Genomic DNA, 56,621 nt, shown 5'->3' with positions numbered 1-56,621 from the left:
CTCGGTCGCCGCATCCATGCGGCTCACGCCCCCGCAACCGGACCCACCCCGCCTTCGACAGATTTCCGCGATCTGCCAGGAGGGCATGGGGTCGGATCCCGTTGCGTAGCAACGGGCTCTGACCCCATGTTGTTTATCGATATTTGACGGATTCATCCACGCATGGCGTGAATCTACTGCTGTCGTACGCCATTTACTCTGGGGCCAGCTGGTCCATGCGGATGCGGTTGGCGAACAGCGAGAACGCGAGCATGCCAGCCAGGCCGTTGGCGCGGCTGACCCAGTGCGGCAGCCAGCGCGGGGGCTTCAACACGCCGGCTTCGAACAGCGGGGCGAAAGCGATGGCGTCGGTCAGGCTCATCTTGCCGGCGAACAGCCAGCGGCAGACCTGCAAGCGATCCTGCGCCAGCATGTGGCGGAAGAAGGTGTGCACCGAAACCAGCCCGCGCAGGTACACGGTGTCCTTGGTGAACGCCAGGCCGCCGCTGGGGGGCACGCCGCGGAACACCCGCTGCGCGGAAGCGAAACTTTCTTCCGGGTTCTGCCCGGCCTCGCAGAAGTAGCGGTAGACCTCGATGAAATCCGCACCTTCGCGTGCCATCGCAATGGCTTCGGTGCGCAGGCTGATGCGCTTCAGGCGCTCGATGTCGATGCTGCCGGTGATCTGTTCGGCAAACGTCGCCAGCCCTTCCTGGGTGGCCGTAACCCGCGGCGAGGACAGGCCCAGGCTGGGCAGCACCGGCTGCTCGCGCCCGTTCAACGCGGTGAGCGAATGCACCAGTGCTTCGTGGTGGAACAGCTGCGCGCGATCGTAGGCGCTGAAACGCGCGGTGGTACGCAGGCGGATACGGGTCGGCCCTGCAGCGGCTTTCGAGACCAGGTCCGGGTCAAGCTGCACCTGGATGATGCGCGATTCGAAGAAGGCGTCCAGATCATTCTGCAGTTGCAGCTGCAGTGCGATGGCCGACACCGGCACCTGCTCTTCCGGGGCCAGCAGTTCATGATCCAGCTCTGCGGCAATCTGGATGAAGTGCCGCGCCGCGTCGCGCGTGCTGGGGCCGTTGCCGGGCAGGGGCTGCTCGGGCGCGCCGAACAACTGCACGGAACAGCGGTCGACGGTGGCGGTGCCCAGCCCTTCCAGCAGCTGCGCGGCCAGATCCCAGCTCTGCGCGGACTGGCGCACGTAATGCCCCAGCGGGTGGCTTTCATCGCACGCGCTGGCGATGGCCTCCAGTGCGCGGCGTTCTTCACTGAAATCCAGGCGGGGGTAATCCACCTGCGGCAGCACCGGTTGGCCACGCGCCACGCTGGCCAGGAACGGCGCCTGCGCGGTGGCCGGCCAACTGGTAAGCCCCAGCAGGCGGATGCCACCCACGGCCTCGACCAGGCGCGCATCGAGCGCGGCATGATGGGCCACATCACGGTCCAGCGTTACGGTGGGTTCCATGGGCGGACTATAGCGCCCTGCCATTGCTTTGGTAGGTGCCAACGCCCCCGGTAAGTGCCAACCGTGGTTGGCACGCGCCGATGGCGGGCTGCGGACAGAATCGTGCCAACCAAGGTTGGCACCTACCAAGAGCAGGCAGAAGCGGCCCCCCGGTAGGTGCCAACCTTGGTTGGCACGCGCCGATGGCGGGCTGCGGACAGGGTCATTGCAGGGGTCAGAGCCCATTGCGGCGCAATGGGATCCGACCCCGCGACCGCAATCAGCGCCGGCGCGGTTTGCTGGCCGGGCGGAACTGCTGGCCCTTGCCCTTCTTGCCGCCGCGTTCCTGCGCGGTCTCGGCCTGGCGTACCGCCAGCTTGGCTGCGGCCGCGGCGACTTCTTCCTTCAACTTGAAGTAGTTCAGCAGCCGGCTTTCTTCAATCTCGCCGGCATCGATGGCCGCGCTCACCGCGCAGCCGGGTTCCTGCTGATGCTTGCAGTCATTGAAACGGCACTGTTCGGCCAGCGCTTCGATATCGGCGAAACCACCCTCGGACAGCGTCTCTTCTCCGGTCGGCTTCAGCTCGCGCATGCCGGGCGTATCGATCAGGCAGGCGCCCATCGGCAGCGGCATCAGCGCGCGGTGGGTGGTGGTGTGGCGGCCGCGCGAATCGTTGGCGCGCACCGCATTGGTCTTCATGCGCTGCTCGCCCAGCAGGGTGTTGGTCAGCGTGGATTTGCCCGCGCCCGACGAACCCACCAGCACCACGGTGCGGCCCGGCCCCAGCCACGGCTGCAGCACGGCCACGCTGTCGGCATCCAGGCCATTGATCGCATGCAGGGCGATGCCCTGCATCTCCAGCTCTTCCAGCACGGCCAGCGCGTCTTCGCTGTATTCGGTCTGGTCGGCCTTGGTCAGCACCACCACCGGTTCGGCACCACCGCCACCGACCAGCAGCAGGTAGCGTTCGATGCGGCGCGGATTGAAGTCGGCATCCAGCCCGCAGACGATGAACACCGTATCGATGTTGGCGGCGATTACCTGCTGGTGGTAGTGCTCACCTGCGGCGCCGCGCTTGATGGCGGTACGCCGGGGCAGCAGGGCAACGATGCGGATGCCGTCCAGCAGCACCCAGTCGCCGACCGCCGGCCGTTCGTGGCTGGGGAAGCGCGGGCGCTGCCATTCCGGCAGCGATTCGGCCTTGATCGAGGCCTCCGGGCCATCGGCCACCACGTAGTGGGTGCGGTGCTGTTCGATCACCCGCGCCGGGCGGGCCTGCGGGTGCGCGGCCAGGGCGGCCTGCCAGTCGGCCTGCTGCGGCGGGCCCGGCCAGGGCCAACCGATGGTCTGCAGGGCGGTGAAATCGGGGGTCTGGGTCATCGCCGCCATTCTAACCGGCCAGCCCAGCAACGGCGGGGCCTGACGCCTTGCCATGCACTGCACCAATTCCGGTAGGATGGAAGACCCATGCCTTACGACGGCCCAGCCCCCATGTCCACCCCCTCGCCCAAGCCCCTGGCCATCCGCGAGCGCCTTTCCGAAGTGCGCTACGAAATCCGCGGAGAACTGGCCCGGCGAGCGCGGGAGCTGGAAGCGCAGGGCCGCAAGCTGATCAAGCTGAACATCGGCAACCCGGGCAACTTCGGTTTCCGTGCGCCCGAGCACCTGCAGCGCGCGATTGCCGATGACATGGGTCGCACCGATCCCTACACCCACCAGCAGGGCCTGCCGGTCGCGCGCGAAGCCATCGCCGCCGCCTACGCACGCCGCGGTGCACCCGATGCCCACCCGGACCGCGTGTTCGTGGGCAACGGCGTGAGCGAGTTGATCGACCTGTCGCTGCGGGCGCTGCTGAACCCGGGCGACGAAGTGCTGGTGCCCTCGCCGGACTACCCGCTGTGGTCGGCCGCGGCCATCCTCAACGATGGCCGCCCGGTGTACTACCGCTGTGCCCCGGAGAACGGGTTCCAGCCCGACCCGACCGAGATCGAGACGCTGGTGTCCTCGCGCACCCGCGCCATCGTGCTGATCAACCCGAACAACCCCAGCGGCGCCAGCTACCCGCGCGAACTGCTGGAACGCGTGGTCGAGATCGCGCGCCGCCACAACCTGCTGCTGCTGGTCGATGAGATCTACGACCAGATCCTGTACGACGATGCGGTGTTCCAGCCGGTCGCGCCGCTGGCCGGCGATCACCCCTGCCTGACCTTCAGCGGTCTGAGCAAGGTGCACCGTGCCTGTGGCTGGCGCGTGGGCTGGGCCCACCTGAGCGGCGACGATGCGCGCCTGGGCGATTTCCGCGCCGCGCTTGACCTGCTCAGCGCGCTGCGCCTGTGTGCCAACGTGCCGGGCCAGTACGCCATCGACGCAGCGGTGAACGGCCCCGATACCATTTCCGGGCTGTGCGCCCCCGGCGGACGCCTGTATGAAACCCGGCGCGCAGTGATCGAAGCCTGCGAGGCCAGCGAACACCTTTCGCTGGTTGCCCCGGCCGGCGCGCTGTACGCGTTCCCGGCGGTGGTGGGCGCCGCCGCGAAGGGGTTTGACGACCACAACTTCGCGCTGGACCTGATGAACAACGAAGGCGTGCTGGTGGTGCCCGGCTCCAGCTTCAACGTGCCCTACCGCCACCACTTCCGCGTGACTCTGCTGCCGGAGGCCTCGGTGATGCGCGATGTGTTCGCGCGCATCGACCGCGTGCTGGCCCGTCGCGCCGAGGACGCCACCAAGGTCGTGCCGCTGAAGCCACGCCGTTCGGTGGCCTGAGCCGTGGCGCTGCGTTACCTGGCGCTGGGCGATTCGTACACGATCGGCGAAGCGGTGGACGTTGCAGGCCGCTGGCCACACCAGTTGGCCGCCGCGCTGCGGGCCGAGGGCGTGGCAGTGGCTGAACCGCAGACCATTGCGACCACCGGCTGGACAACCGATGAACTGGATGCGGGCATCGATGCGGCCGCACCGCAGGGTCCGTTTGACTTCGTCAGCCTGCTGATCGGGGTGAACAACCAGTACCGGGGCCGTGCGCTGGACGAGTACCGCGCGCAGTTCCAGGCGCTTCTGCAGCGCGCGATCGGCTTTGCCGGCGGGCGCGCCGAGCGCGTGCTGGTGCTGTCCTTCCCCGATTGGGGCTTCACCCCGTTCGGCGCCGGCAGTGGCCGCGATCTGGCACAGGTTGCCGCGCAGACCGATGCCTTCAATGCGGCCGCCGCCGCGATCTGCGAAGCCCACGGCGTGGCGTTCGTGGATATCACCGACATCAGCCGTGCGCACGGCCACGACCCGGCGATGATTGCCGATGACGGGCTGCACCCTTCGGCGGCGATGTATGCGCTGTGGAGCGCGCGGGCACTGCCGGTGGCCACGCGCCTGCTGGCCGGAGCCGACTGAACCCATGGACGGCACGCCACGGAACGGCACACCGCTGCATTGTTCACCGCTCGATGCCGCGCAGGCACGGGCGATTGCCGAAGCCTTCCGGCCTGCGCAGGCCTGGGGCAACCGCCGCGATTACTACTACACCCGCGGCAAGCTGGGCAGCGATCCGCTGTACGACGGGGTGCTGCAGCACCTGCCTGACGATGGCCAGCCGCTGCTGGACCTGGGCTGCGGGCTGGGCCTGTTCGCCCATGTGCTGCGCCAGCGCGGCCGCCGTGGCGCCTATCTGGGCGTGGATGTGGACGCGGGCAAGATCGCCCGTGCGCAGCGCGCGGGCACCGGCCTGGCCGACGTGCAGTTCGATTGCCTGGATGTGCAGGCGCCCTTGCCGGCACAACACGGCCACGTGCTGCTGCTGGACGTGCTGCAGTATCTGGATGAGCAGCCGCAGCTGGCGTTGCTGAAGGCCGCCAGCGCGCGCGTGGCCCCCGGTGGACGCCTGTTGCTGCGCACGCCGCTGGCGACCGGCGACCAGCGCGACCGCACCACCCGGGTGGCCGACCGGCTGGCCTGGCTGGTGGGCTGGATGGGCACGCGCCCGCGCCACTACCCGGACCCGGCGCAGTTGCGCGCCACCCTGGCCGCCTGCGGCCTGCAGGTGGGCCAGGTGCGCCCGCTGCATGGGCGCACGCCGTTCAACAGCTGGCTGCTGGTGGCCCAGCGCTAGCCGGGCCCTGCCCGGCGGATTACCTGCGGACCGCTGCGCTCGCCGGGCATGGCCCGGCGCTACCGGGTGTTCGGCGTCATGCGCGGATTTCCGGCAGCGCGTTATCCGGCCGGCAGCCTGGCCTTCAGGCCGCGCTCGTCCAATGCCTGCAGGACCCGTTCGATGATGGCCAGGTTGTGCCCGTGCGCGGCGCCTTCGTGCAGCAGCACGATGGCACCGGGCTGCAGATCCGGCAGCAGGCGGGCCAGCACGCCGTCCGGGGTGCAGCCCACGCCGTCGAAGCCGCGCGCGCTCCAGCCCACCCGTACCAGCCCCAGCGCTTTCAACGCCGGCGCCACGAACGGGTTGGTCATGCCCACCACCGAGCGGTACCAGCGCACCGGCCGCCCAGCCACGGCCTGCAGGGCGTGGTGGCAGGACTCGATCTCGGCGCGCATGGCCGCCGGCCCCAGCCGCCAGAAACGGGTCTGCGGATGGGTGTGGCTATGGTTGCCCAGGTCATGGCCGCGGCGCAGGATTTCCTCCACCAGGGCCGGATGCGCCAATGCGCGCTCGCCGACCAGGAAGAACGTGGCCTTGGCCTGGTGCCGGTCCAGCAGGTCCAGCACGGCCGGGGTCTCGGCGCTGGGACCGTCGTCGATGGTCAGCCACACACTGTCGCCGGTGGCCGGCAGGCGGTCCAGCACCGGCGCGTAGAAGCGGCTGTTGGGCAGGAACACCGGCACCAGGAACAGCGCATGGCTGGCCACCATCAGTGAGAGTCCCCATGCCCAGCCCGCCCACAGCCAGACCAGGATCACGGCCAGCTGCGACGCCACCAGCCAGGGCAGCCAGCGCCAGGGCCGGGTCGGGATGCGATGCAATGTTCCTGCGTTGGTCATGCCCCATGATGCCACGGGGCGTAGAATGGGCGATTCGAATTTCCGGACCCTTGACCACCATGTCCCTCGATCCCGCCCTGCGTTCGCGCATCGAATCCATCCTCAACGCCAACCGCGTCGTGCTGTTCATGAAGGGCCAGCCGTCCATGCCGCAGTGCGGTTTCTCGGCCAAGGCCGTGGGCGCCCTGCAGGATCTGGGCGTGGACTTCGCCCACGTGAACGTGCTGGCCGACCAGGAAATCCGCGAAGGCATCAAGGCCTACGGCGACTGGCCGACCATCCCGCAGCTGTACATCGACGGCGAACTGGTCGGTGGCAGCGACATCGTGCTGCAGATGGCCGCCAGCGGTGAGCTGAGCAGCGTGCTGGGCCTGGCCGCGCCGGACCGCACCCCGCCGCGCATCACCGTGACCCCGGCCGCCGTGGAAATGCTCAAGGGCGCGCTGGCCGATGCGCCCGGTGCCTCGCTGCAGCTGACCATCGATGCGCGCTTCCAGCCGAACTTCCAGCTGGCCCCGCATGACGACAGCGCCATCGCTGCCGAATCCAACGGCCTGCGCGTGCAGTTCGACCTGTCCAGCGCGCGCCGCGCCGATGGCATCACCATCGACTGGGTGGACGATATCCGTGGCAAGGGCCTGGCCATCGACAACCCGAATGCGCCCAAGCCGGTGCAGGAAATCAGCGTGCGCGACGCCGACGATCTGGTGCGCGCCGGCAACGTGACCCTGGTGGACGTGCGCCCGGCCGACGAACGCGCGATCGCGGCGGTGGGCGTGCCGTTCAAGAGCTTCGATGGCAACGGCCGTGCCGAGCTGGAAGCCCTGCCCAAGGACACCGCGCTGGCCTTCCTGTGCCACCACGGTGGCCGCAGCGCGCAGGCCGCCGAACAGTTCCGCACCCTGGGCTTCACCAAGGTGTTCAACGTGACCGGCGGCATCGACGCCTGGTCGGATGAAGTAGACAACGGCGTGCCGAAGTACTGATCGGCTGCGCTACGGGTCAGAGCCCTTTCCTGCGGAAAGGGATCTGACCCCGGAAAAAAAAACGCCGGCATCCGCCGGCGTTTTTTTGCATCCGCGCAGGGCGCGGTGCTACCCGGCGAAACCGCCTTCGGCCAGGTAATCCAGTTCTTCCGGGCTGGGAATGCGCCCCAGCACCGCGTTGCGGTGCGGGAAGCGACCGAAGCGGCGGATGATGTCGCGGTGCAGTTCGGCGTACTGCAGGTATTCCTTGTCACCCAGCACGTCGAACATGGCCACCGAACGATCCTGGTCGAACGGATCTTCGGAGTGCTCGAACGGCAGGTAGATGAAGGCGCGCAGCTTGGGCACCAGCTGCAGGTCCAGCCCTTCTTCGATGGCGCGCATGGCGTAGTGCCGGGCCAGGCCGTCGGTGGCGTAGGAATGGGCGGTGCCGCGGAAGCAGTTGCGCGGGAACTGGTCCAGCAGCAGCATCAGCGCCAGCGCGCCTTCGGCACTGCCCAGCCAGTGTTCGCGCCCACGCGCCGCAGCGGCGTAATGCTCGTCCAGGAAGCGCTCGCGGAAACGCGCGTCGAACGCATCGTCGCGCGCGAACCACTTGGCCGGGCCGGCCTCGCTCCAGAATTCCACCACTTGCGCGGCAACGTCCATCACTACTCCCAGGGCCCCGCGCGCCGCGCCAGGCCGTCATCAATCATTCGTCAAAGCGCAGGTGGCGGACCGACTTGCCGTTGCGCCGGATAAGCTTAAGCGCCTCGATGCCGATCTGGATATGGTTTTCCACGAACTGGGAGCTGACCTTGGCATCGGAGGCCTCGGTTTTCACCCCGTCGGGGATCATCGGCTGGTCCGACACCAGCAGCAGGGCACCGCTGGGGATGTGGTTGGCGAAGCCAGCGGCGAACACGGTGGCCGTTTCCATGTCGATGGCCATGCAGCGCATCGCCCGCAGCCGTTCCTTGAAGGCCTCGTCGTGCTCCCAGACCCGGCGGTTGGTGGTGTAGACCGTGCCGGTCCAGTAATCGTGGCCCAGGTCGCGGATCATGGTGGAAACCGCACGTTGCAGGGCGAAGGCCGGCAATGCCGGCACTTCCGGCGGCAGGTAGTCGCCCGAGGTGCCCTCGCCGCGGATGGCGGCGATCGGCAGCACCAGGTCGCCCAGCGCGTTCTTGCGCTTCAGGCCGCCGCACTTGCCCAGGAACAGCACCGCCTTGGGCATCACCGCCGACAGCAGGTCCATGATGATGGCCGCGTTGGGGCTGCCCATGCCGAAGTTGATCAGGGTGATGCCATCGATGGTGGCACTGGCCATGGGCCGGTCCAGGCCGACGATGGGCGCGCCGGTCAGTTCGGAAAAGGTATGCAGGTAGCCGCCGAAATTGGTCAGCAGGATGTGCTCGCCAAACTGGTCCAGCGGCACGCCGGTATAGCGTGGCAGCCAGTTGTCGACGATTTCCTGTTTGCTTTTCATGCGCGGTCCGCTGCTGCAGGGGCGGCCATTGTAGGCAACGCCGCACCTGCCCTGCCACACAAACAGAAGGGGCGGCCCTGCGGCCGCCCCCTCTGCGTTCCCGCTGGGAACCGATGGCTTAGAAGCGCACCGACCAGCGCAGGTTGGCACCGTGGTCGCGGCTTTCGTCGCCGAACTGGCCGCTGTAGCCCAGTTCCAGCTGCTGCTTGGCGGTCAGCCAGGCCGACAGGCCCAGTTCGGCCACCACCGCGCTGTCGGCGATGGGCGCACCGTTGACCACGAAGCTGTCGCCGCCGCTGGCAAAGCCCAGGCGGGCGGCCGGGTTGCGGTCGCCGCTGGCGTGGCGGTAGGCCACCGCGCCGCGCACGTGCAGCCAGCTGTCCTGCTGGAACGACGCCTTCAGGCCCTTGTCGAAGCGCACACCGGCCGTGGCCAGGGTGGTGCGCACGTCATCCACCGAGCCCTGCAGGGCCGCGGCACCGCCACGCTCGTTCACGTGCTTGGTGTCCACTTCCACGCGGGCCACCTGCAGGTACGGCTCCAGGCCGGCCTCGCGGCCGCCGAAGCGGTAGGCCGCCTCGATGAAGGCCTGGCGGGTACGCGCGTCGTAACGGGCGCTCAGGGTGTCGCTGTAACCGGCGAACGCCAGTTCACGGGTGCTGTCCACCTCGTGTTCGCTCCAGGCCAGGCCGCCACGCAGGCCGAAACCGCCCCAGTTGTGGCTGGCGTAGGCGCCGAAGTGGGTGTTGTCCACCTTCGACTTGGCACGGCGGCCTTCGCCCTGCTTCACGTCGGTGCGGCCGGTACCGGCCAGCACGCCCAGCTGCCAGCCGCCGAATTCGCGGTCGGCACCGACCAGCAGGCCGTTGCTGTTGGCTTCGGTGCGGGCGGTGCTGCTGTTGCCGTCCAGGGTGGTGCTGCCGGCCAGGGCCTGCACCCACACGCCGGTGGCGTCGCCGCCTTCGGCACCCGGCGCAGCGGCACCGGCACGACGGGCCAGCGCGGCATCACGCAGGTAGCGGCTGCTTTCCAGCAGGGCCGCGCTGGTGGCGGCGTGCAGTTCGCCGCTCAGGCTGTCCAGTGCGCTGCCCACCTGTTCCGGGAACAGCGTGGTGAGCGGACGCGGCAGGCCCTGGTTGATCGCCAGGCTGTCGGCCACGGTGGCCACGGCCCGCTGGTTGGCGGTGGTGGCCGCGGTGGCCAGCGCATTGCCGCGGGTCACTTCAATGCGCGCGCCTGCAGCGGTGTAGGCCAGGCTGAACTGCATGAACGGCGAGAAGGCGCTGAAGTCGGTGGTGGCGAACTGACCGTTCACACCGCCGTCGGCCTGGATGAAGGTGAACTGCTCGCCCAGGTAGTAGGTTCCCGGTTCCGGCAGCGCCACCAGGCTGCCGCCCAGGGTGGCGGTACCGGTCACGTGCAGCTGGTCGCTGCGGCTGCCCGGGGCCACTTCGGCCTGGTACACGCCGGTGGCGGTCTGCACGTAGTCACCGTTGATGGTGAGCGTGCCGATGGAGTTGCCCGGGGCGATGATGCCGGCCACGGTGGTGTCGCCCAGCTGGCCGACGCCCTTCAGCGTGCCCTTTTCACCCACGAAGGTGCTGCCGCCGGTCTGCACGCCGTTGAACGAGACCACGCCGCCGGTGACGGTCAGGTCCGAGCCATCCAGCACGCCGGTGGTGGTGATGCGGCTGGTGCCGCCCAGGCTGTTCAGCGCGGTGTTCTGCAGGGTGCCGTTGAGCAGGAAGGCGCCGCCGGTCACGTCCACGGCGCTGGTCAGCGTGTTCACACCGTCCAGTTCCAGCACGCCTTCGCGCACCACGGCGCCGTTGAAGCTGTTGTCACCGCTCAGGCGCAGCCAGCCGATGCCACTCTTGGTCAGCTTGCCCGGGCCGCCGATGTCGTTGGTCCAGTCGTCCCACGCATCGCCTTCCCACACCTTCAGGCCGCCGGCCTTCTGGTTCATCACTACGTCGGTATCCACGCGCAGCGAGCCGTAGCCTTCGATGGCCTTGGCCAGGTTGATCAGGCCCCAGCCGTAGATGTCGTCGATGCCGGGCGCGCCCAGGTCGGTGGTGGTGGTCAGCAGCACATCGCGCACCTGCGCGCTGTCCAGGTACGGGAAGCGCTCGAACAGCAGGCCCAGCGCACCGGTGACGTGGGGCGCGGCCATCGACGTGCCGCTCAGCGTGGTATAGCCATAGGTCGGCACGCGCTCCAGGATGTCCAGGCTGACGTTGCCGTTGGCGTCGACGCCGATGCTGCCGGCCAGGGTGGAATCATCACCATAGGCGGTCGATACGATGTCCGAACCCGGGGCCGCAAGGCACCAGTTGGCGCTCAGGCCGCACTTGTTGGAGCGGTTGCTGAGGGTCAGGTCGGTACCGACGTTGACCACGCTCAACCAGTACGGTTCGATGTCGGCGAACGCGCGCGGCAGCGTAGCGTAGATGCCGGCGATGGGGCTCTGCTCGGGCGTCGGAATGATCGAATCGGTATTGCCCGCCGCCCATACCTGGATCATGCCGCGTGCGCGCGAACCATCGGCAAAGGTGTTGAGGTACTCGCGGTCGCCGGGATCGTTGTAGATCGAGTCCATGTCCTCCGCGGTCGACGGTTCGTTGGACAGGCCCCAGCTGTGGTTGATCGCCCGCACGCCCTGCGCGTTCATCTGCGCGTACAGATCTTCGAAGGCGCTCAGATCAGGGCCGATCGCGCCCAGCGTCACCACCGAATAGCCCGTTGCGGTGCGCTGCCATTCACTGATGCTGTCGGAGAACAACCGGCCAACGGTCAGGTCCGAGCCGAAGGACACGCCGTGCATGCCGCTGCCGTCGCGGTTCGCCGCGATGGTGCCTGCAACGTGCGTGCCATGGATCTCGAACTGGATGCCCGGCTGCACGTAGGGGCCGGCCTCGATGATCGCGCGGATGTTATCGGGGACATTGTCGTTGTAGCCGACGTAGCTGATCTGCACGTCATCGCCATCACTGGCGAAGCAGGCGTCCGGACCACCGACCGCCGAGGTGTTGGTGCAGCGCGTGCCATCGGGCAGCAGATCGGCGATGCGGATGCTGCGGTTGTCCTTGCCGGCGAATTCCGGATGGTCCAGGCCGGTGCCGCTGTCGAACACGCCCAGGCGCACGCCGGCGCCGGTCAGACCGCGCGCGTAGGCCGCGTCGGCGTTGATCGCCGCCAGGCCCCAGTCGTTGTTGAATTCGGTGGTGCGCCAGCTGGCAGCATCACCGGCCTTGCCCATGATCGGTTCCGGGTCGACCTCGACGTCTGCGGCGGCAATGGCCAGGTTCAGCGACGGCGCAGCGGTGGTGGCCGGTGCGGCGAACGCGGCCTGCAGGCTGCGCTGGAACTGGTAGCGCGACAGCTCGTCGGTCGTGCTGCCCTGGGCCAGTGCCGGCAGCGCAGCGGCCATCAACAGCGAGCCGACAATGGCCGAGGCCAGCGGCGAGGGCAGGATGGAGCGGCGGGTAGCGGTGGAACGGTACGACGGGGAGACATTCATCTGCAGTTACGTCCTTGATTCCATGGAATGTTTCAGGTGCGGCTCCGTCATGGAGCAGTGGGAAGACCACCCTCGCGGCGGATCAGCGGGCGCTGGCCCACCGAGTGATAGCGGCAGGCGTCACGGAAAATTAATGCTTCGTTCACAATTTCTGTATAGGGAAATTCCTACCCCGCCCCCTGCCCATCGTCACTTGGCAAGCGGCATCGGCGACAGATAGCGTCGCTGGGTTCCCACGATTGGCCAGGACATCTGCATGACATCGACGCTGCTGCGCGCCGCCCTGGGGCTGGCATTGGTTTCGTTGACCAGCGCACCGGCGGTGGGCGCATCGCGCTTCGTGGCCGACCCCTACCCCAGCACGTACCAGGCGCAGCCCGGCACCCCGGTACTGATCCACAACGCCACCGTGCTGACCGGTACCGGCCAGCGCCTGGACAATGCCGATGTGCTGTTGCGCGATGGCCGCATCGTGGCCGTCGGCCCCCGCCTGCAGACCGATGCCGGGGTCACCCGCATCGATGCACAGGGCAAGTGGGTTACCCCCGGCCTGATCGACGTGCATTCGCACCTGGGCGTGTACCCCAGCCCGGGTGTGGGCGCGCACAGCGATGGCAATGAAATGACCGCACCGGTCACCGCCAACGTCTGGGCCGAGCATTCGGTGTGGCCGCAGGACCCCGGCTTCCAGGCGGCGTTGGCCGGTGGCGTGACCAGCATGCAGGTGCTGCCCGGCTCGGCCAATCTGGTGGGCGGGCGCGGGGTGGTGCTGAAGAACGTGCCGGCCACCACCTACCAGGCCATGAAGTTCCCCGGCGCGCCGTGGGGCCTGAAGATGGCCTGCGGTGAAAACCCCAAGCGCGTCTATGGCGGCGGCAAGGGCGTGGCCCCCGGCACGCGCATGGGCAACGTGGCCGGCTACCGTGCCGCCTTCATCGATGCCGCCGACTACATCGCAAAGAACAGCCCGAAGCCAGCCAAGCGCAAGGGCTGGTTCGGCAGCGACAAGGGCGACAGCGCCGGTGATGCCGGCGGCAAGCGCGACCTGAAGCTGGACACGCTGGCCGGTGCGATCCAGGGCGATATCCGCGTGCACATCCACTGCTACCGCGCCGACGAAATGGCCACCATGCTCGACCTGGCCAAGGAATTCGGCTTCAAGGTGGCCGCCTTCCACCATGGCGTGGAAGCCTACAAACTGGCCGACCGGCTGGCCGCCGACGGCGTCTGCGGCGCACTGTGGGCCGACTGGTGGGGCTTCAAGATGGAAGCCTTCGACGGCATTGCCGAAAACATCGCGCTGGTGGACCGGCCGCAGAACAGCTGCGCCATCGTCCATTCCGATTCGCCCGAGGGCATCCAGCGCCTGAACCAGGAAGCGGCCAAGGTGATGGCGGCGGCGCGCCGCGCGCAGATGCCGGCGATCGCACCCGAACGGGCGATTACCTGGATGACTGCAAATGCAGCCAAGGCGTTGGGCATCGAGGGCCAGACCGGCACCCTGGAAGCCGGCAAGATGGCCGACGTGGTGGTGTGGAACGGCAACCCCTTCAGTTCCTATGCGCTGGCCGAGCAGGTGTTCATCGACGGCCGGCGCTTGTATGACCGCAGCGTGCCCGCGGCCACGCCACGCTCCGATTTCCAGCTTGGCCAGGAGGTGCGCTGATGGGCATGTTGAACACGCGCCGCCGGGCATGGCCCGGCGCTACCGCTGCGCTGTTGGTGCTGTTGGCCGGTACGGCGTCGGCGCAGGACCTGCTGGTGCGCAATGCCACGGTGCATACCGCCACTGCGCGCGGCAGCCTGGAAAACACCGACGTACTGGTGCAGGGCGGGCTGATCCGCGCGGTCGGGCCGGCGCTGGCCGCACCGGCCGGGGTAGCCGTGGTGGAGGCCAACGGCCGTCCGCTGACCCCGGCACTGTTCGGTGGCATCACCGAGATCGGCATCGAGGAAGTGTCCGGTGAATCGAGCACGGTGGACAGCACGCTAAAGATCGGCGAGCAGCCGCTGCGCCCTGAATTCGACGTCACCCTGGCCTACAACCCGGCCTCGGTACTGGTGCCGGTGGCCCGCCTGGATGGCATTGGCTTCACCGCGCTGGGTGCGCATACCGGCGGCGGCTTCGTGGCCGGCCAGGGCGGTGTGATGCGCCTGGACGGCAGCGCCGACCCGATCGGCCCGCGCGCACTGTACCTGCGCCTGGGTGCGGCGGCTGCGGAATTGACCGGACAGTCGCGTGCCGCGCAGTGGATGCTGCTGCAGCAGATGGTGGACGAGGCCCGCGGCCAGGTTCCGGCCGATTCACCGCATGCCCTGCTGACACCGGCCGGGCGACGGACCCTGGCCCGCTACCTGGGCGGCCAGGGCCGCATCGTGGTGGAGGTGGACCGCGCCGCCGACATCCGCCAGCTGCTGCGCTGGGCCGCGCGCGAGAAGGTGAAGATCGCCATTGCCGGCGGCGCCGAAGCCTGGCAGCTGGCGCCGGAACTGGCCGCCGCGCAGGTGCCGGTGTTCGTGGACGCACTGGGCAACCTGCCCAGCACCTTCGACCAGATTGGCGCCAGCCTGGAAAACGCGGCGCGGCTGCAGCGCGCCGGCGTGCCGGTGGCCTTCGCCCAGCGCGAAGATGCCTCGCACAACGCGCGCAAGATGCGCCAGCTGGCCGGCAACGCGGTGGCCAACGGCCTGCCATGGGCCGACGGCCTGGCCGGGCTGACCCGGGTGCCGGCGCAGGCGCTGGGCGTGGCCGACCAGATCGGCAGCATCGAGCCGGGGAAGCGCGCCGACCTGGTGCTGTGGGAAGGCGACCCGCTGGATGTGGCGCACTACGCCGAGCAGGTCTGGCTGGGCGGCCGCGCCATGCCCATGCGCTCGCGCCAGACCGAACTGCGTGACCGCTACCTGCACCGTACTGCCCAGCCCTGACCCACCGAGAGCACATCCATGGCGAACCTGCGCTGGTATTTCGACTTTGTCTCGCCGTACTCGTACCTGCACTGGCAGAAGCTGAAGCAGCTGCCGCAGTTCCCGCGCATCCAGCCGGTGCCGATCGCCTTCGGCGCGATCCTGCACCATCTGGGCAACCTGGGGCCGGCCGAAATTCCGGCCAAGCGCCGCTTCATCTACCGCCAGCTGCTGTGGACCGCACAGGCCGAAGGCACGCCCTTGCGCTTCCCGCCGGGGCACCCGTTCAACCCGCTGGCGGTGCTGCGCCTGTGCCTGGCCGCCGGTGGCAGCGCGCACGCGGTGGATGTGCTGTTCGACTGGATCTGGCGCGATGGCAACAGCGCCGACAGCGCGCAGGCCCTGCGCGAACCGGCGCTGCGGCTGGGCGTGGATGACGTGGAGGCGGCGCTGTCCGACCCGGCCATCAAGGAACAGCTGCGCCGCAACACCGACGCGGCGATCGAGGCGGGCGTATTCGGCGTGCCGACCCTGTCCATCGACGGCGAACTGTTCTGGGGCAACGACGCCCACCCGATGATGGCCGCCGTGCTGGCCGACCCCGACCTGCTGCAGCAACCGGACTGGCAGCATGTGATAACGCTTCCAGTGGCAGTGCAGCGGAGTCGCTGAACAGGCATGGCGTAATTCCCTCGCGCGCCCGGCTTGGTTTTGAGATAGTTTTCACACTTTCCGAACCTACAACCGCCCTGGAGGGGGAGCCGGATGCGCATCGGAATCGTCGTCGATTCGGCCTGCGACCTACCGCAGGACTTCATTGCCGCGCACAACATCGTGCTGCTGCCGATCACCGTGCGCATTGGCGAAGCGGTGCTGGCCGACCACCGTGATGAGCAGGCCACGCTCAGTTTCCTGCACGCCCACGTGGCCGAACACGGGGCCGAGGCGGAAACCATTCCCTTCAGCGTGAACCAGATCCGTGATCTGTTCCTGCAGCAGCTGGTGATCGACTACGACCACGTGTTCTGCATGACCATCACCAAGACCCGCAGCCCGATCCACGACAACGCGCTGCAGGCCAGCTTCGCCATCCTCAACGACTACAAGCCGGTGCGGCAGGCGGCGGGGTTCAACTCGCCGTTCGCGCTGCGCGTGCTGGACACCCAGAACCTGTTCGCCGCGCAAGCAGTCACCGCCATCGAAGCCGTGCGCCTGCGCGACAGCGGCGCCAGCGTGCAGCAGATCCGCGAGCGGCTGGAAGCCCTGGCCGGCAACGTGCACGGCTACATGGTCACCCGCGATCTGTACTACATGCGTGCGCGTGCCCGGCACAAGGGCGACCGCAGCGTGGGCCTGCTCAGTGCCGCGCTGGGCAGCGCGCTGGACATCAAACCGGTGCTGCACGGGTACCGCGGCGAAACCGGGCCCGTGGCCAAGATCAAGGGCTTCGACAACGCGGTGCAGAAGCTGTTCGCGGTGGTCGGCAAGCGCGTGCGCGCTGGCCTGATGACGCCCACGGTGTGCGTGAGCTACGGCGGCGAACTGGACGAGCTGCGCGCCCTGCCCGGCTACGCAGCGCTGCAGGAAACCTGTGCCGCCCACGGCGTGGCGGTGTACGAAGCGGTGATGAGCCTGACCGGCATGGTGAACGTGGGCAAGGGCGCGGTGACGGTGGGCTTTGCCGACGGTCCGCACGCGTTCGACTGACGGCGCGCACCTACACGCGCATTGCACCGCCGCTGTGCCAGCCTTGCCCCCTCTGAAGGAGAACCCTCATGCCTGCGCAGTACCACATCAGCCTGCCCGACCCGTCCAAGGCCCGCGGCAACGACCCCGACCTGTCCTTCCATTCGCAGAGCGCCGGCGGTTTCGCCGAAGAGCTGCAGGACGCGCTGCGCACGGGCACCCTGTTCGAACGCTGGAAGGCCAAGCAGCCGGATCCCGATGCGGTCGAGCCGCAGTGGGGCGTGACCGACCCGGATGCCACGGTGACCGGCGAACAGAAAGACCTGCGCATCGACCTGGTGGCCACCACCCGCATCGACAGCGATGTGTTCAAGCAGCGCCTGCGGCTGCTGGCCGGCCACCATTGGGAACTGCGCGACGTGCGGTAAGACGGCCCCCGCTCTGGTAGGTGCCAACCTTGGTTGGCACTGCCGGGAACGACCGGGATCATGCCCGGCTCTGGTAAACGCCAACCTTGGTTGGCGCTTGTAGGAAAAACGGCCAACCAAGGTTGGCCACTACCAGTTTCATGCCCCGCTCTGGTAGCTGCCAACTTTGGTTGGCACTGCCGGGAACGACCGGGTTCATGCCCGGCTCTGGTAGACGCCAACCTTGGTTGGCGCTTGTAGGAAAAACGGCCAACCAAGGTTGGCCACTACCAGTTTCATGCCCCGCTCTGGTAGCTGCCAACCTTGGTTGGCACTGCCGGGAACGACCGGGATCATACCCGGCACTGGTAGACGCCAACCTTGGTTGGCGCTTGTAGGAAAAACGGCCAACCAAGGTTGGCCACTACCAGTTTCATGCCCCGCTCTGGTAGGTGCCAACCTTGGTTGGCACTGCCGGGAACGACCGGGTTCATGCCCGGCTCTGGTTGGCGAAAAGGGGGCCACCCGCTACCAGCCACCCCCCAGCGCGCGGTACAGCTCCACCCGGGCGATGGCCGCCGTGGCCTGGCTGTTGGCCAGCGCCGCCTGGTTGTCCAGCGCGATGCGCTGGGTACTCAGCACATCCAGCATGTCGACCACGCCGGCCTGGTACTGGCGGCGCGCGGCGCCCAGCGCGGTTTCGCTCTGCGCCACGGCTACCTGCAGCTGCGTGGTGCGCTGCTGTTCGGCCGCATGGCCGTCGATGGCATCGTCCACTTCATGCCAGGCCTGCAGCACCGTGCGCTGGAACTGCAGCGCCGACTGCTGCTGTTGCAGGCGGCTGAGCGCCAGAGTGGCCTTCAGCCGCCCGCCCTGGAAGATCGGCAGGCTGATCGACGGGCCCACGCTGAAGCGGTGGGCGTCCCATCCGTCCAGGTCATCGAGCTGTTTCGCCTGGAACCCGGCATCGCCGTTCAAGGTGATGCGCGGCAGGAAGCTGGCCTTGGCCACGCCGATGTTCGCCGTGGCCGCATGCAAGGCCGCTTCGGCACGGCGGATGTCCGGGCGGCGTTCGGCCAGCTCGCTGGGCAGTCCCACCGCGACGGCGGGCAATGCCGGCCAGTCGGCTCGCGCGTCCTGAAGCTGCGCATCCAGTGCCTGCGGCGGCCTGGCCAGCAGGAATGCCAGTGCATTGCGCAGCTGCGACTGGCGGTGCCGCAGCGGGGCGATGCGCGCCTGCAGTGCGGCCACCTGTGCGGCCGCGCTCGACACCTGCAGGGTCGTGGCCACCCCCTGCCGCTGGCGTGCTTCGGTCAGTCGCTGGATGTCGGCGGCGATGCCCAGGTTGTGCTCGGTGATCGCCAACAACTGCGCGGTCGCGCGCAGCTGCAGGTAGCTGCGCGCGGTTTCAGCCAACAGCGCGATGCGTACCGCATGTGCATCTTCTTCGGCCATCTGCACGCGCGCGTCGGCCGCCTCCACCTGGCGGCGCACGCGGCCCCACAGATCCAGTTCCCAGCTCAGGCCGATGCCAGCCTGGAACAAGCCATAGTCCTCGCGGCCAGCATTCCCGGACGGATCGCTCAGGCCGACCTCGCTGTTGCGCGCGCGCGCGCCGCTGGCACTGGCCGCCACCGCCGGCAGGCGATCTGCCGCGCTGATGCCACGCGCCGCCCGGCTCTGCTGCACGCGGTTGGCCGCCAATTGCAGGTCCAGGTTGGACTGCAGCACCTGCCCGGCCAGCTGCCCCAGCAGCGGATCATTGAAACCGGCCCACCAGCCGGCGTCATCGTCGATAGCGGCGGCGGCCACGGTCTCGCCCTGCCACTGCGCCGGCAGCGCGGCCTGCGGCCGCACGAAATCCGGCCCCATCGTGCAGGCGGCCACTGCCATGCACAGCGATGCGCTGGCCAGCGCCTTCATCATGCTGCCCGGCCTCATGCGCCCTCCCCGCCCTGCAGGTCCACGCGGGCTTCGACCGACATGCCGGCGCGCAGCTGGTCCAGCAGCGGCTGGCCCGGTTCCAGCACGATCTTCACCGGAATGCGCTGCACCACCTTGGTGAAGTTGCCGGTGGCGTTCTCCGGCGCGACCGCGGCAAAGGTCACGCCGGTCGCGGGCGCGATGCTGTCGACGTGACCACGCAGCGACGCCCCCGGAAACACATCCACCGTCAGCTCCACCGGCTGCCCCGCGTGCATGCGGGTCATCTGCGTTTCCTGGAAATTGGCGACCACGAACGCACGCTGCAGCGGCACGACGGCCGCCACCGCCGTACCCGGCGTCAGGTAGGCGCCCACGCGTACCGCACGCCGACCGACCACGCCATCGATGGGCGCACGCAGTGCGGTGTGCGAAAGGTCCAGCTCGGCACGCGCCTGCGCGGCTTCGGCGCGCTGCACCGCCGCCTGCGCCGACTGCACGCCCGCGGCGAGGATGTCGGTGCGCTGGCGCGCGGTGCTGAGCGCGGCCTGGCCCTGCTGCAGATGGGCCTGCGCGACCGCCTGCTTCGATTGCGCCTGCTGCGCGTTCTGCACGGTGCCGGCGCCATCGCTGGCCAGCGCGCGGTACCGCTGCTGGTCGGCGCTGGCCAGGCTCAGCTCGGATCGGCTGACATCGACGCTGGCCCGCGCCTGTTCGATCAGCGAGCCCTGCTGGGCCAATGCAGCCTGTGCATTGGCCAGCTGTGCGCGCGCGTTGGCCAGGTCCGCGCGTGCGGCCTGCAACGCCACCTGATAGTCGCGGTCGTCGATGCGGGCCAGCACATCACCGGCCTTCACCGGCTGGTTGTCCTGCACCTCTACGCTGCTGACGAAGCCAGCCACCTTCGGTGCGACCACGGTGAAATCGGCGTTGACGTAGGCGTTGTCGGTGCGCTGGTAGCGGCCGTCGCGCAGCAGCAGCCAGCCGCCGATGGCGAGGGCAAGCACGCCCAGCGCCAGGCCGGTGTTGAGGGTTGTCTTGTTGAGGCTCATGGGGAGTCCTTGCAGAGGAGAGTCAGGCCACGGCACGTGGCGGATGGACGCGGGTGGCCCACGGCAGCAGCGGCAGGCAGCCCAGGGCGACCAGCGCCACCAGCCAGTACAGGTCCGCCGAGGTCAGCGCCTGCACCTGGGCGTGCAGGCGCGCGGGCAGATCGGCACTGGCCTGCAGCCACGGCTGGTTGCCCAGGTGGTCGACCAGCGCGGTGGAATGGAAGTGGCGCCGTGACTGGCCCACCGCATCGAGCACGCCACCGGCAAATACCGCCGAAAAGCCTTTGACCGTGTTGAACCAGGCCGAGGCATAGGGCCCGTCCTGCGGCGCCAGGCCGGTGGTGGCCAGCAGCAACAACGGCAGCACCGCCATCGGCTGCGCCACCACCTGCAGCAACTGCACCCACAGGAAGTTGTCACGGTTCCACTGCACGTCCAGTTGCGCGCCCAGCAGGCACGCGGTCGCCAGCAGCACCAGCCCGGTGCCCTGCACCCAGCGGCAATCCACCGCACGCTGGTTCATCAGCGTGGCCACCAGTGGCAATGCAATGGCCTGTGGCAGCGCCACCCACAGCAGCATCGGTGCGGTCTGCAGCGGGCGGTAGCCCTGCACGCTGGCCAGGAAGCCGGAGGGGATGGAGATCACCGCCAGCAGCACGAACAGCACGCCCACGCAGGTCACCAGCGCATAGCTCAAATTGCGATGGGCCAGCAGTTGCAGCTTGAAGAAGGGCAGCGGGTGGAACCATTCGTTGATGAAGAACAGCACCAGCAGGCCGCTGCCGCCACCCAGCAGCAGCGTGATCAGGGGCGAATCGAACCAGTTCAGGCGCGCGCCCTGGGTCAACCCCAGCACCAGCATCACCAGCGCCGGAAACCCCAGGGCCAGGCCCACGCCATTGAACTGGGCAAAGCGCTCCAGGCGCAGTGGGTCCTGCGGCAGGCCCCAGCCGACCATCGCCATGCCGGCCACGCAGAACGGCACGATCTGCCAGAACGCGAACTGCCACCCGGCGTGCTCGACCCACAACGCGGCCAGGGGCGTGCCCATGCTGGGGCCGAAGGTTGCGGTGAGCGCGTAGCCCGCCAGGCCGTACAGCTTGATGCCCGGCGGCAGGAAGCGCAGCGCTACGCTCATCAGCAGGGGCGGCAGCGCACCACCGGCCAGGCCCTGCAGCGCGCGCAGCAGCAGGAAGGTCGGCAGGTTCGGCGCCAGCGGGCACAACACGCCCAGCACCATGAACGCAGCGATCATCACCAGGCCGAAGCGACGCAGCGAGAAAGTCACCGCACACCAGGGCGCGAAGGCCATGGCACTGACCGACATGGCGCTGTAAATGCCGGTAATCCAGTTACCCTCATCGACGCTGAAGCCCATCGCGCCGCGGATGTCGGCCAGCGCGACCTTGGTGACGTTTTCGTTGAAGCCCGACAGCAGCACCACCAGCAGCACGCCGCACAGGCCGACCACGATGCGGCGGTCGAACACGGCGGGCACGGGAGCGGCGGGAGCCTTGGGCAGGGTGACCGCGCTCATCGGCGTGGCCCGATCCGTGCATCGCACGGCAGGTGAAGCGACATGGCGTGCGCTCCGTGAAGGTGGGGAGCGCAGTCTAGGCAGCGCCACTGCTGCGAAAAATGGCGTGGGTGCGATGCCACCCGTGCGTGCAACGCACGAATACAGGAGTGTTGGATGATGCGTTGATCGACCGGATCGATGGGCCGGCGCCTGATCGGGGCGTGCCGACCAACGGTCGGCACCCACAGCAGTCGAGCAAGCTCGACTCTACGGGGCGTCGGCGTCGCACATGCTCTTGATCGCGCGGCGCAGCCAGCGGTGTGCCGGGTCGTTGTCCATGCGCGGGTGCCAGGCCTGCACCAGCGCCACCGTGCGTACCGACACCGGCAGCGGGAACATGCGCAGTGGCAGCCCCATGTAGGTGATGCGGTCGAGCATCACGCTGGGCATCTGCGGCAGCACCAGGTCCGAGGCGGCCGCCGCAAAGATCGCGCCATGGAAAGTGGGAATGACCATCGCCACCCGTCGCCGCAGGCCCAGCTGCGCCAGTTCGTCATCGATCGGCCCATGGGCGATCCCGCGCCGCGAGACCGCGATGTGATCGCAGGCAGCAAACCGCTCGGCGGTGATATCCCCATCGAACAGCGGATGATCCTCGCGCGCCGCACCCAGCAATGCGGTGGTGAACAGGTTCTGCACCTTGGTTTCCTGCGTGTGCTTGCCGGCGGTGCTGATGTACAGGTCGATACGCCCCTGCACCATCGCGTCATCGTCGGTATCGCCTTCGGGCATGAAGCGCAGCGTGCAGCCGGGCGCCTGCTGGCGGAACACCTCGCGCAGGCGGCCGCCGTAGCTGCCGATGAACACGTCGTTGGCGCGGATGCTGAAGGTGTGCTCCAGGGTCAGCATGTCCACTTCGCGACCGTCGTTGAACACCCGGTGCGCCTGCTCGATCACATCACGCACCTGCTCGCGCAGCTCCAGCGCGCGCGGGGTGGGCGCCAGTCCGCGGCCGGCGCGCACCAGCACCGGGTCGCCCAGCGCGTCACGGATGCGCCCCAGGGTGCGGCTCATGGCCGGCGCGCTCAGGTTCATGCGCCGCGCGGCCCCGGCAACGCTGCCTTCGTCCAGCAGGACGTCCAGGGCCAGCAGCAGGTTCAGGTCGGGCAGGGGCATGGCAGTCTCCAACAGATGGAGTGACTTTACGACACTCTGACTCAACGTCGATTGCACCCAGCGCACGAATTGCCTGCAACACACGGCATGGGTGCGCGGCGCGGCATGGGCCACCATCACCGCCTGCCAAGGAGACCTCCCCATGTTCACAACCCTGCTGGTCGCCCTCGATGGCGGCCGCCAGCACGACCCGGTACTGGACCTGGTCGCCCATGTCGCCGGGCCGCGCAGCCGCGTGCACCTGCTGTGCGTGATCGATCCCGAGTTCGCCCTGCCCGCTGACGCCAGCGACGCCGACCGCCGCGAGTACCCTGCCGCCGCCCGCCAGCGCGCCAAGGCCGAAGGCCTGCTGCAGGACGCCACGGCGCAGCTGCGCGAACGCGGCGTGGATGCGCGCTCGCTGCTGCCGGCCGGCGATCCGGGCGAAATCATCAGCGCCCAGGCCCGCGAGCTGGGCGCCGACCTGATCGTCATCGGCCATCGCCACCTGTCGCGCCTGCAGCGCCTGCTCGACAGTTCGGTGGCGCAATGGACGCTGGACCACGCGCCATGCCCGGTGCTGGTGGAAACACGCGGCGGCTGACCGGCCCGCTCTGGTAGGTGCCAACCCTGGTTGGCACTCACGGGTTATGCCCGGCTCTGGTAGGTGCCAACCTTGGTTGGCACTCACGGGTTATGCCCGGCTCTGGTAGGTGCCAACCTTGGTTGGCACTCATCGGAAAGGCGGCCAACCAAGGTTGGCCACTACCTCAGAACTTCACGCGCAGGTCCACGCCATACACTTCGCCGCCCACGCGGCTGCCGTGCTGCACGCCGTACTGCATGCCCACCGTCACCCGCTCGTTGCCGTAGTACAGGCGCGAGCGCCAGTTCAGTGCCGGGCTGGCGATCGGAATCTGGATGTCCGCAGCGCTGGCATCGGTATTGGCGCCGATCAGCGACACCGGCAGGTTCACTGCGGTGCGCGTGGACACTTCGTAGGCCAACTGGGTGGATACACCGAAACGGCTCTTGGCCAAGGCCTGCTCGTAGCCCAGCTTCACGCTGGGCACCACCGAGAACAGACTCTGGTTGTGGGCGCCGGCGCGATAGCCGATATCCCCCATGCCCTGCTCGCGCAGGCCGTCGTGGTGCAGCAGGGTGTAGCGTGCATCCACCCGCGGCTGCAGCGACCAGCCGCCGCTGCCCAGGCGCGTGCCAATGCCAGCCCCCAGGCTGACGTAGCCGGTGCGGGGTGACGAGGTGGCCTGTGCGTTGTCGTCGAACACCGGCGACAACCGCGTGGTGTCATACCACGACCAGCCGGCGGCGATGCTCAAGCGGCTCTGCACGTTGTCCACATCATGCTCGAAGCCCACCCCCAGGTTCACGCCACGGCCGCGACTGCGGGTCTGGCCATCGTCCACGCTGATCTGCGAGAAGTGGTCGAACTCGAAGGCGGTGGAGATCGACCACGGCCCCTGCAGCGTGCCATCGATGCCGAAGCGTGCGTAGCTGCCCGACAACGCGATCGGCAGGTCGGCAACGGTACGCTCGCGATGGGCGTCGTAGCTGCTGATGCCCCCCCACACGCAGCGTCCATCGTCCAGCACCCGGCCACAGCCAAACAGACTGCTGGTGAAGCCGCGCTGCACCTGCACCTGGTTGTACAGCGTGGACGCCAGGCCATCGGCGTTGATCAGGTCGAACACCTGCCGGTACGCCGCTTCATCGCCGGCCTTGTAGTTGCCCAGCAGCGCCATCAGGCGACCGATGCCATCGCTGCTGCCGGTCAGCAGTGCGCTGTTCATGTGCGACGCCAGCGCATTCTGGTTGTCGCGCAGCCAGGCCTGCTGGAAGTGCGGATCGTAGGACAGGTGCACGCCGTCGGCGCGGTAGCTGGCCTTGAAGGTCAGTGCCAGCGTGTCCTGCATCTGGAAGCCATCATCGCGGCTGCCCTGTGCGGCCGACAGGATCGGCAGCCACTGTGCGTTCGACAGCGAGGCCAGCGTGAAGTAGCCAGTGCCAGCCAGCGCAACCGACCCGCTTGCGATCAGGCGATCAGATGCCGGCGAACCGAACGCCACATCCATGTACAGCGCACCGTCGCGTTCCTGCACGAAGTTGCCGGTCAGGGCGACCTGGCTGGTCACCCGCGCGCCCAGCAGCAGGTTGTCCGCCGCAGCGGCGGCATCGTCCACGTTGGCATGCACTGCACCGGCGGCCAGATCAATCGGGAACTGTGGCGCGGCCAGGCCGAAATGCAGATCGCCGCGGTTCACCAGCGTGCCCGACGTCGCGCGGGTCAGCGCGGCCACGCCGCTGCCCTGGCCGATGGCCAGCCGGTCGTAGGTGACCAGGCGTGCGCCGGCCTCGTTCAGCAACCGGTTGCTGCCGCTGCCCAGATCGACATTGCCATAGAGGCTGCCCTGGTTCTGCAGCAGGTCGTTGCCCTCTCCGGCCAACGCAGCCAGCGTGGATACCGACGACAGCGAACGCTCGACCACGATGTGATTGTCTTCGCCACCTTCGATCACCACGCCGGCACCGCCACCGCTGCCACCGCGCACGGCACCAGCCAAGGTGACGTCGATGTTGCCGCGGCCATCGCGGCCCAGGCTGGCCGCCTGCACACCCACCGCGTCGGTGCCGGTCTGCAGCACATCGCCGCTCACCGCCACGCTCACCGCGCCTGCACTGCCCTGCCCGCCCGCGGCCGCCGAGCCGACCCCGGCTACCCAGCCACCACCACCGGCAATGGACTGCGCCAGCACGCCCACGCTGCGCGCGCCCAGGCCCAGCACATCGCCCTGCACCTGCACGCTGACCGCACCGGCGTCGCCCTGGTTGCCAGCGGAAAGGCCGACGGCAGCCGTGTCGCCGGACTGCATCAACAGACCACCACCGCCGCCGATCGACTGCGCGACCACACCCAGGCTGTTGTCGCCGGTGGTGATCACGCTGCCCTGCACGCCGATGTCGACGGCAGCGCCATCGCCCTGCGCACCATTGCGTGCACCGAACTGCACATCGGCGCCGACGCCCTGCGACAACAGGGCCACGCCACCACCGGCGCCGATTGATTGCGCCAGCAGGGCGACCGAGTTGGCCGACAGGTCCAGCACGTTGCCGGCCACCTGCATGTCCACCGCGCCCGCATCCAGCCCCGCACCGCCGTCGGCGCCCAATCGCGCCTGCGCCTGTGCCGTGCCCGGCACGTCCAGGCTGACCCGGGCCACGCCACCGCCGCCGCCGATGCTCTGCAGCAGCAGGCCCTGCGTGTCCTGCCCGGCCACGGCCACGTCGCCCCGCTGGCTGTAGGCCAGTGCGCCACCGCGGCTGTCCTGCGCGCCGCTGGCGCCCATCTGCAGCTGCAGCTGCACGGCGTTGCCAGCGCCCTGCAGCTGCGCGCGGCTTTCGCCACCGCCACCACCAATGGACTGGTGCAGGGCCAGCACGCCCTGGCTGCCTTCCAGCACCATCATGCCGTCGTGGCTCAGGCGCAGCGCGCCACCGTTGTTGTTGCTGCCGCCGATGGCGCCCAGGCTGGCGGCAAACACCAGCGCCGGTGCCGTCGGCTGCGCCTGCGCGATGGCCTGCGACAGGCCATTGCCGGCGTTGGCCGCAGTGAATGCCACACGCGGCGCGACGCTGTCGGTGCCGCCCAGCAGCCGGGTCAGGCTGCTGCCGCCACCGCCACCGATCGACTGGGTCAGTTCGCCCAGCGAGAAGTCACCGGCGATGGCGTAGTCGCCCTTCGACCCGGCCTCCACATCACCACCGCTGGTGTTGGTGGCATCCCGGCTGCCCAGCAGGCTGCCCAGCACGCTGCCGATACCGGATGCGGCGCTGCTGCCACTGCCAGCATCGGCTGCTGCCGCAGACAGATCCACGCCGGTGAAGGTCTGGTCGAGCACGCCACCGCCGCCGTTGATGGCCTGCGTGCGCACGGCCACCGCCCCCGCGCCGGACACGGTGATGCTGCCATTGTTTTCCACGGTGACGGTGCCGGCCGTGCCGCCGCCGTCCAGGTTGCTGCCGCCCAGCTGGCTGAGCAGCACACCGGCCAGTGACAAGCCACCGCCGCCATCGATGCTGCCGAAGCCCAGGCGGCTGTTGCCGCCGCCGCCACCGATCGACTGCGCCACGATGCCATCGGCACCGGCGCCGAAGGTCACGATGCGGCCGTTGTTGACCACCCGCACATCGCCGCCGTCGCCGCCATCACCGCCGTGGCCACCCACGGCCATGAAGTAATCGCCGCTGTTGCCCGCGAACAGATTCGATGCACCGGACAGACCAGCCAGCACACTGGCATCGACCGCACCGCCCTGCAGTGCTGCCGCCGTCATGGCCACCGACTGGCCGCCATCACCGCCACCGCCCCCGATGGATTGCGCCAGGATGCCGTAGGCCGCGTCGCCACGGGTCTGCACCAGGCCGTCGTTGATCACCTCCACGCTGCCGGCGCGATTGCCGCTGCCGCCCTGGCCGCCCAGGGCCAGATTCAGCGACGTGGCACCTTCAACGGCATTGGCCACGCTGGCCACTGTCAGCGACGCACTGCCGCCACCGCCGCCGATGGATTGGGCGAAGATGCCGTGCGCGCCCTCACCCAGGGTGCTGATCACCCCGCTGTCGGCCACGCCGGCCCGCACCCGGTTGCTCACGCTCACATTGCCGCCGGTGCCGCCGTCGCCAGCGTTGCCGCCCAGGGCCAGGTTCAACTGCAGCGCGCCACTGCCCTGTTGCGCCTGGCCATTGCTGTTGCTGCCTGCGCCGCTGTTGCTGTCTTCATCGCCACTGTCCACCTCGTTGCGGTTGGCCAGGGTCAGTGCGGTATCGCCACCGCCACCGCCCACCGACTGAGCGAAGATCGCAAACGCGCGCGCGCCGACCGTGCTGATCCAGCCGCTGTTGTCCACCTGCACGTTGCCGGCGGCGGCGCCGCTGCCCCCTTCGCCGCCCAGCGCCAGCGCCAGCCCCACGCTGCCTTCGCCGGCACTGGCCGCATCGGCCACGGTCACCCCGGCACTGCCGCCACCGCCACCGATGGACTGCGCGAACACGCCATGGGCGGTTTCGCCGCCGGTGATCACGTAGCCCTCGTTGCGTACCTGCACGTTGCCACCGGTGTTGCCGGTACCGCCGCTGCCGCCCAATGCCAGGTCCAGCGATATCGCCGTGCCGCCCCCGCTCTGCGCGCTGCGGCTGGACGCCATCGCGGCATCACCGCCGCCGCCGCCGATCGAGCGCGCATGAATGCCGTGTGCGCTGTCGCCGACGGTCAGCACGACCGGCGCTTCGGCGCTACCGGCAGCCGCCACGTTGAACACGGCCACATCGCCACCGACGCCGCCATCACCACCGCTGCCGCCCAGCGCCAACTGCAGCGAAACGGTGGTTGAACCGGTCTCGTCCTTGTCGGTGTCCACTTTCGATTCGCTGGACGCCACGCCGCCACTGCCGCCGCCGCCGCCGACCGACAGCGCGCCGATACCCACCGAGCGCGCGCCCGCCGTCTGTACGCGACCGCTGTTTTCCACGCTGACCTCGCCGCCGGATGCACCGGTGCCGCCCGCGCCGGACAGCGCGATGTTGCCCATCACCAGGGTCAGTGCGCTGCTGGCCGCTGCTTCGCCCTTGGCCGAACTCTGGCCGCCGACACCGCCACCGCCACCGACGGACTGGGCGTTGATGCCCACCGCGTCGTCGCCCCAGGTGATCACCGTGCCACCGTGGGCCACGCTGACATCACCACCGGTCGCACCGTCACCGCCCTGCCCGCCCAGGGCCAGGTTCAACGCCACGCTGGTGGCCGCTTCGCTGGCGCCATTGCTGCTGCCATTGCCACTGCCGTTGCTGCCAGTGCTGCCGTCGCTGCTGCCCTGCTTGAACGTGGAGGTGGCCGACGCCGAGCCGGCCAGACCACCGCCACCGCCGATGGACTGCGCCAGCACGCCATCGGCACGGTCGCCACGGGTCTCGATCACGCCGTCCAGGTCCAGATCGACGCGGCCACCGGTGGCCGCCTCTCCGCCGGCACCGCCCAGCGCCAGATTCACCGCCACGGTGGCGGTGCCGCCCTTGCTGGCCGCACTGCCGCCGGTACCGCCACCGCCGCCCACCGACTGCGCGACGATGCCGCGCGCGTCGTCGCCGTTGGTCAGGATCTGCGACCCCGCCACGGTACTCACCGCGACAGCGCCACCGGCCGCCCCCTTGCCGCCGGCCACACCCAGGCTGATATCCAGCGCCAGCGCATCGGGTTCGTCCGCGCTGTTGCTGCTGCCGCCCGTGCTGCCGCCCGTGCCCGATCCGGAACCCGTGCCACCGCTACCGCCACTCGAGCTGCCGCTGGAACCGGCCACCGCCACGGCCACCGATGTGCTGCTGGAGGTACCGCCGCCGCCGCCGATGGACTGCGCCAGCACCGCCGTTGCGCCGTCACCGGCGGTCTGCAGCACGCCCTGTTCCAGCGCTACCTGCACGGTACCGGCGCTGCCGCCTTCGCCGCCCTGGCGGCCCAGGGTGAAGGCGAGGCTGTTCTGGCCCGCCGCATCGCCGGTGTTGTCCACCGCCGCGTTGCCGCCACCGCCACCAATGGACTGCGCCAGGATCGCGTACGCCGATGCACCGGCGGTCAGCAGATTGCCCTGGCTGCGCACCGTCACATCGCCCCCGGTGCCGGCCGCGCCGGCCGCACCGCCCAGCGCAACCTTCAGACCCACATCCACATCGTCCAGGCCACTGGCCTTGCGCACGTTCTGGCCGGCATTGCCGCCGCCACCGCCAATGGACTGCGCGACGATCGCCGACGACGCCAGGCCGTCGGTGATGATGTTGCCAATGCTGGTCACGTCCACCGCGGCACCACTGCCGGCGCCGGCACCGCCGCCACCGATCTGCAGGCTGGCCGCCACCGTGGTGCGCTGCTGGCTGCCGCTGCCATTTCCAGTGCCCGTGCCGCTGCCCGAACCCGAACCGGAGCCCGAGCCCGAGCTGTCGGAATACTTTTCCAGCACCAGGGTGCCGCCCCCATTGCCGCCGCCACCGCCGATCGACTGCGCCAGGATGCCGGTGGCATGGTCGCCGCCCACGAACAGGTTCAGCGTCGGCGCGACACCACTGCCCCAGGCCGCCGCATCACCGCGCAGCACGCTGACCGCACCGGCATTGCCGCCGCTGCCCCCGGTGCCACCGATACCGATGCTGATGGGCACCTGCGCCGACGAGTACAGACCGCTGATGCTGCCACCGCCCGCACCGCCACCGCCGCCGATCGACTGCGCCAGGATGCCGGTGCCGCCCTGCGCCACCTCGTCGGCCCCATTGGCGTTGACGAACATGTCGCCGCCGCTGCTGTGCACGTGCACCGCACCGGCATCGCCGCCTTCGGCACCGTCGCCGCCAATGCCAGCCGACACCGCCAGGCGCTGCGCGCCCTGGCTGGCCGAGGCGGAAATGTTCTGCCCACCGGCACCGCCACCACCGCCGATCGACTGCGCCAGCAGTGCGCTGGCATGGCTGCCCACCACGTTGATGCTGCCCATGTGGGTCACGTCCACCACGCCACTGGTATTGCCGGTACCACCGGACCCGCCCAGCCCCACCACCAGCGAAGCGCTGTTCTGCGAAGAGGGCTTGCTGAGTGCCGCACTGATGTTGATGCCGCCGGCGCCGCCACCGCCGCCGATCGACTGCGCCAGGATGCCGCGTGCGTGATCGCCGAAGGCGAACACATCGGCGCTGGCATCGACCTGCACGTCGTTGCCGCGGCCGGCATCGGCGCCATTGCCGCCCAGGCCAACGGTGATGCTGCTGCCGGTGGTGACCGCTGCGCCGATGTTGATGCCGCCGTTGCCGCCACCGCCGCCGATGGATTGCGCCAGGATCGCCGACTGCTCATCGCCGATGGCCACCACCAGCGGCGTATCGCTATCTTCCGGGCCGACGTTCACCGCCACCTTGCCGGCATGGCCACCGGTACCGCCATTGCCGCCGATGCCCAGCACGATGCCGACGCTGGTGGAGCTGTTGCCGCTGCCACCGCCTGACGATCCACCACTGCCACCGCCGCTGCTGCCGCCGCCGAACACCGCCGTCGGATCGACGGCCAGGCCGCCCTGGATGTTGATGCCGCCATTACCGCCGCCACCGCCGATGGATTGCGCGACGATGCCGCTGGAGCCGTTGGCAAGATCGCTGGCATCGACCTGGAACGCGCTGCCATTGCCCAGCGTGAGCACGTCGCCCAAGCCACCCAGCGCCGCCACCGTGCCGTGCACCTCCACGCTGACATCGCCCGCGGTGGCGCCACTGCCGCCCTTGCCGCCCACGCCCACCACCACGCTGCCGTTGCGGCTGTCGCCCAGGCTGAGCGCACCGGCAATGGTCATGCCGCCATTGCCGCCGCCACCGCCGATCGATTGCGCCACGATGGCATCTGCGCGCTGGCCTTCGGTCACGGTGCTGCCCTGTCGCAGCAGACTGACATCGCCGGCGGTGTTGCCACTGCCGCCCGTACCACCGATGCCGATGCTGGCCACACCGTTGTCGCCCAGGCTGGCACTGATGCTGCCGGCCACGGTGATGCCACCGTTGCCGCCACCACCGCCCAGGCTCTGCGCCAGCACCGCAGTCGATCCATCGCCTGCAGTGAAGTAATCCCCTTCCAGCGTGCCGGTCACATCACCGGCACTGCCGCCGCTGCCGCCATTGCCGCCCACGCCCACCGACACCGCCAGGTTGCGCGAGCCATCGCCCAGGTTGATGCCGCCGGCACCACTGACGGTCAGCCCGCCGTTGCCACCACCGCCACCCAGCGACTGCAGCACCATGCCCTGCGCGTCGTTGCCCAGCGTGCTCACGTTGCCGGTGTGGTTCACCCGCACATCGCCGGCCGTGCCCCCGCTGCCACCACTGCCGCCGATGCCCACGCTCACCGCCAACTGGTTCTGCGCCGAAGCGGCCACCGTCAGCGCACCGGCAATGGTCATGCCGCCATTACCGCCACCGCCGCCGATCGACTGGAACAGGCCACCCCAGGCACCGTCCCCCAACGTGGAAAGCGTGCCGTCCAGATCGGCCTGCACATCACCGCCGATACCACCGGTGCCGCCGCTGCCACCAATACCGATGCTGGCGCTGACATTGCCGCTGCCGTTGCCCGATGCGGCCAAGCTGCCGGCGATGGTCATGCCGCCATTGCCGCCGCCACCGCCCAGGCTCTGGTAGGTCACCGCACCGGCATCGTGGCCGGCGGTCACCACGTTGCCGACCAGGCTGCCGGTCACCGCGCCGCCATCGCCACCGCTGCCGCCACTGCCACCCACGCCGATGGCGATGCTGCCGCCATTGGAGGCACTGGCATTGAGTGCACCGGCAATGGTCATGCCACCGTTGCCACCGCCGCCGCCGATGGACTGCTGCAGGATGCCCTGCGCGCCATCCCCGGTGGTCTGCACATGGCCTTCCACGTCCACATGCACGTCGCCTGCGCTGTTGCCGCTGCCACCGCGTCCGCCCACACCCACGCCGATCGCACCGGAATTGCCGGCCGAGGCAGTCAGTGCACCGCCCACCACGAAGCTGCCATTGCCACCGCCGCCGCCAATCGACTGCGCCACCACCCCCATGGCGTCATCGCCTTCGGTGATCACCGCATAGCCCTCGTTCTGCGCCAGCGCCCGCACGCTGCCGGTCACGTTGCCAGCCTGGCCCCCCTGGCCACCGTTGCCGCCCAGGCCCACACTGATCGAACCGCCCGAACCAGCCGTCGCGGTCAGGCTGCCACTCACGTTGAAGCCGCCGTTGCCACCGCCACCACCCAGCGACTGCAGCAGTACGCCATGGCTGTCATCGCCTGCGGTGGTGACCAGGCCCACGGTGCTGCCTTGCACCGAACCGGCGCTGCCGCCGTCACCGCCGTTGCCGCCCAGCCCCACGCTGACCGAACCAGAGGTGCCGCCACTGGCGGTCAGCGCGCCCTGCACGCTGAAGCCACCGTTGCCACCGCCGCCGCCGATCGACTGCGCGACCAGACCCGAGGCGCCGTCGCCCAGCGTGGCCAGCACCCGGCCGTCGTCGAGCGAGCCGTCCGGCGTGGCCGCTTGCAGCGTGGCGCGCACGTTGCCGGCGCTGCCCCCGCTGCCGCCGTTGCCGCCCAGGCCGACGGTAACCGAGCCGCCTGCGCTGCCGGTGGCGGTCAATCCACCGCTGATGTTGAAGGCGCCATTGCCGCCACCGCCGCCCAGCGATTGCGCCAGCGCGCCATGGCTGCCGTCGCCTTCGGTGGACACCAAGCCAGTGCTGTCCACGGTCACCGCGCCGGCGTTGCCGCCGTCGCCACCGCTGCCGCCCAGACCCACCGACACCGAGCCACCGGCGCCGCCGCTGGCGGTCAGTGCGCCACTGACGTTGAAGCCGCCGTTGCCGCCACCGCCACCGATCGACTGCGCCAGCAGGCCCAGCGACTGTTCGCCTTCGGTGGCGACACGACCGACCTGGGTCAGGCCGACCGCCGCGCCGGTACCGCCTTTTCCACCGGTGCCGCCCAGGCCCACCGACACACTGCCGGCACCGCCGCCGCTGGCGGCCAGGCTGCCGGTCACATTGAAGCCACCGTTGCCACCACCGCCGCCGATCGACTGCGCCACCACGGCGTCGGCACGATCACCACGAGTCAGCACGCTGCCGTGCTTTTCCAGCTGCACGGTGGACGCAGCGCCTCCTTCGCCACCGCTGCCGCCCAGGCCCACCGACACGGCTCCGCCGCCACTGGACGACGCACTGATGCCGGCGGCCACGTTGAAGCCGCCATTGCCGCCGCCACCGCCCACCGACTGCGCCAGCACACCGGTGGAATCATCGCCGTCGGTCTGCACGTCCTGATCGACATAGCCCACCACGCGCCCACCGGTGTTACCGCTGCCGCCGTTGCCGCCCAGGCCGACGCTGACCGCGCCACTGCCCATGCCGGCGGCCAGCGAACCGCTGATGTTGAAGCCGCCATTGCCACCGCCGCCGCCGATGGACTGCAGCACCAGCGCCGAGGCGTTGTCCCCCACGGTGTAGACCGAGCCCCCGCGCAGATCGGCGGTCACTGCGCCCGCGCGCCCGCCATCCCCGCCATTGCCGCCAATACCCACCGACACCGCGCCAGCGGCCGCACCGGCACTGATCCCCCCGGCCACCACGAAACCACCGTTGCCACCGCCGCCGCCAACCGACTGCAGCAGCATGCCGGTGGCACCGTCGCCCAGCGTCTGCACCTGCAGGTCGCTGGCATCGGCACGTACGCTGCCGGCCAGGCCGCCCGTGCCGCCACTGCCGCCCAGGCCCACCGATGCACTCAGCGCCGTACCGCCCACGCTGACCCCGCCGCCCACGCTGAAGCCACCGTTGCCGCCGCCACCACCGATCGACTGCAGCACCACGCCGCCCGAGCCGACACCTTCAGTCAGCACCGTGCTGTCGCTGAAGGTGGCACTGACCGCGCCCGCAGTACCGCCTTCGCCGCCATTGCCACCGATGCCCACCGATGCCGAGCCCGAACCGGTACTGCCGATGGTCAGGGCACCGCCCACGCTGAAGGCGCCGTTGCCGCCACCACCGCCCACCGACTGCACCAGCATGCCGGTGGACTGCGCGCCGAAGGTCTGCAGCAGCCCGTCCAGTTCCGCATGCGCGGTGCTGCCATTGCCGCCCTTGCCACCACTGCCGCCGATGCCGATGGCCGCCTGCGCGGCGGCGCCGTTGCTGATCGCCAGACCACCGGCCACGGCGAAGCCACCGTTGCCGCCACCGCCGCCCAGCGACTGCACCACGTAGGCGTCGGCCTGCGCGCCCAGGGTCGACGCACTGCCCGCGAACTGGCCACTGACCGCACCACCGTTGCCACCGTCGCCGCCGTTGCCGCCCAGGCCCATCGTGGCGCCAACAGTGGCACCGGAAATCACCGCCGTCTGCAGGCCCGCGGCCACATCGAAGCCGCCGCTGCCACCGCCACCGCCCACCGACTGCAGCAGCACACCGGTGGCCTGGTCGCCCGCGGTGATCACCGTGGCATCGACTGCACCGGTTACCGCGCCACCATTGCCGCCGTCCCCCCCGGAGGCACCGATGGACAGCGTGCCCTGCAGCGAAAGCGCTGCGCTCACCGACACATCGGCATCCACGGTGAAGCCACCGTTGCCGCCACCGCCGCCGATCGACTGCATCACAACACCACTGGCGCGCTGCCCCAGCGTGGTCACTTCACCACGGTACTGGCCATTGACGATGCCGCCGTTGCTGCCATTGCCGCCGCTGCTGCTCAGACCCGTCGCGCCAATGCCCAGCGACAGCTGGGCGGTGGTTCCCCCCACCGCCACGCCCACGTCGATCTTGTTGCCGCTGTTGCCGCCACCGCCCCCCACCGATTGGATCAGCGCACCCACCGCATCGTCGCCGCCGGTCCAGATCGTGCTGTCCAGCACGGCGTCGACACGACCACCGTTGCCGCCGTCACCGCCGCTGCCGCCCAAGCTCTGGCCGATGTTGATGGTGGTAGCGCCCAGGCCGGCCGCCACGGACACCACGCTGCCGCCACTGCCACCGCCGCCACCGACGGACTGGATCAACGCGCCTACCGCCCCCTGCCCGCTGGCATCGGCATTGAGCGTGCTGGTGCCGCCGGTGGTGATGTCCCCGCTGTAGGTGACATCGACATCGCCGCCCTTGCCGCCGGCACCGCCGGTGCCGCCCAGCGTGGACGACACGGTGAGCGAAATACCGCCGCTGGCCGCGCCGGTCACGCCGATGGCATCACCACCGGAGCCGCCGCCGCCGCCGATGCTCTGCGCCACCAGCCCGTTGGAAAAATCACCTGCGGTCCAGATCGAGCCGCGCGTACCGCCGCTGTCCACGCTGACCTTGCCGCCGTCACCGCCACCGGCACCGCTGCCGCCCTTGCTGCTGTTCAAGCTCACCGCGAAGGCATTGCCGCCGGTCAGTGCAACACCCAGCGCGTTGCCGCCACTGCCGCCACCGCCACCAATCGAGGCCAGGTACAGGCCATCGGCGTTGTTGCCATGGGTGGTGACATCGCCATTGCCGTGCAGTTCGACCACACCGCCATTGCCGCCCGCAGCGCCGGAACCGCCATACGAGGCGCTGATGCCCACCGGCACCACCACGCCCACCGACACGGCCGTAGCACTGCCGCCGTTGCCACCGCCGCCGCCGATCGACTGCAGGCGCACGCCGGCGGCGTTGTTGCCCTGGGTCAGGATGCTGCTGCCATCCACCAGCGTGGTGGATACCTTGCCGGCCACGCCGCCGTTGTCGCCGCTGCCACCGAAGGCAAACGCAATGAAGGGCGCCACCGCGCTGGCGCCGCCGCCGTTGCCGCCACCGCCACCAATGGACTGCGCCAGGATGCCGTCGGCAGAGGTGCCGCGGGTTTCGATGCTGCCGCTGTGGGTCACGCTGACCTCACCGGCGTTGCCGCCCTTGCCACCGTCACCGCCCAGCGCGAACACGCCCAGGCTGCTGCCGCCGGTGCCACCGCCACCGCCGATCGACTGCGCCAGGATGCCCATCGCGCGTGCGCCCAGGGTCAGGATGCGCCCGCTGTTGTCCACGCTCACATTGCCGCCGGTGCCGGCATCGCCGCCGGACGACCCCAGCGCGGCCAGCGCCGCGCTCAGGCCGGCCTTGCCACCGCCGCCGCCGATCGACTGCGCCAGCACGCCGTTGGCATCGGCGCCGCGGGTGGTGATGTTGCCGTCGTTGTCCACCGCTACGGCACCGCCGTTGCCACCGGCGCCACTGCTGCCGCCCAGGGTGACCAGACCCACCTGGGTACCGGCGCGGCCACCACCACCGCCGATCGACTGCGCGGAAATGCCATCGGAACCTTCACCGCTGGTGCTGATCGCACCGCTGTTGAACACGTCGACCGCGCCACCGTTGCCGCCAATCGAACTGCTGTCACTGCCCAGCACCACCAGTGCGACAGTGGTGCCGCCGTTGCCGCCGGTACCACCGATCGACTGCGCGTTGATGCCGGCCGAACCCGCGCCACCGGTCACCAGCGTGCCGCTGTTGTTCACCGTCACCTTGCCGCCGTGGCCACCGGCGCCACCGCTGGCACCGGCGGTCGGGAACAGACCATAGGAATTGCCACCGCTGCCACCGCCACCGCCCAGCGACTGCACCAGCAGCGCGGCCGAATCGGCGCCACGGGTTTCCACGTTCACCGAACTGGTCAGCGAGACATCGCCGCCCTGCTTGGTGCTACCGCCGCCACCGGCACCGCCGCCGGCGAAGGAGCTGCCGCCGTCACCGCCCTGGCCGGAACGGCTCTGCACCGCGATGCCCGGCGCGGGGGTGCCACCGGTTGCGGTGGTGATGATCGTGCCGGAACCGGCCACGTTGACCGTGACGTTGCCGCCGGAGCCACCATCGCCACCGGGCTTGGCCTTGGAGGCGGACAGATAGATGCTGCCGCCGTTGCCACCATTGCCGCCGGTGCTGGTGATCAGGATGCCGGGGCTGTCATTGCTGATGGTGACCGTGCCGTTGATCAGCAGCTTGGGGTCCTGGCCAGGCCCCAGCGTGATGTCGGGGCCGCGGCCGCCGTCGCCGCCGGCCTTGGCCGGTACGAACAGGGCGCCGGTGCGGCCCTTGCTGCCCTTGCTGCCGACCCGCGTCACCTTCACCAGGGTGCCGCTGCCGTAGCCGTCAGTGGGGTCGGGGCCGTCGCCATCGGCCAGCATGCGCGTGGCCACGTCCACGGTGCCGTTCTCGGTCACCGTCAGGTTGCCCTCGCTGTCGGTGGACGTGCTGCCGTAGACCATGGCCAGGATGGTCACCGCATCGCCGTTGCTGTTTTCCCAGCGACCGGTGCTGCTGTTGAACAGCACATCGCGGGTGGTGGTGCCCGGGCTGCCGGCCAGGCGGTAGCCCACCACCGTCACCGACTGCGCTTCACCGGTGCCGTCGGTTTCCACGCCGGTGCCGGAACTGGCGATCAGCACGCTGCTGCCCAGGCCCTTGATGTCGCGCACCAGGTAATCGTTGCTGCCATCGGTGGCGATCACGCCCACCTTGCGCGAGGCGATCACATCGCCGTCGTCGTTGGTTTCGCCGGCCACTTCGCTGGTCAGGATCAGATCGACCGTGGAATAGCTGCCGTCCGGGTTGCGGATCGAATAGTTGGCGGCCATCACCATTCCCGGCAGCAGCCCCAGGCCCAGCGCCAGGGCCATGGCCAGCGCGTCGCGGCGCAGGCCGACGGCGGCAGCCCCTGCCGACAGGCGGCCGGGCTTGCGGGCGATTTCGGAAACGACCTGGACAACGCCGAGGGCAGCGTTGAATACCAACTTGTAGATCTTGTTCATGGGAGCATCCGGAGGCGAGTGAAAGCGACGCAACCGCGGGGCATACGCGGGGTCTCACCAGAGCAACCGGAAAAGAAACGCGATTCCCATCACACAAAATTGCGAAAATTATGAACGGTTCATACTTTCGCTTTCCTGCCGGAACGGGACGTCAGGGCGCAGCGCTCTCCGCGACCGGCGGCGCGGCGCTCGCGGCCGACCCTTGCGCCCAGCGCTGGGCCAGCGCATGCATGCGCGTATTGAACTCCGACCCCGCGTAGATCTCGCCCAGGCGAGGCTGGGCCCGCTTCACCTCGGCGCGTGCCTGCGCAATGTGGCCGGCATCGGTCAGGGTTTCGGCGTAGGGAATGCGCCACTTGGCCGTGGCCACCGAATCGGCGCCGTACAGCCGCGAGAACTCGCGCACGACTTCGCCGGCGCGTTCGGCCGCATCGGCCGCACCGCTGCGCTGGGCCAACAGGGCCTCCTGCATGGTCTGGCGCAGGGCCAGCGACGAGGAGGGCGCCGGGTGCTGGGCACGGAATGCGTCCAGCGCGGTGCGTGCGGCCACCAGGTTGCCACTGCGCGTCATCCACTCGATTTCCACCAGGCGCAGGGACTGCCGGTCCGGGCTGCCCGGGTCGGACTGGCGCCGCCAGACCCGCCCCACGCGCTGCAGCAGCACGTCGGATGCCTGCAGTTGGCCCACCCGCATCAGCAGCCGTGCCAGCACCATCTCCACGTCCAGTGTCTCGCCCTGGTCGGCGCCCAGCAAACGCTGGTGGCGGTCCAGCGCCTGCCGGTACAGCGCCTCGGCCGCGGCCGTATCGCCATACGCCTCCTTCATGATGCCGTGCGCGAACAGCTTGCGTGCGTAGGCGAAACTGTCCACGCCGTCGATGGCCGCACTGATTTGCAAGCTGTGGCGGAAGTGGCGGTCCGAGCTTTCGTAGCGCCCCAGGTCCAGGTACTGCCCGGCCAGTGCGCTTTCGGCGCTGGCAGTGAAACTGCTCTGCTCGCCGTAGATGTGCCGGGTCAGTTCCAGGTTGCGTTCCATCACCTGCAACGCAGGATCGATGCGGCCCTGGTCGAACAGCACCTGCGACAGCAGCTGCAGGTCCTTCTGGTAGTCGATGCCTTCGCCGCCGACGCCACCATCGTCGTTGATCGCCGCACGCAGGGTCTGTTCCGCAGCCAGCAATGCCCCGGTCGCGGCCTGCACGCTGGCCAGCTGCCGGCGAACGCTGGAACGCACCCGACGTGCGTCCAGTGTGTGCTGATCGTCCAGCATGCCCAGTGCCTGCGCGAACATGGCCACGGCCGGCTGGCTGCCGCCGGCACTGCGGCTGCGCACCTGCGCCTGCACGGCCAGCACCCGCGCGCGCGCCAGCGCATCGGGCGCGGTGGCCGTGGCCAGCAGCGCAGCAGCGCGGTCGGCGCTGCGGGCCGCTGCGTCGCGTTGCCGCGCCTGGTCCTGCAGGGTGGCCAGGTCGGCGTAGGCCAGCGCGGCATCGCGCAGGTCGGCCGCGCCGGCGGCTGCCAGCGCCTGCGCGCCCTGCTGCAAAAGCGGCTCGGCCTGCTGTGGCTGGCCCATGTTCATGTAGGCGCGGCCCAGCACCACCTGCAGCCGCGCGCGCAGCACCGGCTGCATCGACGGCGTGGCCTGCAGGCGGCGCACGCTCTGGTCCAGCAGCTCGCGCGCACTCAGTTCCGAGGTGGCCGCGCCGCCACGCGTGCCGGGGTCCAGCACATCGAAGGAGGCCACCAGGAAATCGCTGGTGCGGTTGGCGATATCGGCGTTGCGCGCCGATTCGCGCCCGGCCATGTCCAGCCGGACCAGCAGCCCCGCCACCACCAGCAGCACCGCAGTGGCCGCCACGCTGCTGCGCCAGTTGCGGCGCAGGAACAGGCGGGTCTGCTGCAGGGCGCCGCTGTGCCCGGCGCGTACCGGGCGGAATGCCAGATAGCGCTCCACGTCGTCGGCCAGGGCTTCCACCGTGGCGTAGCGCTGCTCGGGTTCGGCCGCACAGGCACGTGCCACGATCGCATCCAGCGGGCCACGCAGCGCGCGGCGCTCGCGCGCCGAGCGGGCCAGCGCACTGGGCAGCGGCACCGCCACCGGCTGGGCCTGCAGCGGGCGCAGCACGCGCTGGCCGCTGCTGATTTCCGAAAGCATGGCCCCCAGGCTGAACACATCGCTGGCCACGCCCACGCGCTGGCCGCCCAGCAATTCGGGGCTGGCATAGGCGGGAGTAACGTAGCGCGGCAGACCCTCGTCGGCCGACTCGTCGGCCGGTTGTCCCAGCAATCGCGCCACGCCGAAATCCAGCAGCACCGGCCTGGCCTGCTCATCCACCAGCACGTTGGACGGCTTCAGGTCACAGTGCACCACCAGCTGGGCATGGGCGAACTGCACGATGCGGCAGATCTGCACGAACAGGGCCAGCCGCTGCCGCAGCGGCGGTGCATGCGCCTGCAGGTAGCGGTCCAGCGGCACACCGGCCACGTGCTCCATCACCAGGTACGGATTGCCCGACGGGGTTTCGCCTGCGTCGTACAGGCGCGCCACGCCCGGGTGCTGCAGATCGGCCAGGATCTGCTGCTCGGCCAGCAGGTGCGCGCGCAGCGCCGGTGCCATCGGGCTCGGCAACACCTTCACCGCCACCGTGCGCCGGTACAGGGCATCGGCGCGTTCGGCGCTGAACACCGTGCCCATGCCGCCTTCGGCCAGCAGTGCGGTCAGCCGCCACGGGCCCAGGCAATCGCCCACCTGCACTTCCGGCCGCGCAATATCTTCGGCCAGCCGCTCCAGCGGTGCGCGCACCCGCATCAGTTCATCGGTCTGCGCGTGCAGCAGCCGGGTGACCTCGGCAATCAGGCTGGCATCGCTGCTGCGCGCCGCCAATGCCGGGCCCCACTGTTCGCGCGGCAGTTCACACACCGCGTCGAACAGTTCCCGCAGTTGCCCCCAGCGCGCGGCCTGCTGCATGGGCGACGCTCAGGCCGCGCTGCCCAGCTGGCTGTTGAGCCAGGCACGGGCAAAGCGCAGGTCACGGTCGACCGTGGGCACGGAAATCTCCAGCACTTCGGCAATCGCTTCGCGGCCCATGCCGGCGAAGTACATGCACTGCACGGCGCGGGCCGCGCGCGGGTCCTGGGTCTCCAGTTGCAGCAGCGCCTGGTCCAGCGCGAACAGATCCTGCTGCAGGGTCATCGCCGGCAGCGCTTCGTGATCCACCGCGGACAGGGTCAGCGCAATCTGGCCACCGCCGCGCTTGACCGCACCCAGCGCGCGCGCATGGTCGGCCACCACGCCACGCATCTTCAGCGCGGCCAGTGCCAGGAAGTGCTGGCGGTCCTGTGGGTCGGCGCGGCTGTCGAGCAGGCGCAGCAGCGCTTCATTCACCAATGCGGTGGGCCGCAGGGTGCGATCGCCGCCGCGCGCAGACACACGCGCCGCCGCCATCGCGCGCAGCGTGCCGTACAGCAGCTCCATCAATGCATCCAGCGCAGCGGCATCACCGCGCCGCCAGCGCTGCAGCAATACCGTGGCATCGGCCGCAGGCCGCGCCGGCTCCTCGGTGAACACCGTGGCCATCGTCCTTTCCCCATTCCGCCAGTGGTGATCCGGGCTCCCCGCCCGAATGTGATCATCCGCACATTCGGCGGCAGTATCCCACAGGCGCCCGGCCTTCACCCACTACAGGGTTCATGCCCTGCGTTGGTAAACGGCCATCAATACGCGGCGGTTGACCAGCCTGCCCTGGTAGGTGCCAACCTTGGTTGGCGCGCATGGCAAAGGCGGCCAACCAAGGTTGGCCACTACCAGGTTCATGCCCCGCTCTGGTGGGCGCCAACCAAGGTTGGCCACTACCGGGCGAAGCTGAAGCCCATCGGTCCGGACGGCAGTGCCGCCACCTGGTTGCGGCCGCCCCGCTTGGCGGCGTACAGGCCCGCATCGGCGTGGGCCAGCAGCTGTTCGGCCGTGGCCATCACCGGCGGGTGGGCGAACCCCACCCCCACGCTGATGCTGACCTGCCCTTCCGGCAGCTGCAGCGCCTGCACCGCCACGCGCAGGCGCTCGGCCAGCGCCAGCACGCCCTCCACGCCGGTGCCGGGCACGATCACCGCGAATTCTTCGCCGCCGTAGCGCGCCACGGTGTCGGCCGCGCGGTTGGCGGTGGCCTGCAGCACCGCGGCCACGGCCTGCAGGCAGCGGTCGCCGGCCGGGTGCCCGTGCTGGTCGTTGAACGCCTTGAAGTGGTCGATGTCCACCAGCAGCAGGCCCACCTCGGTGCCGCTGCGGCGGGCCCGGGTCCACTCGCTGGCCAGCGCCGCATCGAACTGGCGGCGGTTGGCGACCCCGGTCAGGCCATCCTGGCGGGCCAACTGATCCAGCCGCGCCTGTGCCTCCAGCAGGTCGATCTGCAGCAGCGTGCTGCGCAGGCTGAAACCCAGCGTGGCCACCACGAAGCCGGCCAGCGCCAGCGGGCGCGCATGGTCCACCACCAGCGCCCCGACCACCAGCAGCAGCAACGGCAGGATCATCGGCCCACCGGCCTGGACCAGCCGCGACAGGCGCGGGTGCAGCACACCGCCGGGCGCGGGCGCCTGGCGCAGGGCCAGCACGGCCAGCAGCAGGAACGGCACGTCGATCAGCAGATCGTTGTAGGCACCGAAGGACTGTTCGGCAGTGAAATGGTTGATGTAGTACGCCATGCCCAGATAGAGCAGCGCATACAGCGCCAGCGCGCGGAAGAAGCTGCGCCGCTCGGGCACGTCGCCGGCCAGCCAGCGCACGCAGGCAAAGGCGGCGATGCACAGGTTCTGGATGTCGAACATGCGGCGCATGTTGGCCATGGCCGTGTCGTCCACGTTGATGCGGTCGGCGAAGGACAGGGTGTGCACGAAGAACAGCACGCCCAGCAACGCCGCCATCAGGCCGTCGATGGTGCTGATGGTCCAGCGCTCGCGGCGGGCGCGGGCCAGGATGAACACCAGCGGCACGCCATAGATCACATACAGCAGCAGGCTGACCCGTGGGGTCAGATCGGCACGCCCGGCGCCGATCGCATCGGCCATGTTCACCGCCATGCCACCGGCCCACAGCAGCAGGGCCAGCGCGGTGGCCCGCCAGCCCAGGGCCGCACGGTCACGCTGCGCGCGCCACAGGCATGCCAACGCGGCCAGCACCGGCGCGGCCGTCAGGAACACGAACGATCCTTCTCCGGCCGCCCCTGGCCAGAACGCCACGACCACCCCGTGGCTGAGCACGAACAGCAGCGCGAGCACTACCGGCATGGATCCCCCATCGGCAAGCCGTCTGCGCGCACCATAGCGCGTTGCCCCGCCAGCGGGGCGTGATCGACTGCCGAAAACCCGCCCGCCCCGGGTGGCGTCGAGCTTGCTCGACTACCCCGCCTCGGGTGGGCGCGAGCTTGCTCGACTGCCCTGCCTCGGTAGAGTCGAGCTTGCTCGACTGATTTTCCGTGCCAGTCGAGCAAGCTCGACTCTACGACTCAACCCCGCCGCGTTCGCATCCCCCCCCCGCGTTTGCCGCAGCCCCGCCGCGTTCGCCTCAACCCCGCAGCGTTCGCCTCAGCCCCGCAGCGCCTTGGCGTGGTGCGCGATGTGCTCGCCAATGAAGCTGGCGATGAAGTAATAGCTGTGGTCGTAGCCCGGCTGCAGGCGCAGGGTCAGCGGGTGGCCCGCCGCGTCGCATGCCTGCTGCAGGCGCTGCGGCTGCAACTGGGCCTGCAGGAACTCATCGGCATCGCCCTGGTCCACCAGCAGCGGCAGGCGCTCGCTGGCAGCGGCGATCAGCGCGGTGGCATCCCACTGCGCCCAGGCCGCACGGTCATCGCCCAGGTAGGCGGTGAAGGCCTTTTCGCCCCACGGCACCTGGCTGGGTGCCACGATCGGCGAAAACGCCGACACGCTGCGGTAGCGGCCGGGATTGCGCAGCGCCAGCACCAGCGCGCCATGGCCCCCCATCGAATGGCCGCTGATGGCGCGCGCATCGGTTGCCGGGAAGTGCGCCTCGATCAGCGCCGGCAGCTCCTGCACCACGTAGTCATGCATGCGGTAGTGCTGCGCCCACGGCTGTTCGGTGGCATTGAGATAGAAGCCTGCGCCCTTGCCCAGGTCGTAGCCTTCGGCATCGGCCACGTCGTCGCCGCGCGGGCTGGTGTCGGGGGCCACCAGGATCACCCCATGTTCGGCGGCGTAACGCTGCGCGCCGGCCTTGGTGATCACGTTCTGTTCGGTGCAGGTCAGGCCGCTCAGCCAGTACAGCACCGGCAGCTTCTGCGTAGCCGCCTGCGGCGGCAGGTACACGGCGAACTGCATGTCGCAGCCCAGCGTGGTGGAGGTGTGGCGATAGACATCCTGCCAGCCGCCGAAGCAGGCACGGTGTTCAATGCGTTCCATGGAGTGCTCCCGGTGGCGGCAGGCACGCAGCCTGCCGCCTGGCGTAGTTCAGTAGTGGACGACCGAACGGATCGACTTGCCTTCGTGCATCAGGTCGAAGGCTTCGTTGATCTTGTCCAGGTCCATGGTGTGGGTCACGAACGGGGCCAGTTCGATATCGCCCTTCATCGCGTCTTCCACCATGCCCGGCAGCTGGCTGCGGCCCTTCACGCCGCCGAAGGCGGTGCCCATCCACTTGCGGCCGGTCACCAGCTGGAACGGGCGGGTGGAAATTTCCTGGCCCGCACCGGCCACGCCGATCACCACGCTCTGGCCCCAGCCACGGTGCGCGCATTCCAGCGCCGCACGCATCACGCTGGTGTTGCCGATGCACTCGAAGCTGTGGTCCACGCCCCAGGTGGTCATTTCCACGATGACCTGCTGGATCGGCTTGTCGAAGTCCTTCGGGTTGATGCAGTCGGTGGCGCCGAATTCGCGGGCCAGCTCGAACTTGGACGGGTTGGTGTCCACCGCGATGATGCGGCCGGCCTTGGCCTGGCGCGCACCCTGGATCACCGCCAGGCCGATGCCACCCAGGCCGAACACAGCCACGCTGTCGCCTTCCTGCACCTTGGCGGTGTTGTGCACCGCGCCGATGCCGGTGGTCACGCCGCAGCCCAGCAGGCAGACGTGTTCCGGGTTCGCTTCCGGGTTGATCTTGGCCAGCGACACTTCGGCCACCACGGTGTACTCGCTGAAGGTCGAGCAGCCCATGTAGTGGTAGATCGGTTCGCCGTTGTAGCTGAAGCGGCTGGTGCCGTCGGGCATCACGCCCTTGCCCTGGGTGGCGCGCACCGACACGCACAGGTTGGTCTTGCCGCTCTTGCAGAACAGGCATTCACCGCACTCGGCGGTGTACAGCGGAATCACGTGGTCGCCCGGCTTCACGCTGGTCACGCCCTCGCCCACTTCCACCACGATGCCGGCGCCTTCATGGCCCAGCACCACCGGGAACAGGCCTTCCGGATCATCGCCGGACAGGGTGAACGCATCGGTGTGGCAGACACCGGTGTGGGTGATCTTCACCAGCACTTCGCCAGCCTTCGGCGGGGCGACGTCGATCTCGACGATCTGCAGCGGCTGGCCGGGACCAAAGGCGACGGCGGCACGGGATTTCATGGCGGGTTCTCCAAGGACAGACAAAGACAGCATGGATGGCGCAGTGTTGCGCCCTCGTTTATTTCAGGTACGAACGGATCAATCCGCTCATCTCGCGCACGCGCTCGGCGCGCAGTTCATCGGACGCGGCCGGCTGGCCGAATTCCTCGCGCAGGTGGGCTTCCATCACTTCGGACATCAGCCCGTTCACCGCGCCGCGGATGGCCGCGATCTGCTGCAGCACCGGGCCGCACTCGGCGCCGGCTTCCAGCGCGCGGTCCAGCGCATCGCACTGGCCGCGGATGCGGCGCACGCGGGCCAGGACCTTCTTTTTCTCTTCGGGTGAATGCGGCATGGGCGGCCACCTGCGGAACTATACTGGGGGATAGTATACATGCCCAGCCATTCCTGCATACAGCAGGACCGTTGGCAGCCCAGGTCACCACGCCGGACGAAAAGGCCGAGCCCGCCAGCAGCAAGCAGCCCGCACAGCTTGATCGCTTGGCGGTGACCGGCTCGCGCATCTACCGCGCCGGCGGCCACAGCGTTACGGCGCCTTCTCGACCTTTGTAGCGTCGGTATCGAAGGTCAGCACGCGGGTGCTGATCTCACCCTTGGTGGCCTCTTTGCGGCTCAGCTCAAGACGCCCCTGGTTGCCCTGCGCGATCAGGCTGGCCGCAAAACTGCCCTCGTTGGACAAAGCAGTGATCAACGCCGTTCCGTCAGCGGCAACCCTCATGCCGGCACGGTCGCGCACCTTGTAGCCCACGCCCACCGGCGCATCCAGCGCCATCACCGCGCTGCCATCTGCCATGGTGCCAATGCCACCGCGCTCATCGCCCTTGGCGTCATAGATCGTCATGCCCGTCGCGCGCGAGTTGCGGCCGATGTCACTGGCGTCCTCGGCAATCTGCACCCGCGTGCGCCCCTCGCTGTCGAGCACGGTCAACTTGTAGGTCCGAAGTTCCTTCACCACGCCCGCATCGGGCGTCGCCATGCTGGTGCCGATCAACGCCAGCGACGCACCCAGTACGAACATCGACACCGCTAGCAGATGCCCACGACGTGCCCGGCGCTCCAGGCGATCCAGCCGCACCTCGAATTCATGTCTTTCCATGCTGTCTTCCTTGTCGGTTGCACGCCCCCGGTCCGTGGCTCATCGCTGTTCCAGCGTGGCCCTGCGCGCAGTGGCTGGCTGCACAGGCCCTCCGGGGTTGGTCGGATTCTCGAAGACGTCCCTGTGCCCATCAACATGGCGAAAGTCCCCGTGCCCTCCGTCCGTGCGCCTTGCCTGCCACCGCCCCACGCGCGCGACCTGATTGCGCTCCTGACTGAGGTATTTCAAGCGCTGCAGGAGGGCGAAGATACGTCCGCCCGGATCGTGAACCATTGATGCCCCGTGCTCAATCGAACCGACCTTCTGCCGCCAGCCGGGTCAGCTCATCCACCACGTAGCGCACCTTCGGCCGCAGGTGGCGGGTGGGCGGCCACAGCGCATGGATATCGACATGGCGCTGCATGCAATCATCCAGCACCGACTGCAGCGCGCCCGACTGCAGGTGCGGGCGCACCAGTGACATCGGCATCTGGCAGATGCCCAGCCCGGCCAGCGCGCCGTCGATCACTGCGTCGCCATCGTTCAGCTGGTGCGTCGCGTTGGGAATGAAGGTGCCACCCTCGCCCTCCAGGCCCACCCGCCACGCCACCGGCTGTCCGTGGCGGTAGCCGACGATGCTGCGGTGCTGGCGCAGATCGTCCACCGTGTGTGGCACCCCGTGCGCCTGCAGGTACCCCGGCGCCGCGCAGGTCACCAGGCGTTGGCTGCCCAGCCGCCGCGCCACCAGGTGTTCGGCCTGCTGCAGCCCGCCGAAGCGGATCAGCAGATCGATGCCTTCCTCGATGGGGTCTACGAAGTGATCGGTGAAAGTCACCGTCAGCTGCAGGTCCGGGTACTGCTGGCACAGCTTCAGCAGCACCGGCATCACCACCATGCGGCCAAACGACGAGGGCATGTCGATGCGCAGGCGACCGCTGGGCACGTGCGCGCCCAGGCCCAGGCAGGCCTCGGCCGCGGAAATTTCCTCCAGCGCGGCGGCGCAGGACGCGTAGTAGGCCTCGCCGTCGGTGGTCAGCGAGATGCGCCGGGTGGTGCGGTGGAACAGGCGCACGCCCAGCCGCACCTCCAGCCGGGCGATGGCCTTGCCCACCGCCGAGCGGGAAATGCCCAGCGCCTCGGCCGCCTCGGTAAAGGTGGCCGCGCGTGCGGTGGTCACGAAGGTGACCAAGCCATTCAAGGATTCAACGGGAAGCATGGCGGGGGCCCTATTGGGGACAAATAGTCCCGCTCGATGGGAAATGGAACCCATTTATAGGGCCCGATGTCAACGCCATTCTGTGGACATCGCGCCGTCGGCGCTCTATCCCCCCAAGAGATCTGCATATGACCGCTTCGCTCTTCCAACCGTACGATCTGGCCGGCACACCGCTGCGCAACCGCATTGCCATGGCGCCAATGACCCGTGCGCGCAACCCCGGCTGCGTGGCCAACGAACTGACTGCGCAGTACTACCGCCAGCGCGCCAGTGCCGGCCTGATCGTCAGCGAGGGCACCCCGGTGTCGCCGCAGGGCCAGGGCTACATCGACGTGCCGGGCATCTGGTCGCAGGAACAGGTGGCGGGCTGGCGCCAGGTCACCGACGCCGTGCATGGCGCACAGGGCACCATCTTCGCCCAGCTGTGGCACGTGGGCCGCATGTCGCACAGCTCGCTGCAGCCCGACGGTGGCCAGCCGGTCAGCGCCAGCGCGCGCCCGGTGGCGCATGATCCCCGCAGCTTCGCCTTCGTGTATCGCGACGACGGCAGCCGCGGCCCGGCCGACCCGACCCCGCCGCGCGCCCTGCGCACCGACGAAGTGCCGGGTATCGTCAACGACTTCGTGCGCGGCGCCGAAAATGCCATTGCCGCCGGTTTCGATGGCATCGAACTGCATGCCGCCAACGGCTACCTGTTCGAACAGTTCCTCAACCCGCTCACCAATGATCGGCAGGACGGCTATGGCGGTTCGCTGGCCAACCGCGCGCGGCTGATCCTGGACACCGTGGATGCGATGACCGCACGCATCGGCGCGCACCGCGTGGGCGTGCGCCTGGCGCCGAACAGCCTGGTCTTCGACATGCCCGCCTATGCAGAGAACGAAGCCAGCTATCTGTACCTGGCCCAGGAGCTGGGTAAGCGCGGGCTGGCCTATGTGCATCTGAACGACAACTACCTGCATGGCGCACCGGCCATCGGCGAAGCGTTCCTGCAGGCCTTCAAGCGGGCCTACGGCGGCACCGTCATCCTGGCCGGCGGCATGACCCGCGAACGTGCGCTGCGCCTGGTGGACGAAGGCACCATCGATATCGCCGCGTTCGGCCAGCCGTTCATTTCCAACCCCGACCTGGTCGAGCGCCTGCAGGCCGACGTGGCGCTGACCACGCCGGATCGCGCCACCTACTACGGCGGTGGCAGCGAAGGCTATCTGGATTACCCGGCCGCCAGCTGATCGCATGGGGTCAGAGCCCTTTCCAGCGGAAAGGGCTCTGACCCCGGCGCGGCGAAGAAGGGGTCAGAGCCGCGCTGCGCGCGGATCCGACCCCATTACTCACGCCCCTTCGCGCACGTACGCGAACGATTCATCCAGCCGCGCGAAGCCGATCACCTGCGTCAGCAGCGCCTGCCCCTCGTCTTCGTTGATCCGCCCTGCAACGATCTCGTCGGTGCGTGCGAACAGGCGTTCCAGCGCCGCGATATGGTCGTCCCGCAGCCACGCACGGTGTGTGCCCAGCCACGCCTGCAGCTCCTCGGCCAGCGTGTCCTTGCCCAGCATCGAATACTGCGTCTCCAGTTCCACCACCGCCTCCACCATCTTGCGGAACACGAAGTCCTGCAGGTTGGCGGCCAGGATGTCGGCGCGATCATCGTCGTGCCACACCAGCACCACCGGCGGCTCGCTGAAGCCCGGCGCATTGGTCCAGAAGCAGTACACGTCGCCCGCGCCGCTGCGCGCGAACGGCAGCAGCTGCAGGTCGTCGCGCAGCGGGTTGTAGTGGTCCTCGGCGGTCAGGTCTTCCCACGCTTCCTGCAGTTCGTCGCGGCCGATCGGCTCGAACTCATTGGCGAACAGCAGCAGCGGCGGCTGCGCGCGCAGCTGTGCGGATTGCTGCTGGAAGCCCTCCCAGCCCAGCGCGCCCCACTGCAGCTGCCCGCTGGCGGACAACTGGTGGTACAGCGGAGGAAAGACCTGGCCGGTGGCCTGTTCGACGTCGGCAAGCGTGTTCATACGTATCCTTGTTGGAACCCAGCCGACTACCTTGCCTGAACCCGCCGCCCGCGGCCAGCAAGATGAACCGGCACCGTCACGCCACGGGCCTAGACTGCACTGCCCCGCCGTACGTGCCACCGCCATGGATTCCCCCGCCCCCACCTTCATCGTCAATCTGGATGTGCCCGACCTGGCCGCGGCCGAGGCGTTCTACACCCAGGCCTTCGGGCTGCGCATCGGCCGTCGGCTCGGCGCGGGCGCCACCGAACTGCTGGGCGGGCCCACGCCGCTGTATCTGCTGCAGAACGCCGACGGCAGTGCCGCCGCCGACGATGGCGATGTGCGCGACTACGAGCGGCACTGGACGCCCATCCACCTGGACTGGGTGGTGGACGATATCAATGCCGCACTGTCACGCGCGGTCGCCGCCGGCGCCCTGATCGAACGCCCGGTCAGCGAGCGCGCGTGGGGCCGGCTGGCCGTGCTGGCCGACCCGTTCGGGCATGGCTTCTGCCTGCTGCAGTTCGTGGGCAAGGGGTATGACGCGTTGGTGGAATGATCGGGGCGATGCCATCCACGCATGGCGTGGATCTACTGCATTGCTGCGGTTCACTCCCGCAACATATCCACGAACGCGCGCAGCGCCGAGGCCATCTGCCGCTGCTTGGGGTAATACAGCACGAAGCCGGCGAACGGCTCGCTCCAGTCCTGCAGCACCGCCACCATGCGCCCGGCCTCGATATGCGGGCGGGCCGCATCTTCCAGCACATACGCCAGGCCGAAGCCATCGATCACGGCGCGGATGATGGTGGTCTGCTCACTCAGCGTCAGCCGCCCGCGCACGTCGATTTCCAGCGATTCGCCGCCGCGGTCGAACTGCCATTTGTACAGGTGCCCGCTGGCGAAGCGGAAGCGGATGCATTCGTGCTCCAGCAGATCGCGCGGGTGCTGCGGTGCCGGGTGCCGGCGCAGGTAGTCCGGCGAGGCGACAATCATCCCGCGCAGCGACGGCCCCAGTGGCACCGCCACCATGTCCTCGGGCACGAACTCGTGCAGGCGCACGCCAGCGTCGTAGCCTTCGCCAACGATATCCACCAGGCCATCGTTCTCGGTCAGCTCCAGGCGCACATCGGGGTGCGCATGCAGGAAGCGGGTCAGGCGCGGGCCAAGCTGGGTCGGCACGGCCGCGCGCGCGGCGTTGATGCGCAGCAGGCCGGTGGGGCTGGCCCGGAACTGGTTCATTTCCTCCAGTGCCTCGTGCACCTGGCCCAGTGCCGGCTGCAGCCGCTGCAGCAGCCGCTGGCCAGCCTCGGTCAGGGCCACGCTGCGGGTGGTGCGGTGGAACAGGCCCACGCCCAGCCGCTCTTCCAGCGCGCGGATCGCGTAGCTCACCGCCGAGGTGGACAGGGCCAGCTCGGCCCCGGCCCGGCGGAAGCTGCGGTGCCGGGCCACGGCGGCGAACGCGGCCAGGTGGGCCAGGTTGTCAGTGGCCATGATTGTGCAGTCCCACTTGATGAATCATGCCGATATCCGGGGTTCTTACCCCCGCGCGAGGGGCGTATTGTAAAACGCCTTTCGACAAACCCCGCCAAGGATTCCCCATGTCCCTCGCCCTCGGTTATGCGGTGCGCAGCAACACCGCCCCGCTCGAACCCATCAGCTTTGAACGCCGCGCGGTCGGCGCCAACGATGTGCGCATCGAAGTGCTGTACAGCGGCATCTGCCATTCCGACCTGCACCAGGCCCGCGACGATTGGGGCGGCGCCGAATACCCGATGGTGCCGGGCCACGAGATCATCGGCCGGGTCGTGGAAGTCGGCCCGGGCGTGACCACGCTGAAGGCCGGTGATTTCGCCGGCGTCGGCTGCATGGTCGATTCCTGCCGCCACTGCGATGCCTGCGACCACGACTTGGAGCAGTACTGCGAAAAGGGCCCGACCTACACCTACAACAGCCGCGACCGCGCCACTGGTGAGCTGACCCAGGGGGGTTACTCCGACCACATCGTGGTGGAGCAGCGCTTCGTGGTGAAGGTGTCCGAGAAGCTGGACCTGAAGGCTGCCGCGCCGCTGCTGTGCGCCGGCATCACCACCTGGTCGCCGCTGCGCCACTGGAAGGTCGGCCCCGGCCAGAAGGTCGGCGTGATCGGTCTGGGTGGCCTGGGCCACATGGGCGTGAAGTTCGCCAAGGCACTGGGCGCGCACGTGGTGATGATCACCACCACCCCGGAAAAGGGTGCCGACGCCAAGCGCCTGGGCGCCGACGAAGTGCTGGTCTCGCGCGATCCGGCGCAGATGAAGGCCCACGCCAACAGCTTCGACTTCCTGCTCAACACGGTGCCGGTCAGCCATGACACCAACCCGTACATGAGCCTGCTCAAGCGCGACAGCACCATGTGCCTGGTCGGCGTGATCACCGAACTGGACCCGGCGCTGATGGGTGCCAGCGTGATCTTCGGCCGCAAGCACGTGACCGGCTCGGCCATCGGCGGCATGGCCGAAACCCAGGAAATGATGGATTTCTGCGCCGAGCACGGCATCGTGGCCGACGTCGAAGTGATCGACATCAAGAACGTCAACGACGCCTGGGAGCGCATGGCCAAGAACGATGTGCGCTACCGCTTCGTGATCGACATGGCCACCATCAAGGCCTGATCGCCGCGGTGATGGAACGAAAAAACCCCGGCACTGCCGGGGTTTTTTCATGGTGCACCCTTGTCGGGCACAAACGACGCGTTCAACTCAACTGATGCTTCCGACACGATGCGGAATGCATTTCATGAAGACGTCCGCGGGCTGTTGCTCCGCCTGCTCCGCCAACGCCTGCAGAAACTCCGCATAGGATCCTACGGCGGGCAGATCCCGGTAGTCCGATCCAGCCCAGAACACGAACCCGATGTCCATCTCGAACGCACGCTTCACCAGCCGGGCGATGCGCGATCGGTCCACATCTGAGTTGGATCTGATGCGCAGGTAGACGTCATTGATCAGGTCACTGGCATCCCCGCCAACTACGGCGCAGCTGACCACCTGTTCTGACCCAGGGAAGTAGAGGTCGGCAACGGCAGCCAGAAAGTCGCTGCTCCGCGCTGGCGCCATCTCATCACGCCAGGTTCCCTCTGCGGCAGGATTCTGCTCCAACAGGATGAACTGGCTCATGACATGGCCCGGTAGCGCCGGCTCATGCCCGGCGCCATCGCAACGCAATCAATATGCAAACTCGCGGAACACCGGATCGACGTCGCCGTGCCAGCGGCCATGGAACAGCGCCAGCTTGCGTTCGGCCGGGGTCAGGCCCGATTCGACGATTTCCTGCAGCACGTCCAGGAACTTGCTTTCGTCCTGGCCATCGGCATTGCGCGCGGCGCGGCGCTTCAGCCCTTCCACGGAAATCTTCACCGCTTCGCGGGCCAGGTCACGCACGGTGCCATTGCGGAACGGCAGGCCCATGGCGTACTTCGGCACGCCATCGCGCAGGGCGTGGCGCTCGGCCAGGGTGAAGTCACGCACCAGGTCCCAGGCGGCGTCCAGCGAGGCATCGTCGTACAGCAGTCCCACCCAGAACGCCGGCAGCGCACACAGGCGGCTCCACGGGCCACCGTCGGCGCCGCGCATTTCCAGGTACTTCTTCAGGCGCACTTCCGGGAACGCGGTGGTCATGTGGTCCGACCAGTCGCGCAGCGTCGGCAGCGCACCCGGCAGCACCGGCAGCTTGCCCTGCATGAAATCGCGGAAGCTCTGCCCGCTGGCATCGTGGTAGATGCCATCGCGGTAGGAGAAGTACATCGGCACGTCCAGCAGATAGTCGACGTAGCGCTCGTAGCCGAAGCCATCCTCGAACACGAAGTCGAGCATGCCGGTGCGGTCGGCGTCGGTGTCGGTCCAGATATGCGAGCGATAGCTCAGGTAGCCATTCGGCTTGCCTTCGGTGAACGGCGAATCGGCAAACAGCGCGGTAGCGATCGGCTGCAGCGCCAGCGACACACGGAACTTCTTCACCATGTCCGCTTCGGTGGCGTAGTCCAGGTTCACCTGCACCGTGCAGGTGCGGGTCATCATGTCCAGGCCCAGCGAACCGACCTTGGGCATGTAGTTGCGCATGATCTTGTAGCGGCCCTTGGGCATCCACGGCATCTCATCGCGCGTCCACTTGGGCTGGAAGCCCATGCCCAGGAAGCCCAGCTGCAGCTCGCCGGCCACCTGTGCCACCTCATTCAGATGCGTGCCGGTTTCCACGCAGGTCTGGTGGATGGTTTCCAGCGCCGCACCGGACAGTTCCAGCTGGCCGGCCGGCTCCAGCGTCACCGAAGCACCGTCGCGCAGCAGGGCGATGGTGTTGCCGTTTTCCTGCACCGGTTCCCAGCCGAAGCGCACCAAGCCGTTGAGCAGCGCCTCGATGCCACGATCACCGTCGTAGGTGGGCGGACGCAGATCGTCCAGGCGGAAGCCGAACTTCTCGTGCTCGGTACCAATGCGCCACTGCGCGCGGGGCTTTTCACCGGAGGCAAGCACCTCGACCAGCTGCGTGCGGTCGGTAATGGGCGTATCGGCGACGTGGCTGGGGCTCGACAAGGGGGTAGCTCGCTGTGCAGGGGGCTGGGGATGTGGGGCCCAGGGCCTTCCATCGCAAGGGCGCACTATAGCGTGGCGGTTCACCGCGTCATGCCACTGTGACGGGTTTCAGCATCCTACCGACGGCCCCTTGACCCCCGTACACTGGCGCGCATGAGCCGCCATTCACGACATCCCGAGCTGCACCGGACCGACCGCGTCGGCTGGCTGCGGGCGGCCGTGCTGGGTGCCAATGATGGCATCGTCTCGGTGGCCGGCCTGGTGGTGGGCGTGGCTGCGGGCGGCGCATCGGCCAGCACCGTGCTGGCCACGGGCATTGCAGGCACCGTGGCCGGCGCGATGTCGATGGCCGCCGGCGAATACGTTTCAGTGCAGACCCAGGCCGATACCGAAGCGGCCGACCTGGCCGTGGAAAAGCGCGAACTGCACGAAGACCCGCACAGCGAGCTGGACGAACTGACCGCCATCTATCGCCACCGCGGCCTGCAACCGGCACTGGCGCGGCAGGTGGCCGAACAGCTCACCGCCCACGATGCACTGGGCGCGCATGCACGCGACGAACTGGGCATCACCGATACGCTGCGCGCGCGACCGCTGCAGGCGGCGCTGGCGTCGGCGGCGGCATTTACCTGCGGCGCGGCGCTGCCGGTCCTGACCGCGCTGCTGGCCACCGCCGACCAGGTTGCCACCGTGACCACCGCTGCCACCCTGCTGGGCCTGTGCGTGACCGGTGCACTGGCCGCCCACGCCGGCGGTGCCGCACCGGTACGCGGCGCCCTGCGGGTGATGTTCTGGGGCGCGCTGGCGATGGCGTTGGCCGCGGGTGTCGGTCGCCTGCTGGGCGCACACCTCGCATGACCGGCCAGCTGCCCCCGGCCACCGCACTGCTGGCCGAACTGGCCAGCCTGGCGCACTGCGAACGTGCCGAAGGCTATGCCTGCATCACTGCACGACGCGAACACGGCGCCAGTTCGGTGGAAATCCCGCAGCCGCAGTTCGCCATCCTGCTGGAGGGCCGCAAGCAGGTGCGCACCGCGCACCAGGCGCTGGAGTATGCACCGGGCGACATCCTGCTGGTCACCCAGCGCTGCCGCATCGATGTGGTGAACACCCCCGATCCCCGCACCGGGCGCTACCTGAGCGCCATCGTGCCGCTGTGCACCGAAGCCCTGGCCGCAGCGCGCACACTGTGGAACGAACCGCTGCCGTCGCCGGGCGCCAGCGTGGCGCGGCTGGCGCTGCACGAGCACGGCACGCTGCTGCGGCAGTGGCGCCAGCACCTGCAGGACGGCCACTACAGCGAAGCACGCCTGGCCCTGGCCAGCCTGATCCTGGCGTGGTGCCGCAAGGGCCACGGCAACCTGCTGCTGCCGCAGGCGCCAACCCTGGGCGAACAGATCCGCGACCGCATCGCCACCGACCCCGCGCGCGACTGGCAATCACGCGATGTGGAAGCGCAGTTCGCGCTGAGCGGCGCCACCCTGCGCCGCCGCCTGGCGGCCGAACAGACCAGCCTGCGCCAACTGCTGACCGAAGCGCGCCTGGCCCATGGCATGAACCTGCTGTACACCACCGACCTGCCGCTGAAGACCGTGGCCGCACGCGCGGGTTATCGCTCCGCCGCCAGCTTCAGCAAGCGCTTCGCCGAGCAGTACGGTCTTTCCCCCAGCGCGATCTAGGGGGGGGCGGCAGGGCTGCGCCCTGCACCTGCTTGGAGCAACGGCAACCGCAAAAGCGGGGATTACGTGGGATGGCGGGGCGGTGTCGGATTGCGGGGACGCCG

The 56,621-nt window shown here is 69.1% G+C and carries 38 protein-coding genes; 15 read left to right on the top strand and 23 right to left on the bottom strand.

What is annotated here, in order from left to right; all coding sequences use genetic code 11:
- Positions 1–193: 193 nt before the first annotated feature.
- Positions 194–1,447, bottom strand: a complete 1,254-nt coding sequence (locus tag AC06FA_RS18215) for a flavohemoglobin expression-modulating QEGLA motif protein (RefSeq protein WP_478069515.1) — start codon at positions 1,445–1,447, stop codon at positions 194–196.
- Positions 1,448–1,706: 259 nt separating this feature from the next.
- Positions 1,707–2,816: a ribosome small subunit-dependent GTPase A gene (gene rsgA, locus AC06FA_RS18210; protein ID WP_478069516.1), complete on the bottom strand. Its 1,110-nt coding sequence runs from the start codon at positions 2,814–2,816 to the stop codon at positions 1,707–1,709.
- 102 nt (positions 2,817–2,918) lie between these two features.
- Between rsgA and AC06FA_RS18205 the strand changes: the two genes are divergently transcribed.
- Genes AC06FA_RS18205 through AC06FA_RS18195 form a run of 3 tightly spaced genes read left to right on the top strand, consistent with a single transcriptional unit; the run spans position 2,919 to position 5,529 of the window.
- A complete protein-coding gene (locus AC06FA_RS18205) occupies positions 2,919–4,193 on the top strand; it encodes a pyridoxal phosphate-dependent aminotransferase (RefSeq protein WP_478069514.1) in 1,275 nt (424 codons plus the stop codon).
- Between the two features lie 3 nt (positions 4,194–4,196).
- A complete protein-coding gene (locus AC06FA_RS18200; RefSeq protein WP_478069513.1) occupies positions 4,197–4,814 on the top strand; it encodes an SGNH/GDSL hydrolase family protein in 618 nt (205 codons plus the stop codon).
- 4 nt (positions 4,815–4,818) lie between these two features.
- Positions 4,819–5,529, top strand: coding sequence for a class I SAM-dependent methyltransferase (locus tag AC06FA_RS18195; protein ID WP_478069512.1), 711 nt, complete (start codon positions 4,819–4,821; stop codon positions 5,527–5,529).
- Between the two features lie 101 nt (positions 5,530–5,630).
- Here AC06FA_RS18195 and AC06FA_RS18190 read toward each other — a convergent pair whose 3' ends face one another.
- Positions 5,631–6,410: a polysaccharide deacetylase family protein gene (locus AC06FA_RS18190; protein WP_478069511.1), complete on the bottom strand. Its 780-nt coding sequence runs from the start codon at positions 6,408–6,410 to the stop codon at positions 5,631–5,633.
- 59 nt (positions 6,411–6,469) lie between these two features.
- Here AC06FA_RS18190 and grxD point away from each other — a divergent pair, with 59 nt between their 5' ends.
- Entirely contained in the window at positions 6,470–7,396 is a 927-nt protein-coding gene (gene grxD / locus AC06FA_RS18185; protein ID WP_478069510.1) for a Grx4 family monothiol glutaredoxin, read from the top strand.
- A gap of 108 nt (positions 7,397–7,504) precedes the next feature.
- Here the strand turns inward: grxD and AC06FA_RS18180 are convergent, their stop codons facing one another.
- The 3 genes from AC06FA_RS18180 to AC06FA_RS18170 form a co-directional block, all read right to left on the bottom strand.
- On the bottom strand, positions 7,505–8,044 hold the full coding sequence (locus tag AC06FA_RS18180; RefSeq protein ID WP_108750569.1) for a DUF924 family protein: 540 nt from the start codon (positions 8,042–8,044) through the stop codon (positions 7,505–7,507).
- Positions 8,045–8,087: 43 nt separating this feature from the next.
- On the bottom strand, positions 8,088–8,864 hold the full coding sequence (locus tag AC06FA_RS18175; RefSeq protein WP_108754113.1) for an AMP nucleosidase: 777 nt from the start codon (positions 8,862–8,864) through the stop codon (positions 8,088–8,090).
- Positions 8,865–8,982: 118 nt separating this feature from the next.
- Positions 8,983–12,384, bottom strand: a complete 3,402-nt coding sequence (locus AC06FA_RS18170; RefSeq protein WP_478069509.1) for an autotransporter domain-containing protein — start codon at positions 12,382–12,384, stop codon at positions 8,983–8,985.
- Between the two features lie 256 nt (positions 12,385–12,640).
- Between AC06FA_RS18170 and AC06FA_RS18165 the strand changes: the two genes are divergently transcribed.
- The 5 genes from AC06FA_RS18165 (at position 12,641) to AC06FA_RS18145 (ending at position 17,405) form a co-directional block, all read left to right on the top strand.
- On the top strand, positions 12,641–14,050 hold the full coding sequence (locus tag AC06FA_RS18165) for an amidohydrolase (protein ID WP_478069508.1): 1,410 nt from the start codon (positions 12,641–12,643) through the stop codon (positions 14,048–14,050).
- Positions 14,050–15,312 carry an amidohydrolase family protein gene (locus AC06FA_RS18160; RefSeq protein ID WP_478069507.1) on the top strand — a complete coding sequence of 421 codons (1,263 nt, stop codon included), beginning with the start codon at positions 14,050–14,052 and terminating at the stop codon, positions 15,310–15,312. The genes AC06FA_RS18165 and AC06FA_RS18160 overlap by 1 nt, the downstream gene beginning before the upstream one ends.
- An 18-nt stretch (positions 15,313–15,330) precedes the next feature.
- On the top strand, positions 15,331–15,963 hold the full coding sequence (locus tag AC06FA_RS18155; RefSeq protein ID WP_478069506.1) for a DsbA family protein: 633 nt from the start codon (positions 15,331–15,333) through the stop codon (positions 15,961–15,963).
- A gap of 93 nt (positions 15,964–16,056) precedes the next feature.
- A complete protein-coding gene (locus AC06FA_RS18150) occupies positions 16,057–16,998 on the top strand; it encodes a DegV family protein (protein WP_478069505.1) in 942 nt (313 codons plus the stop codon).
- Positions 16,999–17,066: 68 nt separating this feature from the next.
- Entirely contained in the window at positions 17,067–17,405 is a 339-nt protein-coding gene (locus AC06FA_RS18145) for a hypothetical protein (protein WP_478069504.1), read from the top strand.
- A 507-nt stretch (positions 17,406–17,912) separates the two neighbouring features.
- On the opposite strand, the gene AC06FA_RS18140 is transcribed toward AC06FA_RS18145, so the two are convergent.
- The 4 genes from AC06FA_RS18140 to AC06FA_RS18125 form a co-directional block, all read right to left on the bottom strand.
- Complete coding sequence (locus AC06FA_RS18140) at positions 17,913–19,325, bottom strand: efflux transporter outer membrane subunit (RefSeq protein WP_478069503.1); 1,413 nt, start codon at positions 19,323–19,325, stop codon at positions 17,913–17,915.
- The gene (locus tag AC06FA_RS18135) at positions 19,322–20,359 is read right to left on the bottom strand and encodes an HlyD family secretion protein (RefSeq protein ID WP_478069502.1); all 1,038 of its coding nucleotides are present in this window, start codon (positions 20,357–20,359) and stop codon (positions 19,322–19,324) included. The genes AC06FA_RS18140 and AC06FA_RS18135 overlap by 4 nt, the downstream gene beginning before the upstream one ends.
- A 22-nt stretch (positions 20,360–20,381) precedes the next feature.
- On the bottom strand, positions 20,382–21,896 hold the full coding sequence (locus tag AC06FA_RS18130; protein ID WP_478069501.1) for an MFS transporter: 1,515 nt from the start codon (positions 21,894–21,896) through the stop codon (positions 20,382–20,384).
- 249 nt (positions 21,897–22,145) lie between these two features.
- Positions 22,146–23,054, bottom strand: coding sequence for a LysR family transcriptional regulator (locus tag AC06FA_RS18125; RefSeq protein ID WP_312707267.1), 909 nt, complete (start codon positions 23,052–23,054; stop codon positions 22,146–22,148).
- Positions 23,055–23,196: 142 nt separating this feature from the next.
- On the opposite strand from AC06FA_RS18125, the gene AC06FA_RS18120 reads away from it, so the two are divergent.
- The gene (locus AC06FA_RS18120; protein WP_478069500.1) at positions 23,197–23,637 is read left to right on the top strand and encodes a universal stress protein; all 441 of its coding nucleotides are present in this window, start codon (positions 23,197–23,199) and stop codon (positions 23,635–23,637) included.
- Positions 23,638–23,803: 166 nt separating this feature from the next.
- On the opposite strand, the gene AC06FA_RS18115 is transcribed toward AC06FA_RS18120, so the two are convergent.
- The 9 genes from AC06FA_RS18115 to AC06FA_RS18075 form a co-directional block, all read right to left on the bottom strand.
- Positions 23,804–38,419 carry an ESPR-type extended signal peptide-containing protein gene (locus AC06FA_RS18115; RefSeq protein WP_478069499.1) on the bottom strand — a complete coding sequence of 4,872 codons (14,616 nt, stop codon included), beginning with the start codon at positions 38,417–38,419 and terminating at the stop codon, positions 23,804–23,806.
- Positions 38,420–38,570: 151 nt separating this feature from the next.
- Complete coding sequence (locus AC06FA_RS18110) at positions 38,571–41,387, bottom strand: protein kinase domain-containing protein (RefSeq protein ID WP_478069498.1); 2,817 nt, start codon at positions 41,385–41,387, stop codon at positions 38,571–38,573.
- Positions 41,388–41,396: 9 nt separating this feature from the next.
- Positions 41,397–41,996 (bottom strand): ECF-type sigma factor, encoded by a 600-nt coding sequence (locus tag AC06FA_RS18105; protein ID WP_478069497.1) that lies wholly within the window; start codon positions 41,994–41,996, stop codon positions 41,397–41,399.
- A gap of 272 nt (positions 41,997–42,268) precedes the next feature.
- Complete coding sequence (locus AC06FA_RS18100) at positions 42,269–43,699, bottom strand: GGDEF domain-containing protein (protein WP_478069496.1); 1,431 nt, start codon at positions 43,697–43,699, stop codon at positions 42,269–42,271.
- A 297-nt stretch (positions 43,700–43,996) separates the two neighbouring features.
- Entirely contained in the window at positions 43,997–44,827 is an 831-nt protein-coding gene (gene fghA, locus AC06FA_RS18095) for an S-formylglutathione hydrolase (protein ID WP_478069495.1), read from the bottom strand.
- Between the two features lie 48 nt (positions 44,828–44,875).
- A complete protein-coding gene (locus AC06FA_RS18090) occupies positions 44,876–45,985 on the bottom strand; it encodes an S-(hydroxymethyl)glutathione dehydrogenase/class III alcohol dehydrogenase (protein WP_108754128.1) in 1,110 nt (369 codons plus the stop codon).
- A gap of 58 nt (positions 45,986–46,043) precedes the next feature.
- On the bottom strand, positions 46,044–46,319 hold the full coding sequence (locus tag AC06FA_RS18085; RefSeq protein WP_478069494.1) for a metal/formaldehyde-sensitive transcriptional repressor: 276 nt from the start codon (positions 46,317–46,319) through the stop codon (positions 46,044–46,046).
- A 192-nt stretch (positions 46,320–46,511) separates the two neighbouring features.
- A complete protein-coding gene (locus AC06FA_RS18080) occupies positions 46,512–47,081 on the bottom strand; it encodes a hypothetical protein (protein ID WP_478069493.1) in 570 nt (189 codons plus the stop codon).
- Positions 47,082–47,367: 286 nt separating this feature from the next.
- Positions 47,368–48,276, bottom strand: a complete 909-nt coding sequence (locus AC06FA_RS18075; RefSeq protein WP_478069492.1) for a LysR family transcriptional regulator — start codon at positions 48,274–48,276, stop codon at positions 47,368–47,370.
- 128 nt (positions 48,277–48,404) lie between these two features.
- Between AC06FA_RS18075 and AC06FA_RS18070 the strand changes: the two genes are divergently transcribed.
- Complete coding sequence (locus AC06FA_RS18070) at positions 48,405–49,508, top strand: alkene reductase (protein WP_478069491.1); 1,104 nt, start codon at positions 48,405–48,407, stop codon at positions 49,506–49,508.
- Positions 49,509–49,607: 99 nt separating this feature from the next.
- Here AC06FA_RS18070 and AC06FA_RS18065 read toward each other — a convergent pair whose 3' ends face one another.
- Complete coding sequence (locus AC06FA_RS18065; RefSeq protein WP_478069490.1) at positions 49,608–50,285, bottom strand: SMI1/KNR4 family protein; 678 nt, start codon at positions 50,283–50,285, stop codon at positions 49,608–49,610.
- 124 nt (positions 50,286–50,409) lie between these two features.
- Here AC06FA_RS18065 and AC06FA_RS18060 point away from each other — a divergent pair, with 124 nt between their 5' ends.
- Positions 50,410–50,826 (top strand): VOC family protein, encoded by a 417-nt coding sequence (locus AC06FA_RS18060; RefSeq protein ID WP_478069489.1) that lies wholly within the window; start codon positions 50,410–50,412, stop codon positions 50,824–50,826.
- A 50-nt stretch (positions 50,827–50,876) separates the two neighbouring features.
- Here AC06FA_RS18060 and AC06FA_RS18055 read toward each other — a convergent pair whose 3' ends face one another.
- Positions 50,877–51,761 carry a LysR family transcriptional regulator gene (locus tag AC06FA_RS18055; protein ID WP_478069488.1) on the bottom strand — a complete coding sequence of 295 codons (885 nt, stop codon included), beginning with the start codon at positions 51,759–51,761 and terminating at the stop codon, positions 50,877–50,879.
- Between the two features lie 107 nt (positions 51,762–51,868).
- Between AC06FA_RS18055 and AC06FA_RS18050 the strand changes: the two genes are divergently transcribed.
- Positions 51,869–52,921, top strand: coding sequence for an NAD(P)-dependent alcohol dehydrogenase (locus AC06FA_RS18050; protein WP_108757145.1), 1,053 nt, complete (start codon positions 51,869–51,871; stop codon positions 52,919–52,921).
- Between the two features lie 87 nt (positions 52,922–53,008).
- On the opposite strand, the gene AC06FA_RS18045 is transcribed toward AC06FA_RS18050, so the two are convergent.
- A complete protein-coding gene (locus AC06FA_RS18045) occupies positions 53,009–53,425 on the bottom strand; it encodes a hypothetical protein (RefSeq protein WP_478069487.1) in 417 nt (138 codons plus the stop codon).
- Positions 53,426–53,473: 48 nt separating this feature from the next.
- On the bottom strand, positions 53,474–54,838 hold the full coding sequence (locus AC06FA_RS18040) for a glutamate--cysteine ligase (protein ID WP_108750550.1): 1,365 nt from the start codon (positions 54,836–54,838) through the stop codon (positions 53,474–53,476).
- Between the two features lie 153 nt (positions 54,839–54,991).
- Here AC06FA_RS18040 and AC06FA_RS18035 point away from each other — a divergent pair, with 153 nt between their 5' ends.
- Both AC06FA_RS18035 and AC06FA_RS18030 read left to right on the top strand, forming a co-directional pair.
- On the top strand, positions 54,992–55,696 hold the full coding sequence (locus AC06FA_RS18035) for a VIT1/CCC1 transporter family protein (protein ID WP_478069486.1): 705 nt from the start codon (positions 54,992–54,994) through the stop codon (positions 55,694–55,696).
- Positions 55,693–56,517: a helix-turn-helix transcriptional regulator gene (locus AC06FA_RS18030; protein ID WP_478069485.1), complete on the top strand. Its 825-nt coding sequence runs from the start codon at positions 55,693–55,695 to the stop codon at positions 56,515–56,517. Before AC06FA_RS18035 ends, AC06FA_RS18030 begins: the two co-directional genes overlap by 4 nt.
- The last annotated feature ends 104 nt before the right edge of the window (positions 56,518–56,621 follow it).

This window comes from Stenotrophomonas sp. Steno-C17 (assembly GCF_056393165.1).
Note: the sequence above shows the minus strand (reverse complement) of the source record. Positions and strands in the feature narration are given on the sequence as shown.

Bases quoted from the DNA above. Each gene is read 5' to 3' on its own strand.
- AC06FA_RS18085 (WP_478069494.1), bottom strand. From the start codon at position 46,319: ATGCCGCATTCACCCGAAGAGAAAAAGAAGGTCCTGGCCCGCGTGCGC.
- AC06FA_RS18045 (WP_478069487.1), bottom strand. From the start codon at position 53,425: ATGAGCCAGTTCATCCTGTTGGAGCAGAATCCTGCCGCAGAGGGAACC.
- AC06FA_RS18130 (WP_478069501.1), bottom strand. From the start codon at position 21,896: ATGAGCGCGGTCACCCTGCCCAAGGCTCCCGCCGCTCCCGTGCCCGCC.
- AC06FA_RS18160 (WP_478069507.1), top strand. From the start codon at position 14,050: ATGGGCATGTTGAACACGCGCCGCCGGGCATGGCCCGGCGCTACCGCT.
- AC06FA_RS18170 (WP_478069509.1), bottom strand. From the start codon at position 12,384: ATGAATGTCTCCCCGTCGTACCGTTCCACCGCTACCCGCCGCTCCATC.
- AC06FA_RS18030 (WP_478069485.1), top strand. From the start codon at position 55,693: ATGACCGGCCAGCTGCCCCCGGCCACCGCACTGCTGGCCGAACTGGCC.
- AC06FA_RS18140 (WP_478069503.1), bottom strand. From the start codon at position 19,325: ATGAGGCCGGGCAGCATGATGAAGGCGCTGGCCAGCGCATCGCTGTGC.
- AC06FA_RS18050 (WP_108757145.1), top strand. From the start codon at position 51,869: ATGTCCCTCGCCCTCGGTTATGCGGTGCGCAGCAACACCGCCCCGCTC.
- AC06FA_RS18195 (WP_478069512.1), top strand. From the start codon at position 4,819: ATGGACGGCACGCCACGGAACGGCACACCGCTGCATTGTTCACCGCTC.
- AC06FA_RS18055 (WP_478069488.1), bottom strand. From the start codon at position 51,761: ATGGCCACTGACAACCTGGCCCACCTGGCCGCGTTCGCCGCCGTGGCC.
- AC06FA_RS18075 (WP_478069492.1), bottom strand. From the start codon at position 48,276: ATGCTTCCCGTTGAATCCTTGAATGGCTTGGTCACCTTCGTGACCACC.
- AC06FA_RS18035 (WP_478069486.1), top strand. From the start codon at position 54,992: ATGAGCCGCCATTCACGACATCCCGAGCTGCACCGGACCGACCGCGTC.
- AC06FA_RS18070 (WP_478069491.1), top strand. From the start codon at position 48,405: ATGACCGCTTCGCTCTTCCAACCGTACGATCTGGCCGGCACACCGCTG.
- AC06FA_RS18115 (WP_478069499.1), bottom strand. From the start codon at position 38,419: ATGAACAAGATCTACAAGTTGGTATTCAACGCTGCCCTCGGCGTTGTC.
- AC06FA_RS18065 (WP_478069490.1), bottom strand. From the start codon at position 50,285: ATGAACACGCTTGCCGACGTCGAACAGGCCACCGGCCAGGTCTTTCCT.
- AC06FA_RS18120 (WP_478069500.1), top strand. From the start codon at position 23,197: ATGTTCACAACCCTGCTGGTCGCCCTCGATGGCGGCCGCCAGCACGAC.
- AC06FA_RS18180 (WP_108750569.1), bottom strand. From the start codon at position 8,044: ATGGACGTTGCCGCGCAAGTGGTGGAATTCTGGAGCGAGGCCGGCCCG.
- AC06FA_RS18155 (WP_478069506.1), top strand. From the start codon at position 15,331: ATGGCGAACCTGCGCTGGTATTTCGACTTTGTCTCGCCGTACTCGTAC.
- AC06FA_RS18090 (WP_108754128.1), bottom strand. From the start codon at position 45,985: ATGAAATCCCGTGCCGCCGTCGCCTTTGGTCCCGGCCAGCCGCTGCAG.
- AC06FA_RS18175 (WP_108754113.1), bottom strand. From the start codon at position 8,864: ATGAAAAGCAAACAGGAAATCGTCGACAACTGGCTGCCACGCTATACC.
- rsgA (WP_478069516.1), bottom strand. From the start codon at position 2,816: ATGGCGGCGATGACCCAGACCCCCGATTTCACCGCCCTGCAGACCATC.
- fghA (WP_478069495.1), bottom strand. From the start codon at position 44,827: ATGGAACGCATTGAACACCGTGCCTGCTTCGGCGGCTGGCAGGATGTC.
- AC06FA_RS18150 (WP_478069505.1), top strand. From the start codon at position 16,057: ATGCGCATCGGAATCGTCGTCGATTCGGCCTGCGACCTACCGCAGGAC.
- AC06FA_RS18135 (WP_478069502.1), bottom strand. From the start codon at position 20,359: ATGAGCCTCAACAAGACAACCCTCAACACCGGCCTGGCGCTGGGCGTG.
- AC06FA_RS18190 (WP_478069511.1), bottom strand. From the start codon at position 6,410: ATGACCAACGCAGGAACATTGCATCGCATCCCGACCCGGCCCTGGCGC.
- AC06FA_RS18105 (WP_478069497.1), bottom strand. From the start codon at position 41,996: ATGGCCACGGTGTTCACCGAGGAGCCGGCGCGGCCTGCGGCCGATGCC.
- AC06FA_RS18125 (WP_312707267.1), bottom strand. From the start codon at position 23,054: ATGCCCCTGCCCGACCTGAACCTGCTGCTGGCCCTGGACGTCCTGCTG.
- AC06FA_RS18145 (WP_478069504.1), top strand. From the start codon at position 17,067: ATGCCTGCGCAGTACCACATCAGCCTGCCCGACCCGTCCAAGGCCCGC.
- AC06FA_RS18205 (WP_478069514.1), top strand. From the start codon at position 2,919: ATGTCCACCCCCTCGCCCAAGCCCCTGGCCATCCGCGAGCGCCTTTCC.
- AC06FA_RS18100 (WP_478069496.1), bottom strand. From the start codon at position 43,699: ATGCCGGTAGTGCTCGCGCTGCTGTTCGTGCTCAGCCACGGGGTGGTC.
- AC06FA_RS18165 (WP_478069508.1), top strand. From the start codon at position 12,641: ATGACATCGACGCTGCTGCGCGCCGCCCTGGGGCTGGCATTGGTTTCG.
- grxD (WP_478069510.1), top strand. From the start codon at position 6,470: ATGTCCCTCGATCCCGCCCTGCGTTCGCGCATCGAATCCATCCTCAAC.
- AC06FA_RS18060 (WP_478069489.1), top strand. From the start codon at position 50,410: ATGGATTCCCCCGCCCCCACCTTCATCGTCAATCTGGATGTGCCCGAC.
- AC06FA_RS18080 (WP_478069493.1), bottom strand. From the start codon at position 47,081: ATGGAAAGACATGAATTCGAGGTGCGGCTGGATCGCCTGGAGCGCCGG.
- AC06FA_RS18215 (WP_478069515.1), bottom strand. From the start codon at position 1,447: ATGGAACCCACCGTAACGCTGGACCGTGATGTGGCCCATCATGCCGCG.
- AC06FA_RS18110 (WP_478069498.1), bottom strand. From the start codon at position 41,387: ATGCAGCAGGCCGCGCGCTGGGGGCAACTGCGGGAACTGTTCGACGCG.